The sequence below is a fragment of the Paraburkholderia sp. CNPSo 3274 genome (assembly GCF_024206475.1).
Classification (GTDB): Bacteria; Pseudomonadota; Gammaproteobacteria; order Burkholderiales; family Burkholderiaceae; genus Paraburkholderia.
On record NZ_JAMBPR010000038.1, the window covers coordinates 1 to 57,671 of the forward strand.

At 63.4% G+C, this 57,671-nt stretch carries 45 protein-coding genes and 5 pseudogenes; 21 read left to right on the plus strand and 29 right to left on the minus strand.

From position 1 onward, the window contains the following. Together M3I54_RS24635 and M3I54_RS24640 are read right to left on the minus strand one after the other, a co-directional pair. Positions 1-192: pseudogene (locus M3I54_RS24635) on the minus strand (IS256 family transposase); the annotation flags it as partial. 188 nt (positions 193-380) lie between these two features. Next, a complete protein-coding gene (locus tag M3I54_RS24640) occupies positions 381-1,181 on the minus strand; it encodes a MetQ/NlpA family lipoprotein (RefSeq protein WP_254340854.1) in 801 nt (266 codons plus the stop codon). A 189-nt stretch (positions 1,182-1,370) separates the two neighbouring features. Here M3I54_RS24640 and M3I54_RS24645 point away from each other — a divergent pair, with 189 nt between their 5' ends. Beyond that, positions 1,371-2,873 carry an MFS transporter gene (locus M3I54_RS24645; RefSeq protein ID WP_254340742.1) on the plus strand — a complete coding sequence of 501 codons (1,503 nt, stop codon included), beginning with the start codon at positions 1,371-1,373 and terminating at the stop codon, positions 2,871-2,873. On the opposite strand, the gene M3I54_RS24650 is transcribed toward M3I54_RS24645, so the two are convergent. Beyond that, positions 2,855-3,679 (minus strand): phosphate/phosphite/phosphonate ABC transporter substrate-binding protein, encoded by an 825-nt coding sequence (locus tag M3I54_RS24650; RefSeq protein WP_254340744.1) that lies wholly within the window; start codon positions 3,677-3,679, stop codon positions 2,855-2,857. The two genes, M3I54_RS24645 and M3I54_RS24650, sit on opposite strands and share 19 nt — an antisense overlap. Positions 3,680-3,846: 167 nt before the next feature. Here M3I54_RS24650 and M3I54_RS24655 point away from each other — a divergent pair, with 167 nt between their 5' ends. Next, positions 3,847-4,809, plus strand: a complete 963-nt coding sequence (locus M3I54_RS24655) for a fatty acid desaturase (RefSeq protein ID WP_254340746.1) — start codon at positions 3,847-3,849, stop codon at positions 4,807-4,809. Between the two features lie 3 nt (positions 4,810-4,812). Here the strand turns inward: M3I54_RS24655 and M3I54_RS24660 are convergent, their stop codons facing one another. After that, positions 4,813-5,976, minus strand: coding sequence for an epoxide hydrolase family protein (locus tag M3I54_RS24660; RefSeq protein ID WP_254340747.1), 1,164 nt, complete (start codon positions 5,974-5,976; stop codon positions 4,813-4,815). 369 nt (positions 5,977-6,345) lie between these two features. Between M3I54_RS24660 and M3I54_RS24665 the strand changes: the two genes are divergently transcribed. The 4 genes from M3I54_RS24665 (at position 6,346) to M3I54_RS24680 (ending at position 11,260) form a co-directional block, all read left to right on the plus strand. Continuing rightward, positions 6,346-7,371 carry an amidohydrolase family protein gene (locus M3I54_RS24665; protein WP_254340749.1) on the plus strand — a complete coding sequence of 342 codons (1,026 nt, stop codon included), beginning with the start codon at positions 6,346-6,348 and terminating at the stop codon, positions 7,369-7,371. 86 nt (positions 7,372-7,457) lie between these two features. After that, positions 7,458-8,186 (plus strand): substrate-binding domain-containing protein, encoded by a 729-nt coding sequence (locus M3I54_RS24670; protein ID WP_254340750.1) that lies wholly within the window; start codon positions 7,458-7,460, stop codon positions 8,184-8,186. A gap of 140 nt (positions 8,187-8,326) precedes the next feature. Further along, positions 8,327-9,388 (plus strand): tannase/feruloyl esterase family alpha/beta hydrolase, encoded by a 1,062-nt coding sequence (locus M3I54_RS24675; RefSeq protein ID WP_309249637.1) that lies wholly within the window; start codon positions 8,327-8,329, stop codon positions 9,386-9,388. Between the two features lie 522 nt (positions 9,389-9,910). Continuing rightward, positions 9,911-11,260 carry an aromatic acid/H+ symport family MFS transporter gene (locus M3I54_RS24680; RefSeq protein ID WP_254340752.1) on the plus strand — a complete coding sequence of 450 codons (1,350 nt, stop codon included), beginning with the start codon at positions 9,911-9,913 and terminating at the stop codon, positions 11,258-11,260. A gap of 112 nt (positions 11,261-11,372) precedes the next feature. Here the strand turns inward: M3I54_RS24680 and M3I54_RS24685 are convergent. From M3I54_RS24685 to M3I54_RS24720, 8 genes and pseudogenes are all read right to left on the minus strand, one after another. Continuing rightward, positions 11,373-11,642 (minus strand): annotated as a pseudogene (locus M3I54_RS24685) (hypothetical protein); the annotation flags it as partial. Between the two features lie 169 nt (positions 11,643-11,811). Next, the gene (locus M3I54_RS24690) at positions 11,812-12,432 is read right to left on the minus strand and encodes a hypothetical protein (RefSeq protein ID WP_254340754.1); all 621 of its coding nucleotides are present in this window, start codon (positions 12,430-12,432) and stop codon (positions 11,812-11,814) included. Positions 12,433-12,463: 31 nt separating this feature from the next. Continuing rightward, the gene (locus tag M3I54_RS24695) at positions 12,464-14,200 is read right to left on the minus strand and encodes a ShlB/FhaC/HecB family hemolysin secretion/activation protein (protein ID WP_254340755.1); all 1,737 of its coding nucleotides are present in this window, start codon (positions 14,198-14,200) and stop codon (positions 12,464-12,466) included. A gap of 29 nt (positions 14,201-14,229) precedes the next feature. After that, a complete protein-coding gene (gene bcpO / locus M3I54_RS24700; protein ID WP_254340757.1) occupies positions 14,230-14,442 on the minus strand; it encodes a CDI system lipoprotein BcpO in 213 nt (70 codons plus the stop codon). A gap of 23 nt (positions 14,443-14,465) precedes the next feature. Beyond that, on the minus strand, positions 14,466-14,795 hold the full coding sequence (locus M3I54_RS24705) for a hypothetical protein (protein WP_254340759.1): 330 nt from the start codon (positions 14,793-14,795) through the stop codon (positions 14,466-14,468). Then, positions 14,777-15,220 carry a hypothetical protein gene (locus tag M3I54_RS24710; RefSeq protein ID WP_254340761.1) on the minus strand — a complete coding sequence of 148 codons (444 nt, stop codon included), beginning with the start codon at positions 15,218-15,220 and terminating at the stop codon, positions 14,777-14,779. The genes M3I54_RS24705 and M3I54_RS24710 overlap by 19 nt, the downstream gene beginning before the upstream one ends. Positions 15,221-15,561: 341 nt before the next feature. After that, positions 15,562-23,765, minus strand: a pseudogene (locus M3I54_RS24715) (hemagglutinin repeat-containing protein); the annotation flags it as partial. Positions 23,766-24,072: 307 nt separating this feature from the next. Next, on the minus strand, positions 24,073-24,240 hold the full coding sequence (locus M3I54_RS24720) for a hypothetical protein (RefSeq protein ID WP_254340763.1): 168 nt from the start codon (positions 24,238-24,240) through the stop codon (positions 24,073-24,075). A 598-nt stretch (positions 24,241-24,838) separates the two neighbouring features. Here M3I54_RS24720 and M3I54_RS24725 point away from each other — a divergent pair. Together M3I54_RS24725 and M3I54_RS24730 are read left to right on the plus strand one after the other, a co-directional pair. After that, positions 24,839-25,516 carry a heavy metal response regulator transcription factor gene (locus M3I54_RS24725; protein WP_254340765.1) on the plus strand — a complete coding sequence of 226 codons (678 nt, stop codon included), beginning with the start codon at positions 24,839-24,841 and terminating at the stop codon, positions 25,514-25,516. A gap of 8 nt (positions 25,517-25,524) precedes the next feature. Next, positions 25,525-26,940 carry a heavy metal sensor histidine kinase gene (locus M3I54_RS24730; protein ID WP_254340856.1) on the plus strand — a complete coding sequence of 472 codons (1,416 nt, stop codon included), beginning with the start codon at positions 25,525-25,527 and terminating at the stop codon, positions 26,938-26,940. Here M3I54_RS24730 and M3I54_RS24735 read toward each other — a convergent pair. The 3 genes from M3I54_RS24735 to M3I54_RS24745 are packed head-to-tail and all read right to left on the minus strand — an operon-like array spanning position 26,915 to position 32,846. Then, positions 26,915-28,399 (minus strand): efflux transporter outer membrane subunit, encoded by a 1,485-nt coding sequence (locus M3I54_RS24735; protein ID WP_254340766.1) that lies wholly within the window; start codon positions 28,397-28,399, stop codon positions 26,915-26,917. The genes M3I54_RS24730 and M3I54_RS24735 overlap by 26 nt on opposite strands. A gap of 12 nt (positions 28,400-28,411) precedes the next feature. After that, a complete protein-coding gene (locus tag M3I54_RS24740) occupies positions 28,412-29,626 on the minus strand; it encodes an efflux RND transporter periplasmic adaptor subunit (protein ID WP_254340769.1) in 1,215 nt (404 codons plus the stop codon). Between the two features lie 10 nt (positions 29,627-29,636). Beyond that, entirely contained in the window at positions 29,637-32,846 is a 3,210-nt protein-coding gene (locus M3I54_RS24745; RefSeq protein WP_254340771.1) for an efflux RND transporter permease subunit, read from the minus strand. A gap of 273 nt (positions 32,847-33,119) precedes the next feature. Between M3I54_RS24745 and M3I54_RS24750 the strand changes: the two genes are divergently transcribed. Then, the gene (locus M3I54_RS24750; protein ID WP_254340773.1) at positions 33,120-33,467 is read left to right on the plus strand and encodes a DUF4148 domain-containing protein; all 348 of its coding nucleotides are present in this window, start codon (positions 33,120-33,122) and stop codon (positions 33,465-33,467) included. Between the two features lie 552 nt (positions 33,468-34,019). Next, complete coding sequence (locus M3I54_RS24755) at positions 34,020-35,462, plus strand: undecaprenyl-phosphate glucose phosphotransferase (RefSeq protein WP_254340775.1); 1,443 nt, start codon at positions 34,020-34,022, stop codon at positions 35,460-35,462. Between the two features lie 58 nt (positions 35,463-35,520). Here M3I54_RS24755 and M3I54_RS24760 read toward each other — a convergent pair whose 3' ends face one another. Then, positions 35,521-36,345 (minus strand): WecB/TagA/CpsF family glycosyltransferase, encoded by an 825-nt coding sequence (locus M3I54_RS24760; protein ID WP_254340777.1) that lies wholly within the window; start codon positions 36,343-36,345, stop codon positions 35,521-35,523. 308 nt (positions 36,346-36,653) lie between these two features. On the opposite strand from M3I54_RS24760, the gene M3I54_RS24765 reads away from it, so the two are divergent. Continuing rightward, positions 36,654-38,372, plus strand: a complete 1,719-nt coding sequence (locus M3I54_RS24765; protein ID WP_254340785.1) for an FAD-dependent oxidoreductase — start codon at positions 36,654-36,656, stop codon at positions 38,370-38,372. Next, positions 38,372-39,319, plus strand: a complete 948-nt coding sequence (locus M3I54_RS24770) for an NAD(P)-dependent oxidoreductase (RefSeq protein WP_254340787.1) — start codon at positions 38,372-38,374, stop codon at positions 39,317-39,319. Before M3I54_RS24765 ends, M3I54_RS24770 begins: the two co-directional genes overlap by 1 nt. Positions 39,320-39,569: 250 nt before the next feature. Here the strand turns inward: M3I54_RS24770 and M3I54_RS44920 are convergent, their stop codons facing one another. After that, complete coding sequence (locus tag M3I54_RS44920; RefSeq protein ID WP_302059122.1) at positions 39,570-39,698, minus strand: hypothetical protein; 129 nt, start codon at positions 39,696-39,698, stop codon at positions 39,570-39,572. Positions 39,699-39,719: 21 nt separating this feature from the next. Here M3I54_RS44920 and M3I54_RS24775 point away from each other — a divergent pair, with 21 nt between their 5' ends. From M3I54_RS24775 to M3I54_RS24785, 3 genes and pseudogenes are all read left to right on the plus strand, one after another. After that, entirely contained in the window at positions 39,720-40,427 is a 708-nt protein-coding gene (locus tag M3I54_RS24775; RefSeq protein ID WP_254340789.1) for a transposase, read from the plus strand. Between the two features lie 245 nt (positions 40,428-40,672). Beyond that, positions 40,673-40,855: pseudogene (locus tag M3I54_RS24780) on the plus strand (hypothetical protein); the annotation flags it as partial. A 361-nt stretch (positions 40,856-41,216) separates the two neighbouring features. After that, on the plus strand, positions 41,217-41,558 hold the full coding sequence (locus tag M3I54_RS24785; RefSeq protein WP_254340792.1) for a hypothetical protein: 342 nt from the start codon (positions 41,217-41,219) through the stop codon (positions 41,556-41,558). 81 nt (positions 41,559-41,639) lie between these two features. Here the strand turns inward: M3I54_RS24785 and M3I54_RS24790 are convergent, their stop codons facing one another. Both M3I54_RS24790 and M3I54_RS24795 read right to left on the minus strand, forming a co-directional pair. Continuing rightward, positions 41,640-42,317 carry a hypothetical protein gene (locus M3I54_RS24790; protein ID WP_254340793.1) on the minus strand — a complete coding sequence of 226 codons (678 nt, stop codon included), beginning with the start codon at positions 42,315-42,317 and terminating at the stop codon, positions 41,640-41,642. A 28-nt stretch (positions 42,318-42,345) separates the two neighbouring features. Further along, positions 42,346-42,588 (minus strand): hypothetical protein, encoded by a 243-nt coding sequence (locus tag M3I54_RS24795; protein WP_254340794.1) that lies wholly within the window; start codon positions 42,586-42,588, stop codon positions 42,346-42,348. Between the two features lie 264 nt (positions 42,589-42,852). Between M3I54_RS24795 and M3I54_RS24800 the strand changes: the two genes are divergently transcribed. The 4 genes from M3I54_RS24800 (at position 42,853) to M3I54_RS24815 (ending at position 44,172) form a co-directional block, all read left to right on the plus strand. Then, entirely contained in the window at positions 42,853-43,200 is a 348-nt protein-coding gene (locus M3I54_RS24800) for a PilZ domain-containing protein (protein WP_254340795.1), read from the plus strand. Positions 43,201-43,260: 60 nt separating this feature from the next. After that, positions 43,261-43,515: a hypothetical protein gene (locus M3I54_RS24805; RefSeq protein WP_254340796.1), complete on the plus strand. Its 255-nt coding sequence runs from the start codon at positions 43,261-43,263 to the stop codon at positions 43,513-43,515. Positions 43,516-43,687: 172 nt separating this feature from the next. After that, the gene (locus M3I54_RS24810; RefSeq protein WP_254340798.1) at positions 43,688-44,026 is read left to right on the plus strand and encodes a hypothetical protein; all 339 of its coding nucleotides are present in this window, start codon (positions 43,688-43,690) and stop codon (positions 44,024-44,026) included. Continuing rightward, positions 44,023-44,172 (plus strand): hypothetical protein, encoded by a 150-nt coding sequence (locus M3I54_RS24815; protein WP_254340799.1) that lies wholly within the window; start codon positions 44,023-44,025, stop codon positions 44,170-44,172. Before M3I54_RS24810 ends, M3I54_RS24815 begins: the two co-directional genes overlap by 4 nt. A gap of 82 nt (positions 44,173-44,254) precedes the next feature. Here the strand turns inward: M3I54_RS24815 and M3I54_RS45180 are convergent, their stop codons facing one another. The 7 genes and pseudogenes from M3I54_RS45180 to M3I54_RS24845 all read right to left on the minus strand — a co-directional run bounded on the left by M3I54_RS45180 (position 44,255) and on the right by M3I54_RS24845 (position 52,998). Beyond that, positions 44,255-44,725 carry an alkaline phosphatase family protein gene (locus M3I54_RS45180; protein WP_309249638.1) on the minus strand — a complete coding sequence of 157 codons (471 nt, stop codon included), beginning with the start codon at positions 44,723-44,725 and terminating at the stop codon, positions 44,255-44,257. After that, a pseudogene (locus M3I54_RS24820) lies at positions 44,643-45,626 on the minus strand (alkaline phosphatase family protein); the annotation flags it as partial. The gene M3I54_RS45180 and the pseudogene M3I54_RS24820, both read right to left, overlap by 83 nt. A gap of 219 nt (positions 45,627-45,845) precedes the next feature. Next, complete coding sequence (locus M3I54_RS24825; RefSeq protein WP_254340800.1) at positions 45,846-47,486, minus strand: FAD-binding oxidoreductase; 1,641 nt, start codon at positions 47,484-47,486, stop codon at positions 45,846-45,848. A gap of 370 nt (positions 47,487-47,856) precedes the next feature. After that, positions 47,857-49,251 (minus strand): lipopolysaccharide biosynthesis protein, encoded by a 1,395-nt coding sequence (locus M3I54_RS24830; RefSeq protein WP_254340802.1) that lies wholly within the window; start codon positions 49,249-49,251, stop codon positions 47,857-47,859. Further along, positions 49,244-50,920: a glycoside hydrolase family 44 protein gene (locus M3I54_RS24835; RefSeq protein WP_254340803.1), complete on the minus strand. Its 1,677-nt coding sequence runs from the start codon at positions 50,918-50,920 to the stop codon at positions 49,244-49,246. Before M3I54_RS24835 ends, M3I54_RS24830 begins: the two co-directional genes overlap by 8 nt. Continuing rightward, on the minus strand, positions 50,907-52,193 hold the full coding sequence (locus M3I54_RS24840) for a hypothetical protein (protein ID WP_254340804.1): 1,287 nt from the start codon (positions 52,191-52,193) through the stop codon (positions 50,907-50,909). The genes M3I54_RS24835 and M3I54_RS24840 overlap by 14 nt, the downstream gene beginning before the upstream one ends. Before the next feature lie 85 nt (positions 52,194-52,278). After that, a complete protein-coding gene (locus M3I54_RS24845; protein ID WP_254340805.1) occupies positions 52,279-52,998 on the minus strand; it encodes a polysaccharide biosynthesis/export family protein in 720 nt (239 codons plus the stop codon). Between the two features lie 325 nt (positions 52,999-53,323). On the opposite strand from M3I54_RS24845, the gene M3I54_RS24850 reads away from it, so the two are divergent. After that, positions 53,324-55,342, plus strand: a complete 2,019-nt coding sequence (locus tag M3I54_RS24850) for a hypothetical protein (RefSeq protein ID WP_254340807.1) — start codon at positions 53,324-53,326, stop codon at positions 55,340-55,342. Positions 55,343-55,361: 19 nt separating this feature from the next. After that, positions 55,362-56,333 carry a DUF6492 family protein gene (locus M3I54_RS24855; protein WP_254340808.1) on the plus strand — a complete coding sequence of 324 codons (972 nt, stop codon included), beginning with the start codon at positions 55,362-55,364 and terminating at the stop codon, positions 56,331-56,333. A gap of 49 nt (positions 56,334-56,382) precedes the next feature. Here M3I54_RS24855 and M3I54_RS24860 read toward each other — a convergent pair whose 3' ends face one another. From M3I54_RS24860 to M3I54_RS24870, 3 genes are read right to left on the minus strand one after another with little or no spacing between them, the layout of a single operon-like run. Next, complete coding sequence (locus tag M3I54_RS24860; protein ID WP_254340809.1) at positions 56,383-56,877, minus strand: lytic transglycosylase domain-containing protein; 495 nt, start codon at positions 56,875-56,877, stop codon at positions 56,383-56,385. Positions 56,878-56,900: 23 nt separating this feature from the next. Then, entirely contained in the window at positions 56,901-57,248 is a 348-nt protein-coding gene (locus M3I54_RS24865; RefSeq protein ID WP_254340810.1) for a hypothetical protein, read from the minus strand. 4 nt (positions 57,249-57,252) lie between these two features. After that, on the minus strand, positions 57,253-57,597 hold the full coding sequence (locus M3I54_RS24870) for a hypothetical protein (protein ID WP_254340857.1): 345 nt from the start codon (positions 57,595-57,597) through the stop codon (positions 57,253-57,255). Positions 57,598-57,671 lie beyond the last annotated feature (74 nt).

The following is a 57,671-nucleotide window of genomic DNA, read 5'->3' on the forward strand; positions in this document are numbered from 1 at the left end:
GCCCAGATGCCTGTTCATCTCGGCGCCCATCGCGCGCTCGATGACGGCCTTGTTGAACGCCAGCATCAGGTCCTGGACCTCGGCGGGCGTCATCGGCCCCTTGACCAGTTCGTCAAGCAGGCCTTCAGGCAGGGCAGGCAGCGGCCCTCGGGCCGCTGCCTGCGAAGCTACCGTGCGCTTCTTCATCGGCATATCCATGATTTTTACCTCTCATGATATGCCTCGCCCACGAAATGACGGATAGGTCCCCCCGCACAGGGGAAACCCAGGCAGACCGACACGAAAACAAGAAAACGCCAAAGGGAAGGAAAACGCCAAAGCGCCTGGGAGCAGCGAACAAAAAGCATCGCCGCGCCCCGACGCAAATCCCAACCACCCCCTTACTGCTGCGGAGCATCCTTCCACGCAGGCAGCGTAGCCCCGTGATACACGGCAATAATCTCGGAAGCGACATTAGGCTGCTGATAGCTTTCGACGAGCGCATGCACCCAAGCCGCATTGGCGTCCTTCTCATTCACGGCAATGAAGTTGCGATAAGGATTGCCCGTCACCTTCTCCTGAGCAATACGCTCCTGCGGAATCTTGATACCCGACTTCACGGCCCAGTCCGTATTGACAACGGCCGCATCCAGATCGCCAATCGCGCGCCCGACAATGCCTGAATCGAGTTCCTTAATATGGATATTCTTCGGATTCTTCGCAATGTCGCGTGCGGTCGGCAGCAGGCCAACGTCGTCGCGCAACGTAATGAGCCCTTGTGCCTGAAGCAGCAGCAGCGAGCGGCCTTCGTTGCTCGGATCGTTCGGCACGCCAATGGCCGCGCCCTGCGGCAAGTCCGCCACCGACTTCACCTTGCGCGAATACAGCCCGATAGGCTGCACGTAGGTAAAGCCCACTGGCACGATCTTGTAGCCACGCGCCTTGATCTGCGCGTCGAGATACGGTTTGTGCTGGAACGAATTGGCGTCCAGGTCGTGGCTGGAAAGCGCTTCGTTGGGCTGCGTGTATTCGGAGAACGTGGTCACCTTGATCGTGAGGCCGCGCTTCGCGGCGTTGGCGGCGACCACACGCCACACGTCCTCGTCTTCACCCGACATGATGCCCACGCGCAACGTCTGGTCCGCCGCGTGCGCGAGCGTCACGCCCCCGAAACTCACGCCCAGCACTAGCGAAGCCAGCATCGTGCCCAACAATGTTCTTTTCTTCATAGGATCCGCTATTCGTAGAGTTGTGGATAAGGCGATGCTAGAGAGCGCGCTGCAAGCAGACAACCAATTTTGGGAGGATTGCTTAGCTATATTCGTCGTTTTGCGTCGCGCAACAGCGTGGCTAGGATGCAGCGATTCCATTCATCACGCGAGTTCCGTTCTATGTCCACTCTCGCCGTTCCCGCTTCTGAAGTCATTGAAGCCGCCGGGCAAGCGCAAGCCCCGCAACACGCCGTGATCCGCTCCGCTCAGGACGTCTCCCGCATCGTCAACGCCGGGGCCTCGCAGGGCAGCAACGCGCGCATCGTGATCGCCATTGCACTGGGCGGCGTGTTTCTCGATGCCTACGATCTCACCTCGCTCGCCTATGGCATAAAGGACATCGCGCGCGAATTTGCGCTTTCGCCCGTGCAGATCGGCTTCGTTTCGGCGGCCATTACTTTCGGCGCGATTCTCGGCGCGCTGTTCGGCGGCTATCTCACGGACCGCATCGGCCGCTACCGCGTATTCATGGCCGACATGTTGTTCTTCGTCGTAGCCGCGATCGCGGCCGGGCTCGCGCCCAACGCCTGGGTGCTAGGCGGTGCGCGCTTTCTCATGGGTTTCGGTGTGGGGCTCGATCTGCCGGTTGCCATGGCGTTTCTCGCCGAGTTCTCGCGCGTGGCGGGCAAGGGCAACAAGGCAGCCAGCGTAGCGGCGTGGTGCCCCGCGTGGTACGCGGCCACGAGCACCTGCTATCTGCTCATTCTTGGCCTCTATGCGATCCTGCCCGAGCATCAGCTTGGCTGGCTCTGGCGCATTACGCTCGCGTTCGGCGCGGTGCCGGCGCTCGTCATCATCGCCGTGCGTAGCCGCTATATCACCGAGTCGCCCGTGTGGGCCGCGAATCAGGGCGATCTGGAGGGTGCGGCGCGCATACTCAAGCGCTCGTATGGCGTGGATGCAGTGGTCGAGCGCGGTGAGGCGCCCACGCGAGCGCCGCGTGCCGCTTCATGGCGCAACTACGGTGTGCTTTTCAACGCCACGTATCGTCGCCGCACGATACTTGCCGCAACGATCGGCGCGGCGTCTTCGTTCGGTTACAACGCGATCATCTTCGGCCTGCCCGTGATCATCGCGAGCTTTCTCCAGCAGGGACCGCTCACCACCATCGTCGCTTCGCTCACACTGAACCTGTTGTTCGCATTCGTTGGCGGGCTGATTGGCGTGCGTACCGCGCCCACCGTTGGCGCGTGGAAAATGACCGTGCTCGGCCACACGCTGCAGTTCGTCTCGCTCATCGGTCTCGCGCTGATCGGCCATCCGGGCAGCGGCTTTTTCGTTGCGCTCGCGATTCTGCTGCTGGGCGGCTATCTGTTCGGGCAGGGGTTCGGCCCCGGTTCGCATAGCATGACCTATGCGTCGCTCAGTTATCCGACCTCGCTGCGCGGCATCGGCGTGGGCTTCAATCAGACGCTCGTGCGCTCCGCTTCCACGGTTTCGCTATTCCTGTTTCCCGTGCTCGCCGCGGCGCTCGGCACGAAGGTCTTCTGGATGATCGCCGTCGCGCCGCTCGCTTCGCTGCTCGTGTTGCTCGCGATCCGGTGGGAGCCCTCGGGCTACGACATCGATAGCGAAGATTACGCGGATGAGCCGGTCGCTGCGGTTCAGCGCAGCTCGGTATAGCCCTGGTGAGCGGCGCTGCCGGCGAACGCCTCGATCTCAGCGTACGCCTCGCCAGTGAGCCTGACGAACCCGCGCAGTCGCAGTTTGTTTGCACGTTCGGGATCGGCTGCGAGAGCAGTGTCCAGCGCGTCGCGCAAAACATCGGCTTGACTCTCGCCGAGCACGCGTGAGGCGATCAGCGGAAGGCCAGGGGCGCAGGCCGTCATGCCGATGGTTTGCAAGCCGCCGAACCGTTCGGGGTGCGAATCGTGCAGTAATGCGAACGTGACGCAGTCGATCGCGCCTACGTCGGCCGCGCCGCTCGCCAGCGCGCGTAAGGTGGCCGCGTGCGAGCCTGTCCAGAGCACCGAGGCGAAGAAGCGGCTGTCACGTGCGAGCGGCGCGACCGCGTGGCGAAATGCGTTCATGCCGCTATGCGAATCCGCGCCGTTGCATGCGGCGCGCAGGCCGCGGCACGCTTCCAGCGTTTTCGCGCCGAGTTCCCACGCCTGTGCCGAAACGACGAGCACGCTTCGATAGCGCGGGCCTTCGCAACCGGGGGCGTCGAATATCGGGGTCGCAATCAGTCGGACTTCGTTGGCGAGGCCGAGCATCCGGTATGGAAACCCGCAGGTCTGCGAGAGGAGCAAATCCTCGCGGCGCCAGTGGAGCATCAGTTCGCCTTCCGGCGCGTTCTCGATCGTGATGTCGCCCAGGTCGAACGAGCGCGCAACTACGGCCAGACAGTCGGTCAACAGCGAGCGCCACAACGCCGCGTGCTGCGGCGTGACGTTGTACATCGGCAGGGAGGCGATCCAGCGGGTCATCGACGCATTCTACGCCGCGCGCCTGTGGCGCGTCGCGCAGCGCGGTGAAATAAGCAAATGGCAATTCGTTGTTTGGTGAAGCGCCGCACGGTCGGTATGGTGTGGACCTGAGTTGCTTTGCTCTCCGTATGGAGTGGCACCATCCTTCATCGCGGGAACTGGCGAACATGGCCGAATACTTCGACGCAGACCACGCGCGGGAAGTCGCCGCGCTCGGCACAGGGTTCGCCGCACGCACGGAATGGCCCACGTGGCTGCTGATCGCCGTGATCTACGGCGGCTGGTTCGCGGTGCTGGCGTTTGTCCGCGCAGGTCTGATCACGGTTGTGGCCGCCACGCCATGCCTCATCGTGCTGTGCGCATGGCATATGTCGCTCCAGCACGAATTGCTGCACGGTCATCCCACGCGGTTCGCATGGCTGAACATGGCGCTGGGTTGGCCACCGCTTGCGGTGTGGTTTCCCTATGCGGTGTACCGCGAGAGCCATATGGCGCATCATCGCGACGAAGCGTTGACCGTGCCTGGCATCGATCCCGAAACGAACTACGTGCAACACGCGCAATGGGCTCGCCTGCCGCGCTGGCATCGCGTGCTATGGCGCGCACGCAAGAGCTTCGTGGGCCGCGTGGTGATTGGGCCGCCCATGAGCGTGGCCGCGATGCTCGCTGGCGCGGCGAAAGCGCTGCGAAGCGGCGACTGGCGACACGTGCCGATGTGGCTCGCGCACTTCGCAGTTGTCGTGCTGCTGCTCGCGTGGGTGCAGCGTTACGCGGGCGTGCCGTGGTGGTGGTATCTGGCCGCCGTCACCTGGCCCGCGCTCGGGCTCGCGATGGTCCGCTCGCTGTACGAGCATCGCGCGGCGTCGCATCCGAAGGCGCGCATCGCCATCAACGAGGCCGGGCTCGTCATGCGCTTTCTGTATCTGAACAACAATTACCATCTCGTGCACCACGATCTGCCGCGCTTGCCGTGGTTTCAATTGCCGCGCGCCTACCGCATGCGGCGCGACGACTATCGGCACAAGTGCGGCGGTTTCGTGATCGAAGGCTACGCCGCGCTCCTCAGGCGTTACGCGTGGCGCGCGACGGATGCCCCCGCACATCCGTTCGGCGATAACACCGCGCAGTGACGTTCACTCCCGGAACCGTTTAAAAAAGCGGCGAATGTCGGCAGCGAGAAGATCGGGTTCTTCCATGGCGGCGAAATGGCCGCCGCGCGGCATGTCGGTCCATTGCGCGACATCGAACACGCGCTCGAGCCACGACCGTGGCGGGTGATTGATCTCCTTGGGAAAGCGCGCGAAGGCGACGGGCGGCACCACACGCTGTCCGGCGGCGAAGCGAAACGGCTGAAGTCGGTTTTCCCAGTACATCTGCATGGACGTGCCAATGCTGCCCGTGAACCAGTACAGTGAAAGGTCCGTAAGCAAGGTGTCCTTCGAGAACCGGCGCTCGATGACACCGTCGCAGTCGCTCCATGCGCGAAACTTCTCGCCGATCCACGCGGCAAGTCCGGCGGGCGAGTCGTTGAGCGACGCCGCCGCCGTTTGCGGCCTGGTGGTGTGCATATGCGCGTACCCGCCCTCCAGCGCTACCCAGTCGGCCTTTTCGCGCAGATAGTCTTGTTCCGCCGGGGAGAGCGGGGCCTGCGCGGCATCGACTGAGGGTTCGTACGTGCCGGGCAGGAAGTTCAGGTGTATGCCCTCCACGGCCTGGCTGTGCCGCGCGGCTAGCGCGATGGACACACCCGCGCCAAGGTCGCCGCCCTGCGCGCCGAAGCGCTCGTAGCCGAGACCGCGCATAAGCGCGGCCCATAGGTCTGCTATCTGGAACGCGGAGGTGCCGGGCGCCGCCGGCGCGGGCGAAAAGGCAAAGCCCGGCAGCGACGGGACGACGACATCGAACGCATCGGCCGGGTCCGCGCCGGATGCGGCGGGGTCGCAAAGCTGGTCGAGCAGCGCGTCGAATTCGATGAACGATCCCGGCCAACCATGCGTGATCACGAGCGGGTAGGGCTTCGGGCCCGCGCCGCGCCGATGCACGAAGTGCACGCGCTGGCCACCTGCGCCACCCACTTCGGCCATGAACTGCGGCAGCCCGTTCAGCGCGCGTTCGGCGGCGCGCCAGTCGTATTCGTCTGCCCAATACGCGACGAGCTCGCGCAGCCACGCACTATCGGCCCCTTGTTGCCACGCCGGCGAGGGCGTAGCGTTGGCCCACCGCGTGGCGTGCAAACGCCGGCGCAGGTCGTCGAGTGCATCTTCGGGAACGCGAATTTCAAATCGGTCGATATTCATTGTGGTTCATCCGCACGATGGCAGGCCAAGGAACTGACCATTATGAGCGAATTGCCACCGCGCAGCCGCCGCCCCTGAGGACCCTTCGAATTCCATCCATCGCTTACCAGATGTTTATCGAGGCATCCATTTTAGTTATTGGCGTTTCGCACGCGCGGCGGGGCGGCGCGACACCCCAGTCGGGCAATGCGGCGCGGCGCAAACCCCACGGCGGCCGTGGTTTCCAGTATTTTCAGCCGCGGGCTGCCGCACCCGCTTATTGGCATGAGCGGCATTTTTTGCGCAATCTAGGTAATAGCCCTGGCTACTAGCGCGGTGGGGCCAATTCGTACCGTAGCGCAACGATTCGAATCAGCAGCAGGGGTCCCAATGATCATCGACATTCATGGCCACTACACCACGGCGCCGAAAGCGCTGGAGGCGTGGCGCAAACGCCAGATAGCGGGCATCGCCCATCCATCCGATATGCCGAAGGCGTCGGAACTGAAGATCGGCGATGATGAATTGCGCGAATCGATCGAACTCAATCAGCTCAAGCTGATGCGCGAGCGCGGTCTTGATCTCACGATTTTCAGCCCGCGCGCGAGTTTTATGGCCCATCACATCGGCGACTTCCAGGTGTCGAGCACCTGGGCCGCGATCTGCAATGAGCTGTGCCACCGCGTGAGCGAGCTCTTCTCCGAGCATTTCGTGCCGGCCGCGATGCTGCCGCAAAGCCCGGGCGTCGATCCCGCCACGTGCGTGGCGGAACTCGTCAAATGCGTGGAGCAGTACGGCAACGTGGCGGTCAACCTCAATCCCGATCCTTCGGGCGGCCACTGGACGAACCCGCCGCTTTCCGACCGTCACTGGTACCCGATCTACGAAAAGCTCGTCGAATACGATATTCCCGCGATGATCCACGTGAGCACGAGCTGCAACGCGTGCTTCCACACTACGGGCGCGCACTACCTTAACGCGGATACGACCGCATTCATGCAGTGCCTGACGTCGGACCTGTTCCACGATTTCCCCACGCTGCGCTTTGTGATTCCGCACGGCGGCGGCGCAGTGCCTTACCACTGGGGACGCTTTCGGGGCCTCGCGCAGGAACTGAAGAAGCCGCCGCTCAGCGAGCATTTGCTCAATAACGTGTTCTTCGATACCTGCGTGTATCACCAGCCCGGCATCGACCTGCTCACGCGCGTGATTCCCGTGGACAACATTCTGTTCGCGAGCGAGATGATCGGTGCGGTACGCGGCATCGACCCCGAGACGGGCCACTACTACGACGACACGAAGCGCTATATCGAAGCCGCGCATGTCGATGCCGCGGATCGCTACAAGATTTACGAAGGCAACGCGCGCCGCGTGTATCCGCGCCTCGACGCGCGGCTCAAGGCAAGGGGGGGGTGAGCGTGTGTTGCGGCTCGCAATCTGTGCAATACCAGCGAAGCGCAAAATAAGGCGGCCTCGCTCACTCTCGACTGAAACGGAAGTCAATGACAAAGGACGATGTGAAAAGCAACGCCACGCTGGCGGGGGTCGGGTCGATGGCTACGCGACTCCTGCTTGCGGGCCTCGCCGAGCAATACGAGCGCGAAACGGGGCAGCGGCTGACTATTGCCGCGATAGGTGGCGTGGAAGCTGCGCGGCGCGTGCAGGCGGGCGCGGCGCTCGATTTCGCCGTGCTGGCCTCGGCTGCGATCGACCGCCTGGCGGCGGCTGGGCACCTCATTGGCGCGCGCACGGACGTCGTGCACTCCGGCATGGCCGCGGCGGTCGCCACCGGTGCGGCGCACCCGGATATCGGCACTGAAGACGCACTGCGCGAGACGATTCTGCGCGCGGCGCGCATTGGCTATTCGACGGGGCCTAGCGGCGACCATCTGCTGAGGGTGCTCGAACGCTGGGGCGTGGCCGAAACACTCGGGCCGCGCCTCGTGATGGCGCAGCCGGGCGTGCCGGTGGCCAGCCTGATCGTGGAAGGCAAGGTCGAGATCGGGTTTCAGCAATTGAGCGAGCTAAAGGACGTGCCTGGCATAGACGTGATCGGGCCGCTGCCCGCGGGGGCGCAACTCGTCACGGTCTTTTCTGGGGCGATCTGCGCGGTGTCGCAGCAGCGGCAGGCGGCGGCGGACTTCCTGGCGTTCCTCGGTTCGGAACGCGCGGAGGCGACCAAGCGGGCGTTTGGCATGGAGCCGGCAGGCGGCGCGGAGTCCGGGCTGTAGCAGAGCAGCAGAGCACGAGCAAGGCGGCAATAAGAGAAATAGAAGGAGCAATAAGGCGATTAGATTGGATATCTCATGTCGCAGGGTCTACGCATTTACATTAATTAGACATCCTTATCAGAAAAAACAGAATCGGAGGCGTGAACAATGAATCAGAAAAACACCAATACGGACAACACCAGGAGGCAAGATGGAGCGTGGAGTCGCAAAGCACGACCGGCGACAGCACCGGCAACGCGACGCTCTACGCCGACAAGGCGCTCGTGCTGCACAAGGCAGTCATTGCGGCATGCGGCGGCCAGGCGGGCGTAGCCGATGGTCTGATCGCCGATCCGCGCACCTGCAATTTCGATCCCGCATCGATCCAGTGTGCGCAGGGCGCGACGAACACGAGCAACTGCCTGACCGCAGCCGAAGTCGCCACCGCGAGCAAGATCTATGGCGGACCGGTGGACGCGACAACGGGCGAGCGCATGCTGGCGGGCTCCCCGCAGATGGGTTCGGAGGAGAATTGGGTCGGCGTGGAAGTGCCGACGACGAACTCGACGGCCGCGCCGGTTTCGGTGAAGAGCCTCTTCAGCTACATGATCGTGACGGGAGCCTACAACCTGATCTTCACGGGTTCGCCCGCCATGCCGACCATCGACACCTTCGGCTACACGGATGCGAGCTTCTATCCGACCTATCTGCAGGCCAACCATCCGCTGATGGACGCGACAAACCCCGACCTCTCGGCGCTCAAGAAGGCGGGCGGCAAACTGATCCTGTGGCACGGCTGGGCTGATCAACACATTTCGCCGCTCTTCACGATCCAGTACTACGAAGCGATGCAGAACACGATGGGCGCCTCGAACGTGAGCGATTTCGCTCGCCTGTACCTCGTGCCCGGCGTGGCTCACTGCGGCGGCAGCGAAGGCTTCTCGAACATCGACCTCGTCTCGCAGATCACGGCGTGGGCCGAGCAGGGCACGGCGCCGAACGCGGTCATGACGTATCAGACTGATTCGTCGAACAACGTGACGGCCAGCCGCCCGGTTTATCCGTACCCGGCAGTCGCGCAGTTCACGGGCACTGGCGACTGGCACCTCGGCGCGAACTGGACGCAGGGCGCACCCCTGTACAACCAGCCCACGCATGCCTGGGCAGGCTCGAGCTTCTATGCGACGTACACGCCGACTACGCAAGGGGTTGCCGCGCCTTAACTGGCAAACTTCGGGCAAACTCGCATGATTCACCGTCGAACCGGCCAGCCCTTCGGGGCTGGCTTCGTTTGTATTGCGATAACTGAATCGCATGGCGAATGCGCGGCGCTGATAGCGGTTCGAACTGCGCCGCCGCCTCGAAAAGCGGCGCGAATGAGAGCGCCGCCCAGCGAGGTAGCGGCAACTGAATTCCGCATGATCGTCCAGCTCGTTTGCGAATCCTTTCGGAGAGTATCGATTTTGTTTATCACGCTGGATTCGATTCCGGCCCCAGACCGCGACAGGCAAAGCGCGGGCTGATTGCGCCCGGCCTTTACGCGGCGCGGCTTCCGGGGCGGCTTCGCGGCTGCGGGCGTGCCGAACTCGCCCATGCGGACGGGTACGGACATATCCATATGTGGTTAACCCGCACTTTCGGGCGAGGGGTTGGCCACCTATCGTGCCCCCGACGGATAGCAGTTCGTTGAAATTCGACTCGGGCACGAGCGAGCGGCAGACCACAGAACGGACAGGAGACTACAGATGTCTGGCAGCAAAACAATCGATATCAAGGCGTTCATCGACGAACGCCACATTTCGGCCTATCAGTGGCTACTGGTGGCGCTGTGCTTCCTCGCGGTGACCGCCGACGGCATGGACGTGGCCATCATGGGCTTCGTCGCGCCCTCCATCATTCACGAGTGGGGCATTTCGCGCCCCGAGTTCGGGCTTGTCATGAGCGCCGCGCCCATCGGTCTCGTGATCGGCGCGCTCGCCGCGGGTCCGGCCTCGGACCGCGTTGGCCGCAAGTGGGTGCTCATCACCTCCGTGTTCCTCTTCGGCGTGTTCACGATTCTCACGGCATTCACGCAGTCGCCGGTGTCAATGGCGGTGCTGCGCGTGCTGACCGGTGTCGGTCTTGGCGCGGCCATGCCGAACTCCACGACGCTGCTCTCGGAGTACTCGCCGCAACGCCGCCGCGCGCTGCTCATCACGATCATGTTCACGGGCTTCAACCTCGGCTCCGCACTGATCGGCTTCGCGGCCGGCTGGCTCGTGCCGAACCACGGCTGGCGCGCGGTGCTGATTTTCGGCGGCGCCATTCCGCTCGCACTCGTGCCGCTGCAAGCCTGGCTGCTGCCGGAATCGGCGCGTCTGCTCGCCGTGCGGGGCGCGACGAGCAAGCGCATTGCCGCGACGCTGAACCGCGTGACCGGCGCGAACTTCGCGGGCGACGAGAGTTTCGTCTCGACGGAGCCGCCGCTGCCCACGCGCAAACCGATCGGCGTGCTGTTCTCGGAAGGCTATGGCGTGATGACCCTCGCGCTGTGGGTCACGTATTTCATGGGCCTGCTCGTGATCTATCTGCTGACCGGCTGGCTGCCCACGCTGATCAAGGACGCGGGCCTCTCCATTACCGTGGCGGCGAACGTCACGGCCATGTTCCAGATTGGCGGCACGATCGGTGCGGTGCTGGTGGGCTGGATCATGGACAAGGTGCGTCCGGCGCGCGTGATCAGCGCGGCGTACGTCGGCGGCGGCATTTGCGTGCTGGCGCTGGCCGGCGTGGGCGCGCTTTCCTCGTCGCTCGCGCTGCTGGTGTTCGCTGCGGGCTTCTGCATGAGCGGTGCGCAAACGGGCCTGAACGCCTACGCACCGGGCCGCTATCCGACGGTTGCGCGTGCAACGGGTGTGAGCTGGATGCTGGGCATGGGCCGCTTCGGCAGCATCTTCGGTTCGGCCATCGGCGGTGCCCTGCTGGGACTCGGCTGGGAATTTGCCGCGATTCTCGCGATGCTCGCCGTACCGGCGGTGCTCGCGGCGATTGCGATCCTGGTGTCGCAGCGTGCGCGTCAGTCGGAACCGGCTACGCAGGTGAGGGCGGCACACTGAGTTTGATATAGCAACAGCGCTGGACTGATCGGCGCGGCGGTGCGAATTGCACTGCCGCGCCTTTTTTTGTTTGGCGTGAGAGCGGAGACACAGCCTCCGCTTGATTGCAGCGTCAAATCCTGAACGCGCTCACCGTTTCGATCACGGTCTGCGCATTCCTGCCAAGCGTATTGGCCGAAATCGAAAAGTGACTCACGAGTGCGCTGTCCTGCTGCGTGAGCGCTTCGATATGATCGAGAGCCTGCTTGATCTCGGCAATGCCGGCGCTTTGTTCGCCGGTCGCGGTATTGATCTCGTCGATTGGCACGTTCACGTCGCGCACTGCCTGCACCGCCTGCTGCATCTTTTCGCGGGCCGTTTCGGTGAGTTGGCAGCCTTCCTGAACCTTCTGGCCTGATCCACATCACCGTCGCCCGCCGCCAGCACAGAAAGCGCGAGATGGCATTCGAGCGAGATCGCACGCGCCTTCTGCATGGCCAGCGGCAGCAGCATGTCGCGGGAGAGTGGACGCCGTCTGGTCCTGGTCATCGTCTGTGTCGCCGACTCATCCGTTACTTCGTCAGGCGAACCACATACAGCCCCGTCCGGTTCGGAATGCCGGCGACGCTGTAATTCGGGCTGACGGTGAACAGCGCTCCCGGAATTGTTGGAGAATAGGTCACGCCCGCAGCCGTAACGGTCGCCAGTTCGAGTGCAGGAGTGCCCGTCACAGGCTGCGTTGTCGAGAAATTGAACGTCAGCATCCGGCTGTCTATCTGCGTGATATCGCCAGCGCCGCCTTCCGTGATTTCGTAGGCGAAGGGCGTCGTGACGCCAGCGGGGACCGGGTCAGGTTTGCCCAGGCAGAGCGTCAAGGCGCGCGTGACGCCACCCGTGGGGGCCTTAAATTTCAGGGTTGCGATATTGTCATTGGAGACCATCGTCATCGCCGTGCCCGCAGCGGTACCCAGGGCGATATCGAGGCGACTGTAGTTGACCGGACAGTTGAACGTGGTCGATTGCGGCGATGAGGCCGCATCAGGCGCAGAGGCCGCACCTGGGGAGGATGCGCCCGCTGAGGCCGACGAATCCGCCCCTGACGCTCCGCCACCGCCGCCGCTGCCTCCACCACACGCGGCCAGCAGCACGGCGGCGCCAATCAGACCCATTGAAGATTTTCGGCTCATCAACATTGTTAGCTCCTTATGGTCAGTGAATCGCACATCAGAATTGTCCCGTCACCTGAAAGCCCAGCGTCACGCTCGGCGCGGGGAAGCCGCGCGGCGCGTAGACCGGCGTGCCGGCGAACACGTCATAGCTGAACGCGCCCAGGCGCGAGGGTACGGAACCCTTGAAGCCAAGGACCGCGCCCGCGAGCTGCGTCCCGGCCAGAAACGCGGTAGATGGCCCCCACAGGTGGCCGTAGTCGAGGCCCGCATAAAGCAGCTGGCCCGTCTGGCCAATCGGATACTGGAGTTCGTTGCGCCAGTAGAAGCCCTTCTCCGCGGCCAGCATCGTTTCACCGCTGAAGCCGCGAACCGTGTAGCGGCTGCCGATGGTCAGGTCATCGATATAGTTCAGTTCGTCGTTGGTGAACTGCCCGTGCAGCGTGCCGACATAACGCAGTGTCTTACCGGCCACGGCGAACGGAACCGAGAGATTGGCGTCGAGCGTCGCCATGTGGAAGTAGTAGGTGGGCCCATTCGCCGAATCCGGCATTGCCCCGAGCGCACCGATACCCTGCCGGTAGGCGAGGGTGCCGTCGAACTGCGCCGCGCCGAAGTAATGCCGATTGGTCAGCCCCGCCTCGATGAACGTGTTGTCGCGCTTCTGCTGTGGGATTTCGACGTCATCGATGAAGCTCGCGCCAAAGCGCTTGACTAGCTGCAACTCGACGCCCGAAACATCGTTCTGGCTACGACGAATGACACGCTCCAGCTTCAGACCCGCTGTCTGCGCGTTTCCGCTCGAAACGAACGTCTGGTTGACCCCGGCAATCTGTTGGTAATACGTGTTCGTGTAGCCGAACAGCGTGCCTGTCCAGTAGCCCCACGGCACCGCATATGAAGCATTCCAGCCGTGTGTACCGAGGTCATGGTTGCCGAACTGCAAATCCTGGTTGTAGCCGCCTGAAAGCACGTCGTTGATGCCCAGGAGGTTATAGAGCGCGAGCGACACGTTGCCGATGTAACGGCCCGTCGCGTCGGTGCCCGAGTTATCCGCCGAGACGACGAGCGACCATGGCTTCGTGCGCTTGACCGTAACCACGACATCACTCTGGCCGGGCTCGGTACCGGGCACAATCTCCATGGAGGCGTCCTGGTTCGGGACGCGCTTCATCTGCTCCAGCCCCTGCTCAAGGTCGCGCAACTGGAGGATGTCGCCGTCGCGAGCCGGAAAGGCAGTTTTCAGCGTGCCCCGCGTACCGGCGTCGGCAAACTTCAGGTTGCGGATCACGCCCGGCATGAGCGTGAATTTCATCGCCCCTTTCGAGAGGTCCTGGGTCGGCACCAGTACACGCGTCGTGATGTAGCCGTGGCTCAGGATGACGCCTTGCAGGCCCTTCGCCAGCATATCAACGCCCTGTTTACCGACGCATTGCCCCTCGTAGTGGCGTAGCCAGTCATGCAGGAATGCGAACGGATCGAGCGGCAACGCCGATGCACCCTTTACACGAACCACTTCTGGGAGCGTATCGGGAACCTCGACCGTGAACGTGTCGATGCGAAAGCATGGCGTCTCGACGGGCAGCACGGGGTACTCCCCGACGACAGGAGCAGTCGAGCGTACAACGGGCGCGGCGACAGTCGCCGCACGCTGCTGTGCGTCGCGACGCTGCTCAACCTGCTGTTGCTGTTCGGCGTTGGTTCGGGCCGCAGCATCGGGGGCAGTTTGCGCGAACACATCAAATGAAATCAGGCATGCTAACGAGATGACCGTCAGCTTCAAGCGGTGGTGCATTCTTTGTTCTCGTTTTCTTGTTGTCCGTACTACAGTCCGGGCTTGGGCGCAATATGGCCAGGAATCCAGACCCATTGCGTACCGCTCCATTTCCAGTAGCCCATGACCCAAAACGCATTGGAGTTGGGTGGTAGCACGGGCTGCATTTCAGGTTTCGGTGGCGGCATGGGGGGCGCACCGGGTGGCACGTTCTGGCATGCCGCCATCAGCGCGAGCGCCGCCAGCGCATATAAATTTCGCATCGTTCTATGGCCTGCTTCTTAGGTCAGAATGGACCGACGTCGAAAATCTGGAATTTTCGATCTACGCGACCGACTTTGATAACCACGTCGATATCTTCCCCTTCGCTCACGCGATCAAACTTCCATTGGACCGGTGAAAAGCTAAGGCCATCAACGCTTATATCTAACATCCTTTGCTCCGGCACCGTCACAAGCGCCTTTCCTTGCCACTCTCGGTGCTCAGCTATTGAGTACTTCCTCAGCACCTGGCCGGTCGTCCTTCGTTTCCTCGTGGCAAATAAATTAACCATACGGCGACGCACCGTGAGAGCCAAGGCACGGACGACACTCGTGACTAACTCGATCGCCCACATTGACGCATCGACCCCGCGCTGTACTCAAATCGCATTCCGTACGTCTGTTCTCCCAATGCGGGGAAAAGGCTTGAGTTCATATCAAGCGTAACCAGCGCCCCTAGCTTGCAGGCCTGCCAATTCCCACTATCGCCACGAATATCTTTCCAACCGCGCGCCCGAAGTGAAAGCTGATATTTTTCGAATAACTCACGACTCCACGACTTGGCGCTGATATTGCGCATCAAAGATGCGACACTTCCCCGGTCGAGGTCCTTTTTAAAGACTACGTCCCCGCCAACGCCGAGCATATAGTCCATATCGGACTTCATCATATTGAATTTTGACGTGGTATCAGTCGGATTCCAGATTAATACTTTGCTAAAAAAAACGGACACAAATATTGCGGCAGCCAACCCAACAATCAAGTTTTTTACGTTTTTCATAAGTAATTTGACAATCAGTAACCCGGCATCGTACCTACGCGATTGCCATAACCAGTCCCAAAGTATCCACTCAAATTGGGAAGCTTAGATATTCCGCCAGTTCCAACGCCTACTTCAAAGGCAGTATCGCCCCCGATGCCGTGATTCACGCCTCCACAGATGCCAAATGCGCACACGCCTCCTGCTGCGGACGCGCCTGCCAGAAAGTCGTCTGTGTTGTTCCCACGCATGTTCATCGGTAACCCCGCGTTCGATGCAACCATGCCGCCAACAACCGATGCACCCGGCACAACTGGCACGGAACCGGACCCCGATAAATAGACGTTTCCGTTATGAAGATTGATAGTTAGTGCTCCACCAACGCCCAATCCACCGCCCTGCACGGTCAAATAGTCAACGGAACCGGGGCGTTGGGCTCCCATAGCGGACAGCATCGCGGCCTGATCGGCCTGCGCATCGCTAGAACTATAGTGGAACAGACTGCCTGAAGACTGCACCATGCCACCATAAGTTCCAGCGGAAAGGAACGTACCGCTGTAGTTTTGCAGTTGCGCTTGTTCGGTCGTATAACCCGCGCCCTCAGCCTGCAAAGCAGAATATTTCGCATAGTCTGCTGTTCCGGGCGCATACTGGGCCGCGCACTGAACGAGTGCGCAGGCAGCAGCTTCAAGGCGATGCTGTTCGGTCGGGTCACCGTTAGCCAGGTTCTTGATGACCTGCTTTTCGCTCTGATCAAGCTGCCGGTTGTAAACCTCGTTGTTCGAGGCTGAACCCGCACCAGCCAGCGCGCCCGACGAACCACCGCCAGCCAGTGCGCCGCCAGCTGCACCGCCCGCCGCGGCGACAACCTCATTGAGCGCATTGCGCAACGCTGCCTGATTTTCGGGCGGCACCTGCGAAACGGCCTGGTCGATAATCGGCTGCGCCAGCGACTGCAACGCATCACACCGAGCGAACCGCCCACCGCGCCCGCGATATTGCCGCCCGACAGCGCCGCACCAATTGCTGCGACCGCTGCATGCATTGCATCGCGTGCGACGCCGCCCTCGGCGAATGCCGGGTTGCTATTTTCAAGCTGGTCCGCAATCTGCCCCGCTGCGTAGGTTGCAGTCTTGCCAAACGCCTGAGCAAACGCGAGGTTGTTCTGAACCTGTTGCAGGTTAAACGTGTTCTGTACGGTCTGGTTTGCATTGGCCGTGTCACGCGACAAACCCGCCGTGCTGTCCGAACCGCTCTGCTGGTCGGACTTCACCGTAATCGTGCCCGGGCTCACCGCTGCATGCGTCGTACCACTTGCGCTGTCGCTAGTCTGCGCAAAGCTCGGCCCACCCGAGAGCGAGAACCCTTGCGTCGAGCCGGAATACGACATCGTATTCTGAACGTCGGTAAAGCCAAGGCTTCCCGTCGTCAGGCTGTTGTTTGCTGCCGGAGCCGCGCTCGCAATCTCGGCGCCGTTAAGCTGCGTATGACCCGCCACGTTCACATCGAAGCCGCCCGTGCCCGCCACGATGCCCGTCTGCTGGTTCACGGATGCGTAGTTGCTATCGATGCCGGTATGGCTGACCGAGGCATCTACGCTGCTGCCATAGCCATAGGTCAACGTGCCGCTGATACCGCTGCTATGCTGGTTGGCCCCGTAAGTAGACGAATCCTGAAGGCTCGTCATCATCAGGTCGCCACCGACATCCACGTTGGCTGTGTTACCTGACACCTGCGCGCCCGCAAGCGTCGTGTCACCACCGGATTTCATCGTCAGCGTATTGCCCGCTGCGATGGTCGTGTTGTCCTGCGTCACGCTGCTTCCATTGCCCTGGCCGTGCGAGTTCTGCGTGCTGGCAAAGACGCTGATTCCGGTGCTCTTGCCTACGCCGATTCCGACACCCGCATTCCAGCCGCTCGAACTGTTCGAACTGGTGTCCTGCTCGGTGCTCTGTGCGCTTTGCAGCGTAATCGCATTGTTCGCAGCCAGCGTAACGTTTTTCCCCGTCACGGTTGCCCCGGTCATGGTGATGTCACCCGTGCCCGCCTGCGCGTTGCCGTTTGCGTCCGGTGCGCCGGTCGCCGTCACGGTCACGTTGCCGTTACCGATAATCGAGGATCCCTTCGCGGTGGTAATCGACGTGCTGGAATTGCTGCTGCTGTGGCTCGACCCGACGCTGATCTGCAACTGGACGCCTTGGGTCGCCGCACTGGCGTCGCCGTTCGCCAGGCCGCTCGCCGCATTGCCGATAGCACCGCGATTCTGGTAAGCCATTTCGGCCGCCGCCACACCCTGTACCGCTGTGGGGCGCGAATCACCTGACTGGACACCCTGGCGCACGGTGGATGCCATCTGCTGCCCGAGGCTCACGAGGCCGCCGCCCAGGCCCACACTCAGGCCCGACTGGCTGGTCTGCTGCGTCTGGTTGTCCTTATAGGTGTCGTAGGCAGCGTTGACGGCGACATTCTGGGCGGTCAGCGCCACATCACCGCCCGCTACGACCTCGCTACCGGTAATGCCAACATTGTGTCCTGCCGTAATCGAAACGTTGCCGGTCGATGAGCCGATTACGCTGGCGTTATTCGTCACGGACGATTGCTGGTCGGTGGTTGCGGTTTGCCTGCTGCCAATCGTGACGCTCAGGCCGCTTGTCCCCAGGCCCGAATCCTTCTTCTGGTAGCTGCTCGACGACTTCATGGTGTCCTGCGACGTGGTGATATTCACGTCGTGCGCAGCGCTCAATGCCACGTTATTCGTGCCGACGATAGCGCTGCCTGCGACGTTGATATCCTTGCCGCTGGAGATTGCCACGCTATCCGCAGATATCAGGCTGCCCTGTGAGATCGTCGTCGTCGTATCGCTCGAACTCGAAACATCCTTGCCGCTCACCACATTGCTGTGACTGTGCTGCTCCTGTGAATTGTCGACATGCATTTCGGTGGCTGCGCCGATGTTGACATTGTTCGTTGCCGCAAGTGTCGCGGTCCCCTGGGCGAGGCTGATCGTGCTACCGGTGACGTTGATGTCGTTGCCGGAGGCCACGACAAGCGAGTTCCCGGCCTTAAGCGTCGTCGCAGTCAATGTATCGTCGGAAGTATGCTGCGACGCTGAATAGCTGCCGTGATGATCGCTACCCGCACTGCTGCTATCGACGGTGGAGGTTGTGGTGGCTGCCTGGAGCGTCACATCGCCCTTCGCCGCGACGATACCGCCACCGCCCAGGTTGATGTTCGCACCGGTCGCAGTCAGGTTGCCGCCGACGCCAATCTGCGAAACGCCACCCACATTCACGGAACTGCCAGTCGCGCTGTTGATGTTCGTATCCGACACGCCGTTTGCGCCATGAACCACCTTCTGCTCGCCGGTTTGCACCGTGCCGATGTCGTAGTTGCCGCCAACGGACATGCCAAGGTTGCCGCCCACGTTCAGGTTGGCCCCGTTCTGCTCGAAGTTGCCACCCGTCACAATCGCAGCATCGCCCTTGACGTTCAGGTTCGCGATGGGGCCAAGCGTGGTCGTGGTTCGCGTGGCACCCGTTGCGCTGACCTGGTTCACCGTGTTCGTTGCCGTGTTCAGCAGGAGATTGCCGCCTGCGTTCAGCGCCAGGCTTCCGGCGTTCACCGTCGCGGAGGTGAAATTCACGTCCCCGTTTGTCGTCAGCGACATGAGGCCACCGCTTTGCAGCGTGCCGAACGCGTTGTCGATCGACTTGCCGTTGATCGTCAACGAATTGCTGGCCTGCATCGTGCCACCATTCGTGAAGGTCTGCGCGTTCTGGAGGTCGATGTCGGTCGCCGTGATGAGCGGCCCGTTCATGTTCTGCTGGCTGGCCTGCGCGAGATAGACGACCGGCACGAGCACCGATTGTCCGTCAACCATCTCGGTCTGCATGATGACGACGTTGGTCGTCAGGGCCGCAACTTGCGCGGGAGACAGTGCCATGCCCAGCGGAAGGTTCAGGGATTCGGAAAGCGATGCGCCCGCTGCCATCAGCGACTCATACATCGACTGCGTATCGGTGTAGGGGCCAAGCACGGCCTTGCCGGTCAGCGACGTGATCTGGTTCTGCACGAGCTGCTGCTCGTAGAGACCATCGCCCAGGCGCTTCTCCACCGTCTGCGGATTCAGGCCAAGCTGCTGGAGATAGTAGTCGCTTGAAATGAATGATTTCGCGCTCGTAAAGGCAGGGTTCGACTCGATCAGATACGGCGCGTTCGGTGCCGTATCGCGACTGAACAGGCCGCCCTGGGGAACCGACAGGTTGCTCAGGACAGTCACCGCCGTCGCGTGTGCGATGACCGGATCGACCTGGGTCGCGTTGCCCTGGACAGATGCCGCGCCGCTCTTTGTGCCGTTCGCACTGCCGCTCACCGAACCGACATTGACGCCCGAGATCGACTGACCGTTGACCAGGCCGAGCGACGGAATTCCAGCGTTACCGGCGGTATTGTTGATGCTTACGCCGTTACCGGAAATCGTGCCGCCCGCACCCCAGGTGGATTCGTAGTCGGGCAGACCGTAGAGCTTGACATCCGCCGGGGCCACCTGGTAGCCGCCCGGATTGGAGGTGACGAATGTCGCATTGCCGAACGGCAACTGCCAGTTATGTTCCGAGTTGTCGTAGTTGTCGTAGTGGTACTGGCCTGAGTAGGTCACCTGCACGCCCGGTGCAAGCTGTCCGGCCCAGCTATTCGCGTCGAGGGAGGCCGGCATCGCGATGTTGCCCACGGCAACCACCGCGCTCCAGTAGGTCTGGAACAGGCCCACATTCGACAGGTCCAGGTTGCCACCCGACATGATCTGCGCCTTCGGGCTGATGGCGGTAATCAGGTTACCGAGCGCCACGCCCGTATAGGTCGTGTACTGGTACGTACTGTTCCACTGGCCGCCGTGCGGCGGATCGATCGGCATGCCGCCTGGCCCGGCCTGCAATGCAGCGAGGACGGCGGGATCGTAGTTGGAAGCATTCGGATCGAACTGGATGCCCAGGACCTGCGGATTGCCAGGACCGCATGCGGCCATGTACGCTGCCGTACACCCCGACAGGCTGATACCAAGCTGCTCGATGATCGACGGATCGACTGCTTCGACGTAGGCCCCGTCGGTCGTCATCACGCGGCGCGTGTTCGTGACCTGATTCGAGTACATCGCCATGTCAGCCGAGGACTGGATGAGCGCCGATACGTTGTCGATCAGGTTCGCGTTGGTGTAATTGCCGTTCGCGTCCTTGCCGCCCGCGAGCACGACCCGGCCAAGACCGAAAATCGCGGTGGTCGCCTGCGTGTCGGTGGCCGTGGTGTCGTCACGGTTCTCGATGTCGGGCGCCAGCAGCTCAAGCAAGCCGTTACTGTCGGTGGCGCCAATGAGCGCGGTCGGACCCACGTTCGAAATACGGGTGGTCGCGTTCAGCGATACGCTGCTGCCCACAATCGCGCCCGAGTTTTCGAGCGTGTTCGAGTGCGTTGAAAGGGTACCGCCCGCCATCATCGCGCCGCTGTTGTTGATGTCGTTCGCGTTGACATTCAGGTTATCGACCGCCTGGAGGGTGGCGGAATTGCTGAATGTGCCCGGCAAGGTGAAGGTAAGGTCGTGACCGGCAACAAACTGCATGACGGGCGTCGGCGCGAAGTCACCCTGCAGGTTTACGGTCACGTCATTGGCTGCGCTGTATGTGCCTCCCCCCGTGAGCGTTGCGGCACTGATCACCTGGTCATGATCGGCGCCGATCTGGCCGTTGGTATTCGACACAGCCCCCGTGGCCGTAATATCGACATCGCCACCCGAACCGCCAAAGGTGCCAATCTTGCCCGCCGTGTCATCGAGCGTGCCGGTCTGGATCGAGACGGCCGCGCCGGCCACCTGACCGTTCTGCGTGTTCGAGATGGACGACGCGTTGAGCTTCACGGCCCCGTTACCGGCAATGAGCCCGTTACTATTGACGATCTGGCTGCCGCCCTGCACGGTGGTATCGCCCGTACCGAGGTTGCCGATAAGACCATTTGTGGAATCAATCGACGCGGCCTGAACACCGAGTGTCCTGGTGTCACCGGACGAACCCGTGCCGGACTGGATTTGCCCGTTCACGTTCGTCAGCGCACCGCCGCTCGCGAGGTCAATCGAGGACAGCGATCGCACAACGCCCTGGTTGTTGTTCACGTTCCCCGCAACGGTTGCCGAGATGCCCCCCCTGTGCCGCGAGCGCTCCGGCCTGATTGTTGACGCTGCCAGCCTTGACCTGAAGCTGCCCCGCCGTGAGGACCTGGCCGCCCGCATTCGAGAAGGAGCCCGAGCCATTGCCCGGATCAATCGTGAGCGTGCCAGTACCCGCGTGCGTGATCGTGCCGCCATTGTCGTTGATGAGACTGGCAGGGGCGAGCGTGAGGTCCGTACTGTTGGTCTGAAGCGTGCCGCCTGCCGAATTGTCGAGCGTATTGCTGACATTCACGCTCATCGGCCCCGAACCGCTCTGCGTGATCGTGCCTGCGTGATTGACAAGGGTCGTTGCGTTGAGGGAGAGTTGCGCGGCCTGGGTGACGCCCCCACTGTTATCCAGCGTCCTGGCGCTGAGGCGCGCGGCCTGGCCCGCAACAATGGCACCACCGTTGTCGGTGAGTTGCGCTCCGGCGTTGATCGTTGCATTGTTCTGCGCCTGAAGCGTGCCCGCGTCGTTATTCAGGGACTGCGTATCAACCTGGAGGTCTGTTTGTGCGCTGACCGCGCCGTGGTTGACGATGCTCCCACCCTGCAACGTCACGGCACCATTGCCGCCGATTACGCCGCCCTGCGCGCCGCCTGCCGTGGTCCCCGCTGCGTTCACGAGCCGCCCGGTCGTAGCGACCGACAGCCCGTCGCTGGAGAGGGAGGTGATGCGGCCCGCCGTATTGTCCAGTGACGCGCCCGCGACCGATACGCCCGCAGCACCCTGCATGACCCCCGCGTTATTCGCAATGGCACCGCCGCTGCTAACCTGCATTGCGCCCTGCGAGACAAACTGGCCGCCCTGGTTCGCCATCTGTCCCGAGGTCTGCGCGACGAACGCACCCTGCGAAGACATCTCACCCTGGTGGTTCGAGATGCTGCCCGTATCAAGCATGATGCCGCTGCCAGCACTCAGGGAGCCCGAGTCGTTGACCAGTGCGCCGGTCGCCTGTGCATTCACGGCGCCGCCAGCGCTAGTGGTCGCGCCAGCAAGGTTCACGTCACCAGCATAGGCCGCCAGCGACAGGTTGCCGTTCGCTGCTGTCTCGCTGCCCGCAAGATTCACGCCGCTACCCGTAAGCGTCGCATTGCCGCCCGCCAGGTTCAGCCCGGTGGCGTCAAGCTGTCCCGACGCGGAAAGCAGCAGGTCACCGCTGCTGCCCACCGAGCCGTCGCCGTTCACACCCGCACCGACTGTGCCAGTCGACGCGATATTGCCAGCGGTAATCGAGTGCTTTGTTGTGCAGCAAGCGTCCCGCTGTTCGAAACGGTTGCCACCGTGCCAATGGCGGTATTCCCCTGCGCGTAGATGGTGCCCGTATTCGCGACGCCCGTCGCACTGATTCCGACATTGCCGCTCGCATTGACCTTGCCGGACTGCACAAGCTGACCCGCGCTCGTGAGGATGAGGTCGCCCGCCTGCGCTGCAATGGCGCCCGCATTCGCGACACCCACGCCATTCTCCGTGCCAACCAGGATGATGCGGCTACTGTACATGCCACCCAGTTGCGATACGTCGATGGCGACGCCGGGTGCAGGTCCCGTACCTGCGATGGGCGTGGGAACGAGGCTCGTGTAATCGATGTTGTTGGCGCCCGTCACGACATGAAGTGTATTGCCGCCGTATATGGCCGCATTCACTTCGAGGGCTCTGGACAACAAATCGACCTCATCGATATTCGAGGCGTTCAGGCCCGCGCCCTGGACGGTAATCAGGCCGCCCGTTACACTGAAGCCCGTCAGATTTCCGCTGCCATCGATAAGCGGATTACCGGTCGTTAAAATTCCACGTGCGGTATTGATAAAGCCGCCGCCATCGACCACGATCCCGGAACCGTTCGAAATCACGACATCGGCTTTTTTTCCCGCGACCTCGACGTAACCTCTCAACTGGGATGGATTATTGCTGTTAACCTGGTTGACGATAATCTTCGCTGCGTCATTCGGGACAAAATTCGGATTCCCCGATATTTGCCCGGCGAGTTGCGTTCCTGTAATAACAGGCGAATTATTGAGAATTGTTCCGTTTTTCTGGACGTCGAATTGGGAATATGTGTTAAGTGACACACCAGCCGCGGAGGGCTTGGTAACGTTCACTTGCGGGAGCCCGTTTGCCGTAGTGATTACGTCTGGCGCGTGCGCGCCGGACGGCACAATCTGCGCTTCCGAGAGCTCTGGCGCGAGACCAAAGAGAACGAGCGCAGCAAACGCTGCATGACGCATTGAAAAGAGCGTAAAGGACTGAAGCGCGCACGTCGGGCCGGTTTCTCCATGACAGGCGCTGCTGTGTCCCGTCGCTGTTTCTGAAACTGCGACCAGCATGCCCCGCACCTTGCTGAAGACAAGCCGATAACAACGGTCATTCATTTTTATTAACCCTTGAGGCCAGATGATGCCAGGCATTGCAGGTGCGAGATCCGGCAGTTTCACGCGATACCGGTCCGGCATCGCTACAAATTAAGGCGCGCGCGGAAGGCTAAATCATCGCTTGAGCGGCAGAAAAAATCCGTCAAGAATCGTTAAGCGAAATGACGGTCGACAACAATTGAGGTCAATTAAATTTTGAGATACCTGATTAGCATTACTTACGCTTCGCGGGCGATGTGCATGCCCCGTTCTGTCAGTTGTGCTGAGCAGACTTTTCGGACTGCGGCTCAAGATGCGGGTAACGGCTTCAGTGCAAACGGCTGGACATCGACGCGCGGTAGGTGTCCATTACGGCGCTGAGTTCGCCGGCCACTGGTGGCAGCCGGACACCGGAAAGGTGCGCCTGGGCGATTTCTTCACCCAGATTCGCAATGAGGTGGTCAAGTGATAGCCGCATGGCCTGCGCAAACTGCATACGCTCCCCGGCCGGCGCACGCGCACGACGTTATGATGCTGCCCGATCAGGGCTTCGCGGGAAAGGCCGCTGGCTTCGATGAACGCGTCGTTGCAGTGGGTGTCACGCCGCGCGTGTCGGTCGTGGAAACGAGCTGTTTGCCGGGCCGGAGAGCGGCTTCTCCCTGATGGTTCGGTCGGGTCGATGATTCGGTATGCGTGATCTCCGTCGTTTTTCGATTGGGTTGTCCCGCTGACCGCTGCTTATCGGCCGGTGTTTTCGATCATGAATGGGGCCGTTCGAGGCCAAAACTCGTCGCCGCGGCGAAGGAGAGCGATAAATGGAGCGGAGCGCCGGGGCGTGGGCCGGGGCACCACGGCTGAAACCCGCACGGCATAAGGCTTGCAGCCAGGAACGCAAAGGCTTCGAGGCGTTTGAGCGGGTGTTTGCATGCACAACACCCGATAACTTCTTCGCAAGTCCCTCAAAGCAGATTCGATACGACCGTTCGAAATGCATCCCGCAGGAGCTGGGCGGCCATGCCAGGCGCGCCGCCCGGACGCGCAGCAAGCGGCACAGCGCATACAATTGAGCCGGACACACTCAGAGTAAAACGGCGATGCGCATTCTTGTGATCGAAGACGAGCCGAAGACCGGCGCGTATCTGAAGAAGGGCTTCGAGGAATCCGGCTATGCCGTGGACGTTGCCGGTGACGGCGCGGAAGGCCTCATTCTCGCGAAAGAGGCCGCGTACGACGTGATCGTGCTGGACGTCATGCTGCCCGAAATGGACGGCTGGACGGTGCTCAAGACACTGCGCGCCACGCACACCACGCCGGTGCTCTTCCTCACCGCGCGCGACGATATCAGCGACCGCGTGAAGGGCCTCGAGCTGGGCGCGGACGACTACCTCGTCAAGCCGTTCGCGTTCGTCGAGCTGCTCGCGCGCGTGCGCACGCTGGCCCGCCGCGGCCCCCCGCGCGAGAGCGACGTGCTCACGCTGGGCGACCTCGAAGTGGACGTCACGCGCCGGCGCGTGAAACGCGGGGCCACGCGCATCGACCTCACGCCAAAGGAGTTCTCGCTCCTGCAACTGCTCGTGCGCCGCCAGGGCGAAGTGCTCACGCGCACGCAAATCGCCTCATACGTGTGGGACATGAACTTCGACAGCGACACCAACGTCGTGGAAGTCGCCATCCGCCGCCTGCGCGCGAAGGTGGACGACGCGTTCGACGTCAAGCTGATCCACACGGTGCGCGGCGTGGGCTACGTCGCTGAAATCAAAGGGAACGCCTGATGCCGCGCATGGCTGTGCGCTCGCTCGCCACAGGCCTCGCGCTGAGTTTCGCGGGCACTACGCTCGCGGTATTCGCGCTCGTGGGCAGCACGCTCTATTTCACGCTGGACCGCGAAGTGAAGCAGCAGGACGATCTCGATATCGTGCTGATCTCGCGGCATACGCGCCGCCTCGCCCAGGAGCTGCACAACGAGCACGACGTGCGTGAACATGCGGAGCGGCTCACGAGTCAGGTGCTCGGCAATCCCGCGCTTTCCATGGAAATACTCGGCACCGGCGGCGCGCAACTGGTCGAGCACAACACGGCGGCCATTGCGGACGCGGCGTTTCCAGAAGCGGCGCTCGCACGGCGCCTCCCTCCGGCGCAACGTATTACCGAAGGCGACGTGGTGGAGTGGCGCAACGCGCGCGGTCTACCCGTGCGCGGACTTGCCACGGACGCCGCGCTTGCGGACGGCACGCCCGTCACCATTGTCATCGCGCGCGACATGACCGACCGCTGGCGGCTGCTCGACCACTATCGCGAGCGGCTCTACGGCTTCGGCCTGGCGGGCATGCTGCTCGCGTTCCTCATGAGCTGGCTGCTCGTGCGCGAGTCGCTGCGCCCGCTGCGCGAGATGGCGGCGCGTGCGGCCACGGTCACGGTGGACCGGCTCGATATGCCCATTGAAGTCGAACGCGCGCCGAGCGAACTGGAAGCGCTCACGAAATCACTCAACGCCATGCTCGACCGTTTGCACGGCGGCTTCGAACGTATGTCGCAATACACGGCGGATCTCGCGCATGACATGCGCACGCCGCTCGGCAACCTGCGCGGCGCGAACGAAGTCGCGCTCGCGCGGGAGCGCAGTACCGCCGAATACGAAGCCCTGCTCGAATCGAATCTGGAGGAATGCGAGCGACTTTCGCGCATGATCGAAAGCGTGATCTTTCTCGCGCGCGCGGAGCACCCGCAGTTCATGACGACGCTCGCGGAGTTCGACGTGCACGATGCGCTCACGCAGATTGCCGACTACTTCGAAGGTCTCGCCGACGAGGCGGGCGTGCAAATCCGCGTGCAAGGAGAGGGCCGCCTGCGTGCGGACAAGGAGCTGTTCCGGCGCGCCGTGGGCAACCTGCTCGCCAATGCGCTGCGCTACACGCCGCGCGGCGCAGAGATTACCCTGAGCGTCGAACAGACGCCAACGGCCGTCGAGGTCACGGTGGCGAATCCGGGCACGCCCATCGAAGCCGCGCTGCTGGAGCGCATTTTCGACCGCTTCTATCGCGCGGATGCGTCGCGCCACCGCGAGCCGCGCGCGGGCGCTTCGACGGGTCTGGGGCTCGCGATCGTGCGCACGATCATGACGCTGCACGGCGGCTCGGCACGCGCCGAAAGCGACGCGGTGCTCACGCGCTTCATCCTGACGTTCGCCCGCCCTTAGCGCTCAAGTTGCCCAGCGCCGCGCGGTCCCAACCGCCACCGAGCGCCTCTAGCAGATGCACGCTCGCATCGAGCCTTCTGCCCGCGACCTGCTCCTCGTTGCGTTCGTTCGAGAGCGCGATGGTCTGTGCCGTCACGACATCGAGATAGTTCACCGCGCCCGCCTGGTAGCGGTTGGTGGTGAGCTTGAGCGAGAGTTGCGCGGCGGCTGTGGCGCGCTGCTGGCTTTGGGCTTCGCTGGCCAACGTATCGAGCGCGCTCAGGTTGTCCTCGACTTGCTGAAATGCTGTCAGCACGGTTTGCCGGTAGCCGGCCACGGCCGCGTCGTATTGCGCGTTCGCGCCTTTTAGGGTGGCGTCGCGCCGGCCGCCGTCGAAGAGCGTGCCCGCCAGTTGCGAGCCGAGTGACCAAAAGAGGCTGGGCGCGCTGAGCCACGGCGCGAAGAACGTGCTTTCAAGGCCCGCCGTAGCGGAAAGCGTGAGGTCGGGGTAAAAGGCCGCATGCGCTTCGCCGATTCTCGCGTTCGCCGCCGCCACGCGCCGTTCTGCTGCCGCGATATCGGGACGCCGTTGGAGCAGCGCAGAGGGCACGCCTGCGGGGATCGGCGGCACGACGACGGGATCGACACGCGCCGGCAGACTGAACGTCGAAGCGGGCACGCCAATCATCGTGGCGATGGCGTGCTGAAGCTGCGCGCGCTGCACGTCGATGTCGCTGTCCGCCGTGCGCGCGCTTTCCAGTTGGGTTTGCGCCTGGGCGACGGCGGAGGCGTCGATCGCGCCATCGGCGAGTTGCTGCTGCACGATGCGCAGCGCGGCCGTGTAGGCGGTCACGGTGTCGTCGAGTAGCTTCATCTGGCGATCGAGCGAACGCAAATCGAAGTAGTCCGTAGCAAGCTGGCTCGTAATCGAAAGGCGTACCGATTCGAGGTCGGCTTCCGTAGCCTGCGCGTTGGCATGCGCCTCCGTGGTTGCGTCCTTTACGCGCCCAAACAAGTCGGGTTCCCAGCTCGCCGTGAGGCCCGTCGAATAATCGGGAATCGTCTTGCCCGCAAGCGAATGGTCCACGAGATTCTGCGAGGTCCGGTAACGCTGCGCCGCCACGCCCGCCGTGACGGTAGGCGCATAGCCCGCGCGTTGATAATCGATCATCGCGCGCGCGGCTTCGAGATTGGCGACGGCCTGGCGCACGCTCTGATTCGACACGTCCACGCGCGCCTCGAGCTGGTCGAGGTCGTTGTCGCCGAAGAGGGTCCACCACGGGCCGCGTGGTTTGACGTCGGCGGGCGTGGCGACCGTCCAGCCGGGCGCCGCCGCGGGTTGTGTTGCCTGTGTGGCGTAGTGCGCGGGCACGTCTAGCGGGGGCGCGCTGTAGTGCGGCAACGTGGTGCACGCCGCGAGCGAGGCTGCCGTGCAGGCGACGACGATCCGGCGCAGCGCAGGGAGAGGGCGTTCGAACATGATGAGCCTCGCTTACGCTTTCGCTTTCGTAGCCGTCGAGGGCGCTGCCACGTGCACGCTCTGGCCGCTGGCAATGGCGTCGCCGGGATTGTTGATGACGCGATCGGTCGGCGTGAGTCCGGTGGCGATTTCCACGTAGGTGCCGAAGTCGCGGCCTATGGTCACCGTGCGCAATTGCACCGTGTTCTTTGCATCCACCACCGCGACGGTCACGCCGTCCGGGCGGAACAGCAGCGCGCTCACAGGCAGTTCGAGCGCCGGGGCCGCCGCCGTGAGCGCAAGATGCACTTGCGCGTAGGCGCCGGGCATCAGCGCGCCGTCATGGTTGTCCACATCGACTTCCACGCGCAACGTGCGGCTCAGCGGATCGATCACGTTCGAGCTGCGCGCAACGCTCGCCTCGAAGCGGCGGCCCGGATATTGCTGCGTCGTCAACCAGACGGTCGTGCCCGGCGTGACGAGGCTCGCGTCGTCCTGAGGCACGTCCACGTACACGCGCAGCCGGTCGGTCTGCGAGAGATGGAACAGCTCGCCTGGCATCGTGGCGAGGCCGGGCGTGCCGCCCGCTGTGACGAGCGCGCCCACCTGCACGTTGCGCGCCGTAATGACGCCATCGAAAGGCGCCGTCACGTTCTGGTAGGAAACCAGCTCCTGCAGCCGCGCCACGTTGGCCTGCGCCGCTTGGAGCGTGGCAAGTTTCGCGGCGGCGTCGCTCGTTTTCGCCTGGGCGTCCTGCTCGGAAACCGATTGCGTCTGCAACATCGTCTGCCAGCGCTGTGCGGTGCTGCTGGCGAAGCGATAGTTGGCCTGTGCGGTGGCTTCGTCGGCGCGCGCCTGCTGGAGTTGCGCGTCGAGTTCGGGCGTGTCGATCTGCGCGAGCGTCTGGCCCGCCTTCACGTGCGCGCCGATATCCGTGTACCAATGCTGCACGTAACCGCTCGTGCGCGCATAGATCGAGGCGTCGGCCCAGGACATGACCGAGCCGGGCAGCAACAGGTCCTGCGTGGCGGGTGCGCGCGTGGGCGTGAGCGTGGAGACGATCAGCTCGCGCTGCGCCGCGACCTGCCGGGCTTGCGCCGTGCGCGCTTCGAGGCGCGGCACAATGCCCGCTGTGAGGAGCGTCGCGGCGATCGCAAGGCAGATAAGGCCGACGACGACAGCGGTGCGACCTCGCGTTGCGGTTGGCGCCGCGGCATCGCGTTCTTCGTGCGGTGTCTGCGATTTCATTCTGGAATCCTTATTCAACGTGAGTGGTTGCACTGGCTTGCGCATCGTTGCTGGTATCGCGCGCGGCGCGGCGTTGCGCGAGCCAGCCATGCACCATGCCGAACACGACCGGGACGAATACGAGCGTGGAGAGCGTGCCGATCGCGAGGCCGCCAATCACGGCGCGTCCGAGCGGCGCGTTCTGTTCGCCGCCGTCGCCGAGACCCAGCGCCATCGGCAACATGCCGATCAGCATGGCGAGCGCCGTCATGAGCACCGGGCGAAAGCGGTTGAAGCCCGCGTCGAGCGCGGCGGCGAGCGGTTCCATGCCGGCGGCAAGCGACTCGCGCGCCGTGTTGATGACGAGAATGCTGTTGGCCGTGGCGATACCCATGCAGAGGATCGTGCCCGTGAGCGCCGGCACGCTAAGCGTGGTCTGGGTGACGAACAGCATCCACGCGATGCCGGCGAGCGAGGCCGGCAGGCCGCTCACGATGATGAGCGGATCGAGCCACGACTGGAAGTTCACGACCATCAACAGGTACACAAGCGCGATGGCGAACACGAGGCCCACGGCGAGGCCGCTGAACGACGCGTTCATCGACTGCACCTGGCCGCGCATCACGATCGACGAGCCCGGCGGCAACTGCGCGCGCGCGGCGTTCACGAAGCGGTTCACGTCGGAGGCGACGCCGCCCAGGTCGCGTCCTTGTGTCGAGGCGAAGATGTCGAGCACAGGTTGCACGTTGTAGTGCGAGACCACGGCTTCCTGCGAGCTGCGCGAGACCGTGCCGAGCGTGCCAAGCTGATTCTGTGGCGCGAACGTGACGGATTGCGACGTCGTCAGCGGAATATTGGCGAGCGTTTGCAGGGAATGAATATCGTATTGCGGCACCTCGGTCACGAGCGGATAGCTCACGCCGTTCTTCGGATCGAGCCAGAAGTTGGGCGTGGTTTGCGAACTGCCCGAGAGCGCGATGAGCAGGTTCTGCGCCACGTCGTGCTGCGTGAGGCCCGCTTGCAAGGCCTTCGTGCGGTCAACATCGACGTTGATGGTGGGCTCGTCGCCGGGCTGCTGGATGCGCGCGTCGACGAGGCCGCGCACGCCGCGCATTTCATCGAGCAGGTGGTTCGCCACGACGCGATTCTGCGCGAGCTTGTTGCCGACGATCTGCACGTCGATGGGCGCGGGCAGGCCGAAGTTCAGGATCTGGCTCACGATGTCGGCGGGGAGGAACGCGAAGGTCACGCCCGGAAACGAGGCGTTGAGCACGTTGCGCAATGTCGCCACATATTGCGCGGTGGGCTTGTGCTTCGGCGCGAGCGTGATGAGGATGTCCGCGTCTTCTGGGCCGATGGGGTCCGATGAGTCGTACGTGAGGTTGATGCCGCTCACCGGCACGCCGATGTTGTCGAGCACCGCGGCCTGTTCGGCGGGCGGAATCACGCTGCGGATTTTCGCTTCGACTTCGTCGGTGAGGCGGGCCGTCTCCTCGATGCGCGTGCCGGTAGGCGCGCGCAGATGCAGGCGGATTTCGCCGGTATCGACAGCGGGAAAGAAGTCGCGGCCGGTGAACGGCACGAGCACGAGCGAGCCGAGGCACAGCGCGACCCACAGCACGACGAACCGGCGGCGCTGCGCAATCGCCGCCTGAAGCAGCGCGCGATAGCGGTTGCGCACCGCTTCGAAGCGTCGTTCGAAGCCCGCCTGAAAGCGCGTCAACATACCCGCGATGCCGCGCTTGGGTACGGCGTCAGGCTTGCGCGCGCGCAGCAGATACATGGCGAGCGTGGGAATCAGCGTGCGCGAGAAGAAGTACGACGCGCACATCGCGAACACCACGGCCTCGGCGAGCGGCACGAACAGATACCGTGCCACGCCCGAAAGCAGGAACATCGGCACGAACACGATGCAGATGGAGAGCGTCGAAACGAACGTCGGCACGGCAATTTCGCCTGAACCGTTGAGGATGGCGTCGTGCAGCGGCGCGCCGCGCTCCAGATGATGCGTGATGTTTTCGATGGCGACGGTGGCGTCGTCGACGAGTATGCCGACCGCAAGCGCGAGCCCGCCGAGCGTCATGATGTTGATGGTCTCGCCGAGCGCCGCGAGCGCGATGAGCGACGTGAGCACGGCGAGCGGAATCGTCACGGCGATGATGAGCGTGGCGCGCCAGCTGCCGAGAAAGAGCAGGATCATCGCGGCGGTGAGGCAAGCCGCAATGAGCGCTTCGCGCACCACGCCCGAGATCGCCGACTTCACGAACACGGACTGATCGGAGAGCGGCGTGATCTTGAGCGCGCTCGGCAGGCCCGCTGCGATCTTCGGCAGCATGGCCTTCACCTGCTGGATGATCGTGAGCGTCGAGGCGCTGCCGGTCTTTTCGACGGTAAGGAGTGCCGCGCGTTTGCCGTCCGCGCGCACGATGTTCGTTTGCGGCGCGTAGCCGTCGATCACATGCGCGACGTCGCGCACATACACCACGCTGCCGTTCACGGTCTTGATGGGCAGGTCGTTGAGCGCCGCCACGGTTTGCGTGCTGCCGTTCATCTCCACGTTGTATTCGCGCGAACCGATTTTCGCGGTGCCTCCGGGCAGGATGAGGTTCTGCGCGTTCACGGCGTTGACGACGTCCGCGGGCGCGAGACCCTTGGCCTGCAACGCTTTCGGATCGAGCTGCACCATGATCTGGCGGATCTTGCCGCCGTAGGGCAGCGGCACGGCCGCGCCCTGGACGGTCGCGAGCTGCGTGCGAATGAAGCTGTTGCCGAGGTCGTAAAGCGACTGCTCGGGCAAGGTCGCGCTGGAGAGGCCCAGTTGCAGCACCGGCACCGTGGAGGCGTTGTACGTGATGATGTTCGGCGGCAGCGTGCCGGGCGGCAGGACGCGCAGGATCGAAGCGGAGTTCGACGCCGCCTCGGCAATCGCGCGGTTGATGTCGGCGCCCGGATGGAAGAACACCTTCACGACCGAAACGCCATTGAGCGACTGCGATTCGATGTGCTCGATGTCATCCACGTCCGACGTCAGCGCGCGCTCGTAGTTCGAGGTGATGCGATGCGCCATGTCCTCGGCGGAGAAACCGTTGTAGGTCCAGACGATGCTGACCACCGGGATATTGATGTTCGGAAAAATGTCCGTGGGCGTGCGCATGATGGCGAGCGGCCCGAGGATGAAGAGCAGTACGGCCAGCACGATGAACGTGTAGGGCCGTCTGAGAGCCAGTTTGACGATCCACATGACGGGGTCCGGGTTGAGGCAGGAGTGGCGCAAGTATCGGGAGGGCGCGCTTACCCGGTGCTGACCTCGACATTACGGATTTGTTATCTTCGCCGCGAAGGGGTGACGGCCGCTGTGGGCGCGTTGCGCCCAGATAACGAACTCGTAATCAGGAGGTCAGCTTTGGGTCAGCGCCGTGCGACCAGAATGCAGTCAACCTTCGCGACATTGCCGAGGGCGGCTGAGGCGGCATCCCTTCCCGATGCGGCGGCCATTCATTGAGAGGTGAACATCATGAAAGCGCTCGTTTCCATATTGCTCGTTGCCTGCGCCCTGGCCGCTCCGGCTGCCGCTTTCGCACAGACTGCCAACCCCGCCAACGCGCCGGTCACGCGCGCCCAGGTGGTCGCCGATCTCGTGCGGTTGGAGCAGGCGGGGTATCGTCCTGTGGCCAAGGATGTCAACTATCCAGATGACATTCAGCACGCAGAGGCGATCGTGGCTCAGGAGCAAGCGCAAAAGACCCCGCAGGCCGCGCCGGGCAGCACGGCGGTTGGCGGCGTCGCGATGATGGGCAGCTCGGACGCGGGTGCGCCGATCGTGGCCGACGTCGGCGGGCGGTCGATTTATGCGGGCCACTGAGCGGTCGAGCGCGGCGCGGCAGCCTGGGCGATAAAGCCGGGCGCCGCCGCGCATTTCGATTCGCTTAGTCAAACGTTTGCGCGGACGTAATTTGCCCCATTCGCGCGCAAAAAATCCTTATTCTTTTTCATTAATGCCGCGAAGCTGCCCCATTAATAGCGGCGGCGTTAAATCAGCCATCTTCCCGGATCACGCAAATTCATAATGGACTGGTAAGATACGCGCGAATATGGGATGGCAGCTCTCTCCATTCCGGATTATCGGAGCGAATCTAGACCACTCGCGCCGCCGGAAAAGGAGTCCGCGCCATCAGGCCGACGGGGAGCGGCCGTCTTGCACTACGAATTGCGCTCTATGTTTAAAAAAGCGCGTACGTTCGCATTGTGTGTTTAATCGCAAGCGTTTGAGACTCGCGTTTCGCCTTTCCGGCGAATCGTCTGCCGCCGCTTGCCGCTGTTGCGCCTTGCGCAGACGGTCATTCTCCCGCGGTCTAACCCCGCCGTCATGCCAATCAGGCGTATCAAACAGTCGCACATACTGGCCGAACCCGTCATGTCCACCCAGTCGACCCACCATCACCGCCTCTTTATGGCGCTGGTCGGTGTCATCAGCGCGGCGCTCAATACGGGCGCGCTCGTCGCGCTGTTGTTGTCGCGCGGACAGACCGGCGACACGCCCTACACGCGTGCGTTGACCGGCGCGTTCGCCGCGGCCGCGTTCGTCGTGTTTGCGCGCTTTCATCTGGTTGCCAGCGCGCGTGATCTCTGGTGGATGCTGGGCCGCGGCGCATGGCGCTGGTGCCGGCTGCCGATCGCGCTCATGGTGCTGCTGTTCGTGACGCAAGGCGATAGCGGCACAGCGGACCTGCGCACGCTGGTCGCGCAATGGGCCGCCATTGCACTGCCGTTGCAACTCGCCGGCCTGGCTGTTTTGCGCGGCGTGGCCCACAGCATCAACAACGCGCCCGGCAACCTGCGCCGTGCGGTGTTCTTCGGCATGGGCAGCGAGGCGCGCAAGCTGAACCTGCGCCTGCAGCGTTCGCCGATTCTTGGCATTCACGTGGTGGGCTATTACAACGATGCGCCCGCCGTACACTGCGACGGGGAAGCGCTGCCGCCGTATCTCGGCCGCTATGAAGACGCTGCGGCGCACATCCACGCGAACAACTACGAGATCGTGTTCCTCGCGATGGGTCAGGCCGCGATGGCTCAAGCCGACGCAAGTGAAGTGAAGGACATCACGGCCGACATCGTGACGCGCCTCTACGATTCGACGGCTGCGATCTATCTCGTGCCCGAGCTGCACTACCTCGAAGACGTCGCGACGACCAGCGCGGAGCTCGCCGGCGTGCCGCTGCTCGCTCTTCACGACATTCCCATTCTGGGGCTTTCGCGCATGCTCAAGCGCGCGGTCGACATTGCCGGCGCGGCGTTCCTGCTCGCGCTGCTCTGGCCGGTCATGCTCGCGATTGCTCTGGCGATCCGGCTCGATTCGCCGGGCCCGGTGATGTTCAAGCAGCGCCGCAACGGCGAGCACGGCCGGGCGATCGTCGTGCACAAATTCCGCTCGATGCGCGTGGGGGCGCAGAACGAGAGCGATGCAGAAGAGCGGGGCGTGCGCCAGGCCCGCAGTGGCGACGACCGGATCACGGGCGTGGGGCGCTATCTGCGCCGGACTTCGCTTGACGAGTTGCCGCAGCTCTTCAACGTGCTGGGCGGTTCGATGAGTCTCGTGGGTCCGCGCCCGCACGCGGCGGAGCACAACGCAGAGTACCGGCAACTGATTTCCGGCTACATGCTGCGCCATAGCGTGAAGCCGGGCATGACGGGGTGGGCGCAGATCAACGGGCTGCGCGGCCTGACCGATACGCCCGACAAGATGCAGCGCCGCGTGGAGTACGACCGTTACTACATCACGCACTGGTCGCTATGGCTCGACCTGCAGATCCTGCTGAAGACGATCCCGTCGATCGTCTCGGGTCGCAATGCGGTTTGAAGCAAGCGCCGGGCGAGACGTGGCCGGACCTGAGCCGGCCGCGCTCGCATCGGCGGCTTTACGCCGCGCGCCGCTGCGTGCGCGCCACGCGCCAGTGACGCCACAGGATGCTGAAGAAGCGGCGGTCGTCCACGAGGTAGCGGCGCCACAGGCGCGCAGGGTCTTGTTTGATGCGCCAGCACCATTCGAGACCGCGGCGCTGCATCCACGCGGGGGCGCGTTGCTGCAGGCCGACGGCGAACTCGACGGCTGCCCCCGCGCACAGCATGAGGCCGCCCGGCAGCTTGCTGGCGTGATGCAGCGCCCAGCGTTCCTGCTTGGGCATGCCGAGGCACACGAACACAATATCGGGCGCGGCCGCGCGCACGCGCTCGGTTACCGCATCGCCCTCGGGACCGGTCGGATCGAACGTCATGGAAGGCGCGATCACCTCGACGTCGAGGCCCGGATAGTGTTGCGCGAAACCATTCAGAAGCGTGGCTTCGTGCCCCGGGCGGCCGCCGACCACCACCACTTTCCAGCCGCCCGCGTGGGCGCGCTCGCACAGTGCGGGCAACAGGTCCGAGCCGGTCACGCGTTCCGGCAGCGGCGCGCCGAACAGGTGGCTCGCCCAGACAACGGGCATGCCGTCCGCAAACAGGAAGTCGGCGGTTCGGTAAAGGCGTTGAAGATCGGGCTGTGTGTCGAGACGCACCACGTGATCGACGTTCGGCGTGACCGCCACGCGCGCCCGGCCGTCGCGCTGCAAGGCGGCGGTGCAAAGCACATCGAGCGCGGTGTCGAACGACACGGCTGCGATATTGAGTCCGAACAAGGGAATGCTCGGCTTGAATTCACCCCGTGCGGCCGCCTGAGGCGCCGCTGTTATGGAAGGCGTGCTCATGTTGTTTTTGTGACCCCGACGCGCGCACACGACGAGAGCCACGCACGGCGCCCGTTGAACCGGCGTCGTGCCACCCCGTCATGCGACGTACGTTATGTTTTTTTCTGGTCTCCTGGCTTTTGCCAAGGTGCTTTGGACTTCAGACGGAATCTTACTGCTGTGTCGGTGGGCTGCGTAACACAAGAGTGCTTTTTTAGAGACAAAAATCGGGATGCGTTTGAAATTTCTCTGGTTGCGCCGGCGGTTGCACGCGTGCGATCGGCTACTATCGCCGCGGCCCGTTTTCCCTTCCTCGTTCATGACAGACGATGATTACCGACGCCCGTGAGATTCCCGCCGGCACGACCCTACGCGCGGACCTGTGCATCGTGGGCGCCGGCGCCGCCGGCATTGCACTCGCGCTCGCGCTGGAGGAGAGCGGGCTCGACGTGATCGTGCTGGAGAGCGGCGGCGATGCGCCCGAGCCCGCAAGCCAGCAGCTATACGCGGGCACGGTGGCGAATGCGGACCTTCATCCGCCGCCGGACAACTACCGCGTGCGCCGCTTCGGCGGCTCGACCACGCTGTGGGGCGGCCGCTGCATGCCGCTCGACGCGCTCGACTTCGAGGCGCGCGATTACGTCGCGCACAGCGGCTGGCCAATTGCGTTCGCCGATGTGCTGCGCTACTACCCGCAAGCCAACGCGTTGTGTGAAGCGGGCGAATTCGCCTATACCGCCGAAGGCGCGTTTGCCGCGCCGCTGCGCCCTATGATCGGCGGCTTTGCGAGCGACGTGTTTTCGACGCACACGCTCGAGCGCTTCAGCTGCCCGACCGATTTCGGTCAGCGTTACCGGGCGCGCCTCGCGAAAGGCCGCGTGCGCGTGCTCCAGCATGCGAACCTGTGCCGTCTGCCGATGCTGGCAGGTTCGACGCGGCGTGTCGGCGCGGCCCAGGTGCGCGTACTGAACGCGATGGGCGCGACGGACGGCGCGACGTTCGAGGTGGCCGCGCGCGCTTACGTGCTCGCGACCGGCGGTCTCGAAGTGCCGCGCCTCTTGCTCAACAGCCCCGGGCCAAGCGACCAGGGACTCGGCAACGCCCATGACGCGGTGGGCCGCTATTACATGAGCCATCTCGCGGGCACGATCGGCACGATCGATCTCGCGGCGGCGCAGTCCGTGCGGCACGGCTACGAGATTTCGGAAGAGGGCATCTATTGCCGCCGCCGCCTCGCGTTGCGCCCCGAGCAGCAAGCAGCGCTGCGCGCGGGCAACTTCATTGCGCGCCTCCATCATCCGCGCATTCCGGACGCCGGGCACGGCAACGGCGTCCTCTCCGCGCTGTATCTTGCGCGCGGCATCGTGCCCTACGAATACGCGAAGCGCCTCTACGACGGCACACCCGAAGGCTATGCGGGCTCCACGCTCGCGCACTTGAACAACGTCGTTGCGGACGCACCGAACACGGCGCGTTTCCTGTGGCACTGGCTGCGGCGGCGCACGCTGGCCGCGCGCAAGGTCCCCTCGGTGATCGTGCGGCCCGCGAATCTGCGCTTCTCGCTCGACTTCCATGCGGAGCAGGAGCCCAATCCGGCGAGCCGCGTCACGCTCGGCGACGAAACCGATGCGCTCGGCCTGCGCCGCATCCATGTGGACTGGCGCTATACGCAACAGGACGTCGCGACCGTGAGCCGCGCGCTCGCCGCGCTCGCGCACGAGGTCGAGCGCGCGGGCGTTGGCCGCTTCACCTACGACCCCGCGCGGGTCGAAGCCGAAATGACGCGCTACGGCGCATATGGCGGACATCACATCGGCACAGCGCGCATGGGGCGCGACGCGCGCACGAGCGTGGTCGATGCCGACTGCCGGCTACACGAAGCGGACAACGTCTATGTGATGGGCGCCGCGGTGTTCCCGACTTCGGGCCAGGCGAATCCGACCTTGACCATCGTCGCGCTCGCACTGCGGCTTGCCGAACACCTCAAGGGCGCTGCCGATCTTGGCGCGCTGCCCGTTCCCACCGCAAACCATTCCGAACCCGCGTGATGAAAGCCCGCATTCTCGTTCTTGGCGCGACCGGCTTTGTCGGTCGCCACCTGGTGAAAGCATTACGCAGTACCGAATGGGCCGAGCCGATTGCCGCCTCGCGCAGGCAAGGGAGTGGCTTGCGCCGTCTCGATGCCGCGGACCTCACGTCGCTCGCCGCCGCGCTTGCCGACGTGGACGGCGTGGTCAACTGCGTGGCAGGTGCGCCGGCGACGATCGTCGCGAATGCGCGTGCGCTGGTTGCCGCGCTGGAGGCACGCGGTGCGCCGCTGCCCGTGGTCCACTTCAGTTCGATGGCGGTCTATGGCGCCGCCGAAGGCCGTATCGACGAAGCGGCTGCGCTCGACGCCGTGAGCCCCTATGGCCATGCGAAAGTCGAGTCGGAAGGCCTGCTTGCTCATCTGCCTGCGCTCACGATATTGCGCCCGGGTTGCATATACGGAGGCGGTAGTCCGCAGTGGTCGGCGCGCATTGCGCAACTGCTGCGCGCGCGGCGCCTGGGCGACCTTGGCGCGGCCGGCGACGGTTGCAGCAATCTCGTTCACGTCGACGACGTCGTGCAGGCGGCGCTGGCCGCGCTGCGCACGCCGGCTTCGGGCGCTCAGGCCTACAACCTGGCGATGGCGGATGCGCCGCGCTGGAACGAGTACTTCGTGGCGTACGCACGTATTTTGGGGGCGACGCCGGTGGAGCGGATCGGGGCGCGGCGTCTTGCGCTCGAAACGAAGGTGTGGGCGCCTGCGCTGAAGATTGCCGAGATCGCGGGACGGAAACTAGGCGGTGTGAAGGTGCCTCCGCCGCTGCCGCCTTCGCTCGCGCGGTTGTGGCAACAGGACATCCGGCTCGACGCGCGCCGCGCGGAAACGGCTTTTGATATTAGGTGGACGCCGTGGCGCGTCGCGCTGCAGGCCGAAGCGTTTGTGGCGGGGGCGTCGCGCGCCGGCTGAGCCGGTTGGGTTAGCCTGGGTTTCGGTTCGCCGAAGGTTCCGGCCTCGGCCCACCCGCTATCATTCGGATTCCTATTAATAGAATTTGCGAACCCATAGTGCCGGATTTTTGCCGGTTCAGATGATCTGTGAATGGAGACCCGAGGCGCGTCGACTACCGTTCGCTCGTGTTGCCATGATTTAGTGGTGCCGGATCGCGGTGCGGCGGCTATTCAGCGGTGGCATAAAAACGTGCGCTGTGATCGGCAATTCAGCGAATTGAGGCCATAAAAAAGGCCTGTTCGCGATGCAGGCGCACGCACGCGGCCCATAGAATTTCATCGTAGATCCACTCACGCAGCGTCAGGCGACCGATACCTGTCGGATCGCTTTCCCACATCGGATTTCCGGTTAATTCAGCATGACACGGCTTGCACGGCACTACGTCCCAGAACAACCGCAGCACGTTATCTTGCAGGGGCTCACGGGGCCCGCATTCCTCGACGAAGGAGACTACCTGTACTTCCTCGCCTGTCTGGCAGACGCAGCGCGCGTCGCCGATCTGGCAATCCACGCGTGGGTACTTATGCCCGACGCGGTGCAGTTCCTCGTCACGCCTTCATACGAGTCGAGCGTGGCCATGGCGATGCAGGCGGTTTGGCGTCGCTACGTTGAGACTTTCAACCGCCGCCACGGACGCCGCGGGACGATGTGGCGTGGCGAGTACCGGGCAACCGTGATTGAACCCGACCGGTATTTCCTGCTCGCGAGCCAGGTCATCGACCATGCGCCGGTGCGCAACCGCCTCGTGGCCGAGGCAGGCAACTACCCGTGGTCGAGCTATACGCACCACGTCGGGCTGCGCGTCGACAGGTTCATCAAGGACCACCCGCTCTACCGGGCGCTCGGCAGTACGCCGTTCGAGCGCCACCAGTCCTACCGCGATTTGGGCGCACAGCCTCTAGACGAATGCGAGGTCAATAACTTGATTCGATCGACGCTCGAGGGCTGGGTGCTCGGCAGCGCCGCGTATTGCGAGTGGGCGGCGCAGACAGCCAACCGGAGGCTGATGCCGGTGCTGCTGCGCGACCGGCCGCCCAAGGTTCGCACGACTAGCGCCCTCGCATGACGGAGGGGCGATCGGCTGGCTAGCGCATAGGAGCGAAATCACGACCCCGCGCCTCTGTCCTGGAGGCGCATAATAAGCGCTCGGCGTAGGCGTCATTCAAGCCGGTAAGACGATGTAGTCATCCGCAATTGTTCACGCGCAGGTGGGAAGTGACCCTCCCATTCTTCACGATCGGCCATTCCGACCGCACCCTCGATGACTTTATCGGGCTGTTGAGAGGTGCTGACATCGGCATGCTCGCCGACGTGATCGCGCGGGGTGAAACGGTTTTACACATCATGAGTGCGCAACGGCACGAACACGCGCGGTTGACTGCGGGTGCGGTCGTTCGACCTGATGGGTCGATTGTCTATCCCGCGAGCCATCGGCGTGCGATTACCGACACGCTTTGGGAAGATTCGATGCCGCTCTATATTCCCAGGCAGTAAGCCCACTTCGCAGGCTTAAACGACAAAGGCACCGCGCTCAGGCGCGGTGCCTTTGTTTATGGTGGCTGCTCGCAACCCGGATTCGCATAGCAATGCATCTCAATAAGATGGCGCGATTCAACGGTCAGTACTTTTGATCAATCAGTGAGTCGAGATTTACCCGAATATTCACCCGCTCTCATTAAAAAGTGCCAGCGAAAATCACTTTTGTGTAAAGGCATTTACGCGGGTATCGCATACATTCCATTGCACCGCGGCAGGCCTTACCACGTTGACTAACGCACGCCGTTGCCGACGGTACGAAAAATCGAGAGTCGTAAATCGACCGCATACTGGATATCGCCAAAATATGGAAGGAGACGTGAAAAAATCCATCGCTATCCGCACGCCACTGTTAGGTGTTGCCTTCGTCAGCTGCTTCGCCGGTGTGGCACATGCAGCGGAGACCTCACCGACTGCAGAGGGAGGGACCCACGCAGCACAGGTTGCCCAGACGAATGGTTCTGGAGTCGAGACCACAACGGAGTTCCTGACCCGCGCGTATCTGCTGGCTGACGTCGGATCGTTCGCCGGCCATCCGCGTACTGCGTACATGAGTCTTGGCTACGAATACTGGCACAACATGTACGGCACGCCGGCTTCCGAACAACCGGGCACGACCCAGACATCCGTCCCGATGTTCGTGGCCGAAATCCACTTCTGAGCGGGCTGGCGAGTGCTGACGGCCATCGGCAACCGGAGTGCGAGTTGCCGATGGCCCACCCTCGAACGTGTTGCCTCGCGGCTATCCGCCGAGCGCAATGATCGCCATCGTCAGCACGACCCCAAGCAGCGTCATGGCGAAGCCCGCTTTCATCGCGCCCGCGCCGGTGTAGCGTCCGAGCGCAAAACCGGCCGTGAAGAGCATCGCGAGCGTGAGTCCGCGTGAGATGACGAGCGCCGCTGTGTGATCCTTCACGAGGATGAACGGCAGGGCAACCGGGAACGTCGATACGACGACAAGCAGAAAAACGCCCAGTGCCCCAAGAAAGTCATCGCGCCTGAAATGCGCGCGAGGTGGCAGCGTAGACGCCGCGGCGAGGCGCGCGCGAATCAGCTCGAGTTCTTCGTCGTCGACGAGCGGCTCCAGCGCCTTCGGCAACGCGCCGCGCAAAGCCCGCACGGCTGCGGCGCGGTCCGGTTCGCGCTTCACGGTGAGGGCGAGTGTCAGGCGCTGTCCGCGATCCGCGAGCGTGCGAACCAGATACATCACGGCGTCGGCGAGGCCCCAGGCGAGATTGCATCCGAGCGCGGCAAGGAACAGTTTGCGGCCAGCGTCCTCGCCCGCTGTGGCCGCCTTGACCGCTCCGACGAAAGTCAACGCCATGAACAGGCCAAAGCACAGTTCGGTCACGCGATCGACCGTATTGAGTATGGGTTCGCGCTCTTCAGGTGCGGTTTGCCGTGTCGGGGTAGTGTTCATGCGGCCTCGTGCGAGAAGGGATGAGCGGTCATTGCGCGCTGTGTCCGGGATGGATATCGGAAGAAGATACCCCATTGCGCGAAATGGCTTGCTGCATCTCCCGCCACGCGGCTAGCGCCTGTTCGAGATTGAGAAACATGCGCTCGTGTCCAGGCACGCTTCCAGGCGGCGCCTTCTCGACAACGGCAAAGACTTCGGGATTGAGGCCGACGAGCCAGACTTCGATCCCCGCCTCGCGGCATTTCATCTCGGCATGCGTCAGCATCTTCAATGCGTTGTCCGCATATCGAGCGCCACGACCCTGGGCGCGCCTGTTAGAGGAGCGGCAAGGGTCGCGCTTCGGCCGTCGAAATCCGCTTGCATGACATATCGACCAAAGGCCCGGGTAACTTGAGGGCAGGCAATCGCTATTTCGCCAGGGCGGATTTGGGGCGCGAAGAGGGCGGCCAGACTGTTCAGGCGCTTAATTGTGCGCAGTCACGTTAAAATACCGACCCTCGATAAAAATGAAACGTTGAAAACAGGTGTCATGCGCATGCGAAGTGGACTGGATATGCGTCGGGAGGCCCGTACGCCGCTGTTGTTCGCCCCGCTGCTTCTGAACAAGGACGGCAGGGCGCTCGCACAGGTCGCCGACCTTAGCTCGCGCGGGGCGCTTCTGCACGCGCGCAGCGGTCTGCTGTTCCGGGGAGAGACGGTCTCGGGGTGGCTGCAGTCGGCGCCGATCGACGACGACGAGATCGTCCTGGCCGTCGCACTCGATGTTCGCTGGATCTTCGAGGATCAGGAACGAGGATGGAGCCGCGTGGGTTGCGAGATGCATCCGCTGGATCAGCGCTCGATGGCTCGTCTGCAGGACCTTATTGCGAAGGCAGCGCCCTAGCCGTTCAACAAGTCATGCCCAGGCGCTAAAGTTTGTGAGCCGTCCGCCGAAAATCCCTGCATGGCGCACGAACAACCCAAACCACCTCAAAACGATCCGATCTGGGCAGAAGCGCGGGCGCTGGAAGCCAGCATCCGCGCGATCAGACGGGCACAGGGAAAGAGGAATCCCGAAGATTGTGTGCCGGGCAGCCCGGAGTGTCTCGCGGTCATGGAAGCATTCGTGCGCGATGTCGGGCGTGTGCTTGCGCTCGATATGCGCGAACTTGGAAAGGACGATGGCAGCGATCTGCACGGGGCGGGTTCGGCCGGCTAGGCCGTCGTGCAATGCCGTGTTGTGGCGTTTTCTCCTTGCGAGAAAGCGTCACTAAATCACCAGACAATTGGTGTTATAAATGGTAAAGGTTATCATTAGGGATCCAGATTTACATTGGAAATAAAATAATCGACCGGGACGGATGACTGCATTCACAACGTCATGGAATAGCGTGCCGGTCACCCAGGAAACGGCCGACGACGTGTCGCTCATCTGGCTCAAGAACCACGGCGATACGGCAAAGGCGGTATCGATCCTTGGTGCTGACGAGGCAAGCGGCAATGCCACTCACATCCAGACGCTCTACCACGACGCAGCGCTGAAGGCGATCTGGGGCGATCCTGCCCAGGGCCGTGTCCCTGATCTCATCATTCAGCCGATACCTGGGACGATCTACAGCAAGAGCGCGGCAAACTGGCCGAACACGGCGGACTTTACACAGACGATACGAACACGCTGCTGGTGGTCTCCAATCCGAAGCTGCAGAAAAATGTCGTCAATACGCCGGTGACCAACATGCAGGTGGCGCCGACCATCCTGAAGGTGCTCGGTCTCGAGCCGCACAAGCTGGTAGCCGTTCAGCGTGAAGGCACCCAGGTCCTTCCGGGCCTCCAGACTACCGGAGACGACGACACGGGCGATCGTTCGGAGCAGTAGCAGTGAGCGCGCCGACGGTCACTATTGGCTTAGGGCCGTCGGCGCCTCGGGTGTGCATCTTCGCGAGCACAGTCTCCTGGGATCAGAACGGGAACATTCCAGCCGCGCCCTCGTTTCCGTTGTCCGCTCCGGACTGCTTGACGGGCTGGAACCGGAATGCGCTGAACAGGTCGCCAATCGCCGGCGCATTCGTCGGAACGTATGGGCTGGAGGGAAACTGGACAGGATTGGGGAGATTGTCGCGACTGCGCGACGTGATACGTCCCAGCGACCAGTTGCGTTCGATGAATTTCACCAGCGACACGTGATCCGAATAGTCGTGAACGACCCGACCGCCGCGTGAGTACGGCGACACGACGATGAGGGGAATGCGCGGGCCGTCCCCGAAGAAGTCCGGGTTGAATGTAGCCGGAATCGTAGTAACCGCCTCCCTCGTCGGTTGTGATAAAGATCGCAGTGGATGCCCACAACGCGGGGTTCGCTTGAACAGAATCGATGATCTTATGCACGAACCCTTCGTAAAGACCGAACTTCGAAGAAGACGGATGTCCATCGAGTAATCCGCCGGGTTTCACGAACGATACCGCGGGCAGCGTGCCATTTGCGATGTCGGAATACAGGTTCGGCGTGTCCTGAAGATGTGCGGCCACCAGCGCCGGATTGGTCATGATCGCCGTTTCATAAAGAAACGGATTGCAGATATTGCAGTAAACACTCGTTGAAGGATTGGTTACGAATGTCTTCCAGCCTTCGCCGTAGTATTTCCAGGAGATATTGTTCTCGAGGAGCGTATCGGCGATCGTCCGCACCGGCGAAGGTGGGATAGTGAAAGTACTCGTGTTGACGGCGCCGTCACCGTTGTAGCCGGGGTTGTAGTTATTCAGCAGATAGTACGTGCTGGGCGCGCAGTTGGCATTGGGGTGATACAGCAGGCTGTCGAGATAATGTCGTATCGCGCCTACGCCAGGCTGCTTCGGATCCGAGCAATTGCTATATGACCCGCCCGAGTAGCCGTCCTGCGCATACCAGTTGTTGGTGCCTGGCTGCGGCCGCGGGTTTTCAATCTCGTTCTGGGGAGGCGTCGCTGGATTGCCATTGCCGTCCGTGTAATAGAGCGCGTCGGCCGTTCCGATCATGATGCTGTTCGCGCCCGTGCCGCCCATCACCGGCTGGTGATAGTTATCGCTGATCGTGTAATGACGCGCGAGATCCGAGAAATAGGGCATGTCGCCGCCATTCACGTTATAGAACCCGAGCGCGGTCGCGCCTTCGCCGGTCGACTGATCGGTGAAGTTGGCCGCTTGCGCTTTGCCATTCGATCCGGCGCCTATCGACACTTCGACCCACGCAAATAGATCCATCTTGCAACCGCTCGGATTATCGAGCGTCGCGTGCGCGATATTGCAGTTCGACTGCTGCCAGTTCTGGTAGAACCGATGGACTGGACTGTTCATGTACTGGTCGTAGTTCGGACCCACACGCGAGATCTGATAGGGGCCGCTCTGCTCTGACGAAGTGGGTGCGTGATGTGGCGATGCGGGGGATATGGGACTTGCCCGGATACCGCGATCGAGGGTCTTGTACGTGTGTTCTGCCGCTCGATGAGTCGCGGAAACGGCGAGGATTTAATTAGTCAAGCTAAGCATGGGGCGCGCGCCCCGCCATCCCAAACTTCACGACTGCAAGGGCGTAAAGCCGTCGGGACTCCAGTCCTCGCTGCCCACTCCGTGATGGACGTAAAAGAAACCTTCCGGATCGTAGCGATCCTTGATCGCTTTCAGCCGCGCGTAGTTGACTCCCCAAAACGCTTCGCGCCAATCGCTGCGAAAAAAATCGGTCTCCGAAACATAGGAGCCGCTTTGTGGCGACAGCGCCTTGAGAATCGCCGCGGCCTTGCCCACATTCCCGGCATTGCGATGTGCCTGCGCCATGTCAGGCGGGGCGATGGGCAGGCCCGGAAATGGCGGCGGCCCGCCTGTGGCGACGATCATCAGGCCGAAGGCGTCGGCGACTTTTGGATTGGTGGCGCACTGACGCGCCTGCTCGTTCACCTCCGGTGGCGTGCCTGCGAGCCCTTTGTTGAAATGCAACTCTACGGCTTGAAATTGGGCCGCCGCCACGAAGGCGTCAACGAGCCGGCCGCGTTGCGCCGGTTCGAGAAGGGCCGCGGGCAGCCATTGCGAATCGTAGGCGTGCAGGAAGGCGGAGGGCTGCTCACCATCGCCTCGCCACCAGCCATGATTGTGCGCGGCTCCTGCGCGCGGGTCGGGCACGAGTCCCGCGTTGCCTTCGACGTCCCACCAGCGACGCGATGAGCCGGCGCCGACGCGAGGTCCCTCGGTGAAGGTGAAATCGACCGGCGAGGCGCGCACCCAATCGATGAAAGGCCCCCAGGCCGACTTGGCCTGATGGTCGTCGAGGCCCTGGCACACCATTGCCACCTCGATCTCGTCGCTGTGAAAGATGAACCGCTCGCCCCATTCAGGGTTGAACAGATTTTCCGCGTAGTGATCGATCAGTCGCGCAGCCAGCCGCCGGTAAGCCTCACGCGATGAAGCCTTGACCTTGAACCTGGCCCAGCCGAAGCTTTCGGGCAGGTCATGAGTCTGTAGCGTGATCCTCGTCACCACGCCAAAACTGCCTCCGCCGCCACCCTTGAGCGCCCAGAAAAGATCGGGCTCCTGGCATGCGTTGACCGTGCGGACAATGCCGTCGGCGGTGACGATCTCCGCCTGGAGCAGACTCGCGGCCGCGAGTCCGTAGCGCTTCGAGTAGGATCCGAAGCCCCCGCCCAGAACGAGGCCGGCAACGCCCACGGTCGTACATCCGCCACCCTGAACGTAGCGCCCCGCCTGCGTCGTGACGGCGGTATAGACGTCGATCCACATGCAGCCTGCCTCTACCGTCACAGCGCGCTGTGGCGGCGTCGAGCAGCCGGCTGGAACGAACGCGTCATGGAGTTCGATGCGGTTCATCCCGCGAGTCCAGATCAGCAGAGAATCTGGCGCGTTCGAGCCGCCAAGGTAACTGTGACCGCCGCCTTTGACCACCAGGCGCAAATTGTGTTGGCGCACGAAATCGACGCCCGCGACAACGTCAGCGGTGGAGCGGGCTGCCACTGCGTAGGTGCTTGCGTGCGCCGTCCATGCATCGAGCCAGCCGGAGATCTGGGTGGCGCCGGGATCGTCGCCGAGCGCGAACGGATTGCGCGCTTCCTTGAGTCTTGCCAGGCAATCTGGCGCGCGGGGCGTTTGCGCGCAGGTCTGCCAGATTGTTGTGGGTTGCAGCAAATTTCCGTCGACCGCCTGGCTCAACGCTTCCCATTCCGGCGCTTTCGGCCAGGCAGGATCGCCGGGCCGGACGCGGCCTGCGCGAGCCGCAGCGGGCAGCACGCCGGCGAAGGTCGAGGTGGTGGCGAGACACGGCAAGGCGACAACCCCCTTTAGAAGGCATCGTCGTTTCATGACGTCTTTTCTCCTCGTGCTGGGTGTACCGGAATGGGCAAGCTGGGTGAAACGATTAGCTCTCCCAATGGTAATGCAATGCTGCCTGCGCCCATCAGGCATTCGGGGGATGCCTGCGCCTCAAGCGTCCGCGATGCCTTGCGGCCCTGTCTCCACGGAGAACGAAGAGGGGGCCAAGGTTGTTTTTATGATATCAGCAATGCTGCGCGCATCATGGCGCCTAGGCGTCCTGTTTCCCATCTTGCGCCTCAGCGCGTCCCGGCGCGCGCCCGAGCACCCATCGCCCAAGCAACGCAAGCGGCAACACGCCCAGCAGCCGGTGCGCCGCCCACGCCGCGAGCGCGCCGTTCACGGCAATGGCAAGCGATGCCGCCACCGCTGCCCCGACGCTGCCGCCAATCGGCGCGAGCACGGCGACGCCAACGAGCAACATGGCGACCGAGTAGAAGTTGATTCGGTACAGCACGGAAGTGTGCGCGGTCATGCCCAGCAGTTCGGGCATGGCGGTAAAGCATGCCGCGGCGATCTGGCCGAGCGCGAGCACGCGCAGCGCGGCCGCGCCGCCGCCAAAGCCCGGCCCGAACAAGCGCAGCAGGTGTTCGGGAAAGAGCAGCATGCACAGGGCGGCGGGTAACGCGAGGCACAGCACGAGGCCCGCCGCCTGGGCCGCGCTTTTGTCGAGCCCATGCCGGTCGTTGCGCGCGAAGAGGCTCGCGAACTTCGGCGCGGCCATGCCGGTCACGCCGCTGATCAGCAGATTGATGACGAGCGCGAGCCGCCACGCCAGCGCGAAGAGCCCGGTCTCGCGCGAGGAGGCGACGATGCCGAGCACGATGGCGGGCGCCGAGGTGATCAAGAGCTTCGTGAATTCCAGCGTGAAAAGCGGCAAACCCGCCTTGAGGAAGCGGGGCGGTTCGGCTGGCGGTTGTGCGCTGGCGGGCACGCCGGCAAGAAACCGCTTGAGCAGAAGCGCGCCGGTCAGCGCGGTGAGCGTAAAGCTGGCGGCGATCAGCATGAGCGTGCTTGCGACGCTCATGCCACGCGTCATGCCGAGTGGGATGGCAACGGCGCAGAAGATCGCGGGCCAGAGCCAGGAATAGATCATCTGGCTGTAGCCCACGCGTTGAAGTCCGGCAAGCGCACCCGCCATTGCCGCGCCGAGATTTTGCGGAACGAACGAGAGCGCGCCGAGCGCGAGCGGCCAGGCGAGTTCGGGTTTCTTCAGCACGTCGTGCGCTAAGGCGAAGGCGCTGGCGCCAAGCGCGATCGAAACGGCCGTGGAGGCGAGCAGCACCAGCCACAGCGCATGGCGGATGGCTGGGCGCACGGCGCGCGCCTCGCCCGCCGCGAGGTCCATCGCGATCTGACGCGTCAGCGCCTGGTCGATGCCGAGGCGCCCGAAGCCCGCGAGCGCCACCATCGTGCTGAACACGATATAGAAGTCGCCGGTCTGCACCACGCCCAGCATGGCTGCGATCAGCAGATGGAAACCGTAGCGGCTGGGAAGGTCGAGCAGGCGAACGCCGAGGCTCACGAGCGAGCCTCGGATCATCGAACCGCCGTTTTGGCGCGTGGGTGTTCGCGCCGGGTGCTGGGTTTCAGTGGCTTCACTCATGCCGCGCCTGTGCACCGCGCAGCACGAATAGCGTCACGCTCTGCGCGGACAGGCTCGCGCGCAGCGTGCCGTCCTGGTAGCGCGCGTCGGGCATGCGGAACAACTGGTTGTTCGCGAGGCGCCAGGTCTCCGCCACGCCGCTTGCCGCGAAATGATCGAGCGCGATGGCGGCGTCGGCGGGGCGGTCCAGCTGCTTGTTGATGACGACGAGCGTCAGCGCATGGTCGCGCTCGCGCAAGGCGGCGAACGCCGAAACGGTGTCCGGGTCGGGCGTGCTCGCGGCAATGCTGGTCGCACCGAACGCCGCACCGTTGCCGTCGTAGTTGCGGTAGAGTTTGAATGCCTTGTACACCGGCATCGAAGGGTCGAGCGTGCCCCAGCGCGTGGCGATATCCAGCCCCTCGCGGCCGAAAATGCCGAGCACGTCGGCCTGGGCCGTCGCGCCGTTCATCAGCGTGTCGCCGCCCCAGTTGTATTCCGTGATGCCGATGGGCGTGCCTGGGTAGTAGTACGTATCGACCCAACGGCGCATCAGCGGGATCAGCGCCACGACGCTGTTGATCCACGTGGGGTCTTTATAGTTCGGGTCCCACAGGTCGCGCGTGGAGCGGTTGCGCATGAGCGCGACGGCCTGCGAGTTCGTCACGCCCGCTTCGGCAAATTCGCCGCCCTGCGGATAGAAGTGCAGGCTGAACACGTCGACCGGATGGCCCGCCGCTTTCCATTGCGTGAGCAACCAGGGCACGTATGGCATGCCCTGGGTTTCGCCTGCGCGGTCGGGCGCGTGATCGAGGCCGTGGTCCGCTGCGTACTGCTGGTCGAAGCCGCTGTAGAAATAGCCCTGCCAGCCCCATTCTTCCGGCGCGACGATCTGCGCGTGCGGGTCCGCCGCCTTCACGGCGCGCGAATAGGCGATCACCTTGTTGGCGATTTCGCTCGCATGCGCGCCCGTGGGATGCACGTCGCGGTGAATCAGTTGCCAAAGGCTCGGCTCGTTGTCGAGCGCGTAGTAACTCACGCCGCCCCCACTCGCGCCGCCGAATTGCTTGACCAGATCCGCCACGCGCGCCTGCTCGTTTTGCGGGTCGTCGGGCGTCGAGGCGTCGTTCGCGTCGTTGCCGGCAATCGGCTTGTCGCCGGGCGCCACACCGTTGCCGGCGTCAGCGTGGCCGTTCACGTCGTGATTCGGCTGCGGGCCGTATTTGGCGATCGAGAAGCTCGCGAGCGTCTCGCGCGCCGGCCCGAGTTTCGCCACACGGCCGAGCATCGGAATGGTCACGATGGGCGTGGCGCCCGCCGCCTGGGTGAGCGCGACGAAACGCTCGCCGAACTGGTCGTTGATATCGGCGGGATTGACGGCGAGGCTCTCGAAATACCAGTCCTTGCCCGCGTTGCGCGCGTCGATGCGCCAGTTATAGGCCGAGGCGCTGTTGCCGCCCGAGCGGTTGACGGGCGCGCGCAGGTCTTGCAAGACGGCAGTCGTGCCGAAGTTGATGCCGTAAATCAGCGGGCTGATGGGGTGCCGGCCGGCCGCGGCATCCACCGAGATCGCCACCGGCAAGGGCGTGCCCGAGGTCGCGTCGGTGCAGGCGGCCGCGCCCGACATGAGCAGCGCGCCGATCAGCAGCGGGTGCAGGCCAGGGCGTTTGATGCGCTTAGCGCGAGGCATGGTGAACCTGCAAATCGGCATGGTCGTCGTGTTCGCTGTCCAGCTCGCCCACGCGCCAGACGTACGCGAAGATCGCGAGAATGACCGAGGTCTCGCCTGGCGTGAGGGTAGGCGGGTAGAGGAATGAAATGAGCAGGACGTAGACGAGATAGTCGAACAGCGCGCCGAGAAAATCGTCATCGACCTTCTTGCGCAGGCGCCGGTAGAACACGATGCCGCGCAGCTGGAAGAACAGAATGATGAGCGCGCCGATCAGGCCGTACTCGAACACGATGCCGAGCCACGTAATGTCGGCGAGGAAGAAAAAGTGGTGAAAGTAGCCGATCAGGTTGTCCTTGCTGGTCGAGCTGATCGTGCCCACACCGAAGAGCCAGCGCATCGGTTCGCTGCCGAGGAACTTCGTGGCGAGCAGGATGGTGATGCGGCGCGTGTCGAAGCCCGTGCTCGCGTCGGTGCTGAACGTCGTGGCGAGGTAGCCCGCCGAAAACATGGCGACGAGCGCGACGGGCGCGGCGAGCAGCAACAGAACGCGCGTGCGCATGCGCGACCAGGCGAAGGTGTTGATCACGAGCACGCCCATGATGCCGATGACCATGGCGCGCGTCTTGACGATCAGAAGCGTGACCGCGAACGCGACGACCACGCCGCACAGATAGCCCGCATGCTTCTCGAAAAAGGCGCGCCGGTAGCAGAAGAACAGCAGGATGAGCGGGAAATACATCGACATGCGGATGCGATGGCCGCGGTTGTCGCTGCTGAAAAAGGGCGACTGCCCGATCACATACGACTCCTGGTACCAGTCGGAGGGCACCACGGCCCAGAGCACGATCAGCACCGCGAGAATGACGACGCCCAGCACCACGAAGCCGCGCTCCAGCTCGCCGAGCGTGGGCTTGAGCGTGAGGAGAAGCGCGAGAAACGAGAAGAAGTACAGGATGGGCAGCAGCTTCACCTGCGCCGTGATGCTCGTAAAAAAGCCTTCGTGGAAATAGAACATGGCGGCGAAGCTCGGCACCAGCAAGAGCCACGCAAAGCTGATGAGGATTTGCCGCGTCATGGGAAAGCGCGGTTCGCCGCCCAGACGCAGCACGGCGGGCAGCGAAATGACCGGCAGCGCTTTCGAGAGCGCCCAGAGCGGCACGAGCGTGCTCAGGTAGTGGAAAGTCTGGCCAAAGAGCGGCAAGAGCGCGAGCAGCCACCACGTGACCCGCCACCTGGCGGGCTCGCTCGAAAAGACCGGGGCAAGCCCGGTGGTCGTGGTGGCGGTTTGCATCGCGTGTGCTTCGCGTTTAATTCGCGGTTGATTCGTTTGCCCCGACCTGGAAAGCCATCGGGCGGCACGGGCTCGCTGAGCAGGCTTAGTAAGTCGTGGGGTTGTTCGAGATCGTGTAGTCGAAGCCCCGCTGGAACGGAATGACCTTGTCGATGTACTGATCGACCCATTGGTCGACTTCGGCGATCGAGGACTTCGGCACGAAGATCGTGTCGGTGGCCTGCAGAATGACGTCCTGCGTCGGGTCGCCGCGATGCGTGAGCGCGTCGATGTCGATCGTGCGGAGCATCGGGCGGCCATCGGGGCTGCGGCGAATCAGCACGACTTCATTGGTGCGCGCCGTGTCGAGCAAGCCCTGCGCGGCGGCGATCGCCTGCAGCACGCTCATGCCCGTGTGCAGCGCGATTTCGCCGGGGCGCGCGACCTGGCCGGCCACATAAATCCTGGCGGCCGACTGCACGACGGAGACCGAAGCGTGCGCGTTCTTCGCCATGCCGTTGATGGTGAGCGCCTTGTTGATGGCGTCCCCGAGCTGGGCGACCGTGAGGCCCGCCGCCGGGATCGTGCCCGCGAACGGCATGGTCAGGCCGCCGTCCGGCGCGACCGAACCGCGAAAGTTCAGCTCGGCATTGAAGGGCATGACGACCGAAAGGTCGTCGCCGGGTTCGATGCGATAAACGCCGGGCGTGGCTTGCGACCACGCGGCGAAATGCGAGCGCTGCTGGAATTGCGGCTCCACCCAGGTCTGGGTGCAGGCGGTAAGCGTCATCAGCCCGAGAACGCAGGCTGGTCGGAGTATGTTCATCGGGCGCGTGGGTGAAGCGGTGGCTTGCGGTTCCTGATCTCTTGTCAAGTAACGGCAGGAATTGCCGTTAATGAAGGGTGGAGCTCGCACGTTTTTTCCACGGATGGCAGTTTAACGTGACATCCTGGATGTTTTCTTACGTATTATATGCGCCGTCGAATCTTCTCTGTTGGCCCGGAACCGCACCTGCATGGTTATTACTACTAGAACAAGGCCTGAACGGAAGGCGGCTGTTGTCGAACTGACGGTCCGGGATTATCTCAACACCTTTTTTTATTATCGCAAGGCTGCAACAGCGGTATTTCTTGCCGTTGTGGCTATCGGCGTGGCGGTCGCGCTTCTGGTGCCCATGCCTTACCGGGCGCAGTCCACGCTGCTCGTACTCCTTGCAGGATATTACGACCAGTCGAACAACCCGAATGGCGCCGCCGCGGTGCAGCCCGCTATTGGCCAGCTCGACGGCGTCGAAGCGCAAATCCTCAGCAGCCCGGAACTTCATCGCGACGTGGTGATTGCGAAACTGGGGCCGAACGCAAGCGAACACGAGATCGACAGCCATTTGCAGGATTTCGAGCATCGGCTGCATATCGAGCAGAACGATCTCGCGAGCACCATCAACCTCACGTATTACGACGCCGATCCCAAGGAAGCGGCCGACGCGCTTTCGCGTCTGCTCGACACGTACTTCCGCCGACGCGCGACGATTTTCACGTCGGGCCGCGTCGACTTCCTGACCGGTCAGCGCGACGAAGTCGCAAGGCAATTGAAACAAGCCGATGCCGACTTGCTCGCGTTCCAGAAAACGCACGGCATCGTCAATCTCGACGATCAGACCTCGCGCGCCGTGCTGCTCGAAAGCCAGCTCGTTCAGCAAAAGCTCGAGAACGACACGTCGCTCGCGCAGCATCACGGCGAACTGAAGTCGGAGCAGGTGTCTTCGAAGGGGGTGAAGGCCACGATACCGATCTTCACCGACGACTCCGAAGCCGCTCACGCGCTCGACACGATGCAGCTTTCGCTGATGCAGCTCGAAGCGCGCCGCGCCGATTTCGCCTCGCGCTATATGGATAGCTCGCCGTTCGTGCAGCAGCTCGATCAGCAGATTGCCGATATGCACGCGAGCATCGCGCGGCGCAAGGCGCAAATGGCCACGGCCACGCGCTACGGCCACAACGATTACTACGACGTGGTGCAAGGGCGGCTTGCCGCGCTCAATGCGAGCATCGCGGGCGAAACCGCGCGCCAGCAGGCGCTCGAAGAGCAGATCAAGGAGACGCGCGCGAAGCTCCGGGGCTTGAGCGACGTTTCCAGCCAGATGCGCCAGCTGCAGGCAACGCGCGACATGCTGGCCGACAGCTTCAAGGACCGTTCGCGCCAGGTCGAGCTTGCGAAGATCCAGCAGGGGCAGGTGAGCCAGGTGAACAGCACGAACGTGCGCGTGATCCAGGCGCCGTTCCCGCCTTCGCAGCGCAGCGTTTCGGCCAGCCTCATCATTTCGGCGGGCGTGGCGGCGGGTCTGCTGATTTCGGCGCTCGTCGTGCTCGTCATGGCGAGCCTGCGCGAGACCTTCCTGAGTCCGGAGCAGGCGGAGCGCTCGCTGCTGCTGCCGGTGCTGAACGCGCCGGTGATGCTCGGCGGCGGTGTACGGCGGCCTGGCGCCGCGGGGGCGTCAGCCGACACAGTCAAAGCGGCCAGCCGGCCCGCGCATATGGCGTATGGCCGCATGATCGCGGCCATCAACGCGAGCACGGACTCGCCCGCCAAGGTGGTCATGGCGCTCTCGTTCGGCAAGAACGACGGGCTGCTTTCGGTGATTCGCGGCCTCGCCGTCGAACTGGAGCACCGTACGACCAAGCCGGTCCTCATTCTCGACATGGCATCCGGCGCCGACGCGCCGCTCTATGGCCCGCCGAACGCGCAGGGCTTGCTGACCTGGTCGGGGCACGGCGGGCAAAGCCGTGCGGCGAGTGCGGCGCCCACGGATATCGCGGCGTCGAGCGGCCTCGTGTTCGAGAGCGTCGAGCGGCACAACATCGTCGTCGCGCGGCCGGAAAGCGGCACGTTCCCGACCTCGTGGCAGCAGACCACGATCCTTTTCGACGCGCTGCGCGAGGCGCACGACTACATCGTCGTGCATGCGCCGCCCGCTAGCCAGTCCTTCGCCGGCATTGAAAACGCGGCGCTTGCGGATGCAACGGTCATGGCGGTGCGCGCAGAGGTTTCGCGCAAGCCCGTGGTCCTGGGCCTGAAAACGCAGCTGCTCGACGCGGGCGGCAGGCTAATCGGCATTGCGCTGACGCATCGGCGCGGCTACATCCCGAACTTCATTTATCGCGTCTTCTAACATTCGGGACCTGACTGCCATGCACCAGATCAGCGCCATCCTGCCGGTCAAAACGCGGGGACGGCATTATGCCGACAACATCGGCCGTTGCGACATCCTCTTCTCGTCGCTGCGCCACTTCACGACGCCCAAAACGTTTCACCGCTTCGTGATCGTCGTGCCGCACGACGAACTCGAAGCGGTCAAAGGCTACGCGAAAGCGTGGTCCGATTTCCCTATCGAAGTGGTCGACGAATCGCTGTACATGGGCATTTTTGCGGAGTTCTCGCAGCGTCACCAGATCCGCAACTGGCACCGGCAGCAGATCATCAAGCTGAATGCGCCCGAATGGATCGAAACCGAGTATTTCCTCGTGCTCGACCCCGACTGCTTCGCCACGCATCGCTTCAGCGCGGATACGCTGATTCTCGACGGCCGTGCGCTCACGCATGTTCAGCCGCGCACGGTGGAGCCGTATTACTGGGAGGCTTCGGCGAAGCTGCTGGATATCGATCCGCAACTCAAGCGCGACGGCATCTGGTGGACGCCGGCCATTTTGTCGCGCACGCTGTGCGTGAGCCTGCAACAGCGCCTGGCGGCGCTGCACGGCACCGACTGGCGGCGCGTGCTGCTCGCCAACTACGCGCTCGACTGGACCGAATACACGCTTTACTGGCTCAACGCGGAAAGCGAAGGGCTGCTGGAGCGGTACCACACGGGCCCGAAACCTGGCCAGCGCGCGCTGCACGCCGACGAAAGCGTATGGTTCGCCGACAAGATGGAAGGCTGGAGCGAGGGCCGCCATCTCGCGCCGGAAAGCGACGGCATGTTCGCCGTGGTCCAGAGCAACACGCACATTTCGCCGCAGCGCGTGGTGGAAAAGCTTTCGCCGTATTTCCCGATCGCGCTGCAGCCTTACGAGCGCCATATCGACCCCTCGCTCAAGGGCGCCGAGCTTTATTCGGCCGTGGCGCGCCGCGGGCTCAAGCTGTTGAACAAGCTGCGCGGTTAGTCGGGCCGTTGCGCCTGCAACGAGTCTAAAACGACGCCGGGCGCTTCGTTCATTGCCCGGGCTGCAACTGGCCCCAGCTCACGAGGATGGCCTGAATGCTGCGCGCGTAGGCATCGCGTTCGTGCGGCGACTCCGAGTGGTACGCGCCAATGGCGCGCCACGTGTTGCCGTATCGCACCATCTTTTGCTTGAGCAGCCAGGCGGCCACGAAGATATTCACGCACGGGTCCGTGAGGGCGCCGTGCGGAATGCCCTCGCGCGAAAGCTCAGAGAAGTGGATCGAGTTGATCTGCGCTTGCCCGACGTCGATCGAGCCGTTCGCATTGTGATTGACGGCCGCCGCGTCGCCTTTCGATTCACGCCACGCCACTGCGCGCAGCACGAGCGGATTCACGCCCTGGTAGGCGCCGGCCTTTTCGAAGCATTCGTTGGCGGGCGGCGCGGCGTGCGCGGCCGTTGCGCCGAGCGCCGCGAGGCTCGTGAACGCGACCCATGCGTGGATAACTCGCGATCGCAGGCGTAGGGCGTTGGTCTTCTGCTGCATGGGTCGAGGCTCCGGGTTGGTCGTCACTGCGCGAGAGCGGAATCGAGTTGCTGCTCGATGTCCTTGAGATAGGCGCGCGAAGTGTCGGAGACAACGAGGCGCGGCGTGGGCATGGCGCAGTGGCAATCGCGCTGACGCAGCTTCTTCTTGTGCGAGGACGAATGCGGCGCGGGAAGCTCATCGTCGTCGCCGGTGGCGGGCGGCAGCATGGCGAGCGTGGGCAGCGGCGGATAAACCTTGTCGGCGGCGGGCGTGGCGGCAGTGGCAACGACGGCGGCAACCCCGGTGGCGGGCGCGCTGGCGGCGGGTTGGCCCGCCCAGGCGGCGCTACAAGAGCCGAGTGCGGCCACGGCGAAAACGATCGGACGCATCGTATCAGCTCCCCGCATGCAACGGCTCGATCGAGACGCTGTACGTCTGGTTCGCGCCAGCCGTCAGGTTTTCGAGCGTGGGCTTGGGCCCTTGCGCGGGCACGCCGCGCCAGATCGCCTGATTGATGTATTTGAGGTCCTGGCCGAGCGCCGTCACGCGGATCACGGTGGGCTGCTTCTGCGCGGCGGCGAGCGCACCCGCCTTGGCGAGCACCGCACTCAGTTGCGGGTCGTGAGCGCCTAGCGCATCGGCGGGAATGTCGAATTTCATGATGACGTTCGACACGGTGGGTTTCCCGGTTTGTGCCGTGGTGGGCGGCTGCAGTTGCGCGCAGCCTGTCATAACCATTACGGCAAGTAAAAGCAAAAGGCGCGTCACGTCCGGGTCTCCAAAAATTCGTGGCGATGTACGCGTTTTCGGCC

Bases quoted from the DNA above. Each gene is read 5' to 3' on its own strand.
- M3I54_RS24640 (WP_254340854.1), bottom strand. From the start codon at position 1,181: ATGCTGGCTTCGCTAGTGCTGGGCGTGAGTTTCGGGGGCGTGACGCTC.
- M3I54_RS24645 (WP_254340742.1), top strand. From the start codon at position 1,371: ATGTCCACTCTCGCCGTTCCCGCTTCTGAAGTCATTGAAGCCGCCGGG.
- M3I54_RS24650 (WP_254340744.1), bottom strand. From the start codon at position 3,679: ATGACCCGCTGGATCGCCTCCCTGCCGATGTACAACGTCACGCCGCAG.
- M3I54_RS24655 (WP_254340746.1), top strand. From the start codon at position 3,847: ATGGCCGAATACTTCGACGCAGACCACGCGCGGGAAGTCGCCGCGCTC.
- M3I54_RS24660 (WP_254340747.1), bottom strand. From the start codon at position 5,976: ATGAATATCGACCGATTTGAAATTCGCGTTCCCGAAGATGCACTCGAC.
- M3I54_RS24665 (WP_254340749.1), top strand. From the start codon at position 6,346: ATGATCATCGACATTCATGGCCACTACACCACGGCGCCGAAAGCGCTG.
- M3I54_RS24670 (WP_254340750.1), top strand. From the start codon at position 7,458: ATGACAAAGGACGATGTGAAAAGCAACGCCACGCTGGCGGGGGTCGGG.
- M3I54_RS24680 (WP_254340752.1), top strand. From the start codon at position 9,911: ATGTCTGGCAGCAAAACAATCGATATCAAGGCGTTCATCGACGAACGC.
- M3I54_RS24690 (WP_254340754.1), bottom strand. From the start codon at position 12,432: ATGTTGATGAGCCGAAAATCTTCAATGGGTCTGATTGGCGCCGCCGTG.
- M3I54_RS24695 (WP_254340755.1), bottom strand. From the start codon at position 14,200: ATGCACCACCGCTTGAAGCTGACGGTCATCTCGTTAGCATGCCTGATT.
- bcpO (WP_254340757.1), bottom strand. From the start codon at position 14,442: ATGCGAAATTTATATGCGCTGGCGGCGCTCGCGCTGATGGCGGCATGC.
- M3I54_RS24705 (WP_254340759.1), bottom strand. From the start codon at position 14,795: ATGTGGGCGATCGAGTTAGTCACGAGTGTCGTCCGTGCCTTGGCTCTC.
- M3I54_RS24710 (WP_254340761.1), bottom strand. From the start codon at position 15,220: ATGAAAAACGTAAAAAACTTGATTGTTGGGTTGGCTGCCGCAATATTT.
- M3I54_RS24720 (WP_254340763.1), bottom strand. From the start codon at position 24,240: ATGCAGTTTGCGCAGGCCATGCGGCTATCACTTGACCACCTCATTGCG.
- M3I54_RS24725 (WP_254340765.1), top strand. From the start codon at position 24,839: ATGCGCATTCTTGTGATCGAAGACGAGCCGAAGACCGGCGCGTATCTG.
- M3I54_RS24730 (WP_254340856.1), top strand. From the start codon at position 25,525: ATGGCTGTGCGCTCGCTCGCCACAGGCCTCGCGCTGAGTTTCGCGGGC.
- M3I54_RS24735 (WP_254340766.1), bottom strand. From the start codon at position 28,399: ATGTTCGAACGCCCTCTCCCTGCGCTGCGCCGGATCGTCGTCGCCTGC.
- M3I54_RS24740 (WP_254340769.1), bottom strand. From the start codon at position 29,626: ATGAAATCGCAGACACCGCACGAAGAACGCGATGCCGCGGCGCCAACC.
- M3I54_RS24745 (WP_254340771.1), bottom strand. From the start codon at position 32,846: ATGTGGATCGTCAAACTGGCTCTCAGACGGCCCTACACGTTCATCGTG.
- M3I54_RS24750 (WP_254340773.1), top strand. From the start codon at position 33,120: ATGAAAGCGCTCGTTTCCATATTGCTCGTTGCCTGCGCCCTGGCCGCT.
- M3I54_RS24755 (WP_254340775.1), top strand. From the start codon at position 34,020: ATGTCCACCCAGTCGACCCACCATCACCGCCTCTTTATGGCGCTGGTC.
- M3I54_RS24760 (WP_254340777.1), bottom strand. From the start codon at position 36,345: ATGAGCACGCCTTCCATAACAGCGGCGCCTCAGGCGGCCGCACGGGGT.
- M3I54_RS24765 (WP_254340785.1), top strand. From the start codon at position 36,654: ATGATTACCGACGCCCGTGAGATTCCCGCCGGCACGACCCTACGCGCG.
- M3I54_RS24770 (WP_254340787.1), top strand. From the start codon at position 38,372: ATGAAAGCCCGCATTCTCGTTCTTGGCGCGACCGGCTTTGTCGGTCGC.
- M3I54_RS44920 (WP_302059122.1), bottom strand. From the start codon at position 39,698: ATGTGGGAAAGCGATCCGACAGGTATCGGTCGCCTGACGCTGCGTGAG.
- M3I54_RS24775 (WP_254340789.1), top strand. From the start codon at position 39,720: ATGACACGGCTTGCACGGCACTACGTCCCAGAACAACCGCAGCACGTT.
- M3I54_RS24790 (WP_254340793.1), bottom strand. From the start codon at position 42,317: ATGAACACTACCCCGACACGGCAAACCGCACCTGAAGAGCGCGAACCC.
- M3I54_RS24800 (WP_254340795.1), top strand. From the start codon at position 42,853: ATGCGAAGTGGACTGGATATGCGTCGGGAGGCCCGTACGCCGCTGTTG.
- M3I54_RS24805 (WP_254340796.1), top strand. From the start codon at position 43,261: ATGGCGCACGAACAACCCAAACCACCTCAAAACGATCCGATCTGGGCA.
- M3I54_RS45180 (WP_309249638.1), bottom strand. From the start codon at position 44,725: ATGGACATCCGTCTTCTTCGAAGTTCGGTCTTTACGAAGGGTTCGTGC.
- M3I54_RS24830 (WP_254340802.1), bottom strand. From the start codon at position 49,251: ATGAGTGAAGCCACTGAAACCCAGCACCCGGCGCGAACACCCACGCGC.
- M3I54_RS24835 (WP_254340803.1), bottom strand. From the start codon at position 50,920: ATGCCTCGCGCTAAGCGCATCAAACGCCCTGGCCTGCACCCGCTGCTG.
- M3I54_RS24840 (WP_254340804.1), bottom strand. From the start codon at position 52,193: ATGCAAACCGCCACCACGACCACCGGGCTTGCCCCGGTCTTTTCGAGC.
- M3I54_RS24845 (WP_254340805.1), bottom strand. From the start codon at position 52,998: ATGAACATACTCCGACCAGCCTGCGTTCTCGGGCTGATGACGCTTACC.
- M3I54_RS24855 (WP_254340808.1), top strand. From the start codon at position 55,362: ATGCACCAGATCAGCGCCATCCTGCCGGTCAAAACGCGGGGACGGCAT.
- M3I54_RS24860 (WP_254340809.1), bottom strand. From the start codon at position 56,877: ATGCAGCAGAAGACCAACGCCCTACGCCTGCGATCGCGAGTTATCCAC.
- M3I54_RS24865 (WP_254340810.1), bottom strand. From the start codon at position 57,248: ATGCGTCCGATCGTTTTCGCCGTGGCCGCACTCGGCTCTTGTAGCGCC.
- M3I54_RS24870 (WP_254340857.1), bottom strand. From the start codon at position 57,597: ATGGTTATGACAGGCTGCGCGCAACTGCAGCCGCCCACCACGGCACAA.